Here is a 56,740-nt window from a genome sequence, read left to right as displayed (position 1 = left end):
GTGGCGCGCATCCTGATGCCGCCCGAGGTCAGTACGCGCACGCCGTGGGGCAAGGCCCAGCAGGCGCTGCGTGCGCTGCAGCTGGAAGCACACCTGAGCAAGCGGCAGATCCTGCAGCTGTACCTTGAACGCGCGCCCTACGGCGGCACCATCGAAGGCGTGGAGGCGGCGAGCTGGGCCTACCTGGGCAAGCCGGCCGCACGCCTGTCGCAGGCCGAGGCGGCGCTGCTGGCGGTACTGCCGCAGGCACCGAGCCGGTTGCGTCCGGACCGGCATCCGGAGGCGGCGCGCGCGGCGCGCGACAAGGTGCTCGAACGCATGGTCGCGCTGCGCGTGTGGCCGCGCGCGCAGGTCGACGATGCGCGCATCGAACCGGTGGTGGCGCGCTCGCTGCAGACGCCGCTGCACGCCGCGCTGCTGGCCGAGCGCCTGCGGCAGCAGCACCCGCACGCCGCGCACATCGTCTCCACCCTCGACGCCGACCTGCAGCGCACGCTGGAGGACCGGGTCAGCGCCTACTTCTCGCAGTTGCCCGAGCGCACTTCCGCGGCCTTGCTGGTGGTGGACAATCGCGACCTGCAGGCGCGCGCCTACATCGGCTCGGTGCAGTTCGGCGACCGCCGCCGGCTCGGCGACGTGGACATGGTGCAGGCCTGGCGGTCGCCAGGCTCCACGCTCAAGCCGTTCCTGTACGGCATGGCCCTGGGCGATGGCCTGATCCATTCTGAGAGCCTGCTGGTCGACGCGCCGCAGAGTTTCGGCGACTACCGCCCGGGCAATTTCGACGAAGCCTTCAACGGCCCGATCGGCGCCGCCAGCGCCCTGCGTTTGTCGCTCAACGTGCCGGCGGTGGACCTGCTCGACCGAGTCGGCCCGGCGCGCTTTGCCGCGCGCCTGAGCAACGCCGGCATCGGCCTGAAGTTCCCGCGCGGCAGCACGCCCAACTTGGCGCTGATCCTCGGCGGCACCGGCGCCAAGCTGGAGGAACTGGTCGGCGCCTTCGCCGCGCTCAACCGCGACGGCATCGCCGGCCACGTGCGCTACAGCGCAACCGACCAGCGCATCGAACGGCGGCTGATGTCGCCCGGCGCGGCCTGGATCGTGCGCGAGATGCTCGAGGCCAATCCGCGTCCGGGCTACGGCGTCGGCACCTTCGACGTCGGGACGCGCCCGCGGGTAGCGTGGAAGACAGGCACCAGCTACGGCTACCGCGATGCCTGGGCGATCGGCAGCACCCGCCGCTACACCGTCGGCGTCTGGGTCGGCCGCCCCGACGGCACGCCGCTGCCCGGCCAATACGGCGCGGTGACCGCGTTGCCGCTGATGTTCGAGACCATCGACAGCCTGCCGCGCCTGCGCGGCGACAACGCACCGCGGCCGATGCCGGCGACGGTGCAGCAGGTGGACGTATGCTGGCCGCTGGGCATCGCCGCCGAGCAGACGCCGCCGGCGTTGTGCCAGCGCCGTTTCTCCGCCTATGCGCTGGACGGCGCGGTGCCGCCGACCTTCGCCGAGCGCGACGCGCGGCTGTGGAGCGCCGGCCGCGAGACCGTGCAGGTGGACGCGCACAGCGGCCTGCGCCTGTCGCCGGACTGCGCGCAACCGCACGAGGCGGTCACCCGCGACCTCGCGCGCTGGCCGGCACTGCTGACCCCATGGCTGCACGCCAGCGAGCGCCAGGCCGGGCAATTGCCGGCGCTGTCACCGGACTGCCGCGACGACGGCCGTGGCCGCAGCGACGTATTGCGTATCGAAGGCCTCAACGACCGCGCCACCCTGGCACGCGCGCCGGGCAGCACCACGGTGCGTCTGCAGGTGCGCGCACTGGGCACGAGCACCCCGGTGGACTGGCTGCTGGACGGTCGCTGGATCGCCCGCACCGAGGGCGCACGCACCTTCCAGCGCGACTTCGCCGACGCCGGCGACCACACCCTGACCGCCCTGGCCAGCAACGGCGCCTGGACCCAGGTACGGTTCCGGGTGCTGCGCTGAGCAGCGGTGGCGCGCGCGCCTTCGTAGAAGCCAACAGTCATGCAACCAGGACGACCAGAGTAGGCGGGCGATCCGATCTAGGAAGCAGTCGGGACTGAAGTCCCTCCCACATCGCTCCCGGACACCGATAACTGCGGTCCCTGTGGGCGGCTGTCGCTTGGCTTTGGCTTTGGCTGTTGCTTTGGCTTTTGATTTGCCGGGTTCCCTTCCGAAGCGGCGGCCAGCGCGGGGAAACACCCGAAGGGCGGCGCACAGGGATGTGCGCCGTCCGCGGCAGGGGCAGGATGCCCCTTCCGCGGATCCCCGGGATGGACGCGGACCCGGAGCACGCAGCGCGGAGGGCGCGAAGGCAGGGCGCGCTTGACCAGCCTTCGGCTGTGGTAAAGCGCTTCTTTTGGTTACCTTTTCTTTGCGCGAGCAAAGAAAAGTAACTCGCCCGCCAGGGCGAAAGCCTTTGCTTTCGCTTGAGATTTGCGTACCGCGCGAAGAGAAAAACATAGGAGCGGCCGCAGCCGCAACAGAATCCATCGGGAAGGTCTGTCGCGGCTGAGGCCGCTCCTACGAGAGGGCGTAACGCTGAACCGGCTTACTTGCCGATCCAGCCTTCCAGCATGTCCGAGAACTCGTCGGCGTGCTCTTCCTCCTGGGCCAGGATGTCTTCCAGGATGCGCTTGGTGGTGGTGTCCTTGTCGCCGACGAAATTGATCATCTCGCGGTAGCTGTCGATGGCGATGCGCTCGGCGATCAGATTCTCCTTGACCATGTCGCGCAGATCCTCGCCTTCCTTGTACTCGGCGTGCGAGCGCGCGGTCAGCGTGTCCGGATTGAGGTCCGGCTCGCCACCCAGCTGCACGATGCGCTCGGCCAGCTTGTGCGCGTGCGCCTGCTCCTGCTGCGCGTGCTCCAGGAACTCGGCCTTGACCGCATCGGCGAGCATGCCGGCGGCCATGAAGTAGTGGCGGTAGTAGCGCAGCACGCACACGTACTCGGTGGCGAGCGCGTCGTTGAGCATCTTGATCACCGCCTCGCGGTCGGCGCTGTAGCTCTTGGTGATCGCGCCGTCTTCGATGCTCTGGCGGGCGTTGGCGCGCAGCGTGGCAGTGTCGGTGAGGCCGGCGGTGTGCTGCAGCGGCTTGGCGTCGGTCTTCGGGGTGGCTGGCTTGTTGGACATGGCTGGCCGTTTCCTGTGGTGGGTAAGGGGATCAGTCGGGAAGGTGCTGCAGCACGTAGTCGGCGGCGGAGACCTTGAACTCGCCCGGCGCCTCGACGAACAGCGCCTGCACCACGCCGTCGTCGGCGTACAGCGCGAAGCGGCGCGCCCGCACGCCCATGCCGTAGCTGCTGGCGTCCAGTTCCAGGCCCAGCGCCTTGGCGAAGTCGCCATTGCCGTCGGACAGCATCTGCAGGCCCTCCGGCACCAACTGGCTCTTGCCCCAGGCCTGCATCACGAACGGGTCGTTGACCGCCATGCAGTACACCTCGATGCCGCGCTTGCGGAACTCCTCGAAGTGCTCCACATAGCCGGGCAGGTGCTTCTCCGAACAGGTCGGGGTGAAGGCACCGGGCACCGCGAACAACAGCACGCGGCGGCCGTCGAACAGGGTGCGTGTGTCCACGGCTTCCACGCCGTCGCGGATGCGCTGCAGCACCACTTCGGGAATGCGTTCGCCGGTCTGGATGGGCATGTCGGGCTCCTTGGATGAACCGAGTCTAGAAACGGAAATGGGAAGGTGGCGTCAACGCCTTGAAAAGCGCCGCGGCAGGCCTATCTGACCGGCATGGACGGCGGGCCGGTCCCGCCGCCGCGAACCGTCCCCTCCGGGGTGTACCTCAGTCACGTTTCAGGAGACCACGATGAGCATCGTCCGTTATCGCCAGTGGCCGGCCCAGGCCGCATTCCAGAACGAGATCAAGCAGGTGTTCGACCGCTTCTTCGACCCCAACGGCGGCACCGACGAATCGGCCGTCGTCACCGCGCAGTGGGTGCCGCGCGTGGACATCAAGGAGGAGCCGGAGCGCTTCGTGCTGTACGCCGACCTGCCGGGTATCGACCCGTCGGAGATCGAGGTGTCGATGGACAAGGGCATCCTCTCGATCAAGGGCGAGCGCAAGAGCGAATCGGCCGCCGACACCGAGCGTTTCTCGCGCATCGAGCGCCGCTACGGCAGCTTCCATCGCCGCTTCGCGCTGCCCGACAGCGCCGATCCGGACGGCATTTCCGCCACCGGCTACCATGGGGTGCTGGAAGTGCGCATCCCCAAGCGTCCGGCGAGCACGCCGCGCCGTATCCAGGTCGATACCGGGGCCACGATCGTGCAGTAAGCGCCTGCTCGCAGCGGCGCCGCCACCGCGACGCCGCGCCCTCGCAGCCGGCCGTAGAATGGCCGGGCGATGGCGCAGTGCATGCAACCGGCCCGTTGCCGCAAGGCGGCGGGCCGACTCTTTTTGAGGTGATGGATGGAATTCAAGGATTACTACGCGACCCTGGGCGTGGAACCCAGCGCCGGCGATGCCGAGATCAAGACCGCGTACCGGCGACTGGCGCGCAAGTACCATCCCGACGTCAGCAAGGAGCCTGGGGCCGAAGAGAAGTTCAAGGCGATCAACGAGGCCTACGAGGCCTTGCGCGACCCGCCCAAGCGCGCCGCCTACGACCAGTTGCGCGCGCAGGGCTACCGGCCGGGCGAGGAGTTCCACGCGCCGCCGAACTACGGCGGCGCGCAGGGCTTCGACTTCGAGGAAGTGTTCGGCAACGGCGGCGCCGGCGGCGGCTTCAGCGATTTCTTCGAGAGTCTGTTCGCCCGCCAGCAGCGTGCCCGCCAGGGCGGCGCCGGCCCCGGTCCGGGACCGGGCGCGCCGCGCGGCGACACCCGCGCCAAGCTGGCGGTGCCGCTGGAGGCGGTGTACGCCGGCGACAGCGTGCGCATCACCATCAACGGCAAGCAGCTGGACGTGCGCGTCCCCAAGGGCGTGCGCCCCGGCCAGGTGATCCGGCTGGGCGGGCAGGGCAACGGCGGCAGCAACCTGCTGCTGGAGATCGAGTACGCCGCGCATCCGCAGTTCGAGGTGGACGGCCGCAACATCCTCTACACCCTGCAGGTGACGCCCTGGCAGGCGGCGCTGGGCACCAGCATCAGCGTGCCGACCCTGGGCGGGGCGGTGGAACTGAAGATTCCGCCGGAGTCCGACGCCGGCCGCAAGCTGCGCCTGCGCGGCCGCGGCCTGCCCGGCACCCCGCCGGGCGACCAGATCGTCGAACTGGAAGTGCTGGCGCCAGCGCCGGAAACCGAAGCGCAGCGCAAGGCGTATCGCGGGTTGGCCAAAGCGTTTGGCGAGGCCGTGTGAAGTGAGGCGGGATTGGGGAGTCGGGATTGGGGATTCGCAAAAGCGGGCTCCCCTCGCGCTGTGGCGTCGTAGGAGGGGCTTCAGCCGCGACAGGCGTTACCGGTAACGCCCGTCGCGGCTGAAGCCCCTCCTACAAGGCGCGCCGATTGCATGCGGCCTTACGCCGCGCACTCAAACGCCGCCCGGAAACCCGCCCTTACGACTCCCCAATCCCCAATCCCGATTCCCGGCTTTTAAGGCGCATCCTCGCCACTGAACACACGCTCGATCACCTCGTACAGCTCGTCCTCGGAGAACGGCTTGGTGATGTAGGCGCGGGCGCCCTGGCGCATGCCCCACATGCGGTCGGTGTCCTGGTCCTTGGTGGTGACCAGGATCACCGGGATGTTCTGCGTGGTCGGCTCGCGGCGCAGGGTGCGGGTGGCCTGGAAACCGTTGAGGTTCGGCATCACCACGTCCATCAGCACCAGATCCGGCAAGGCCGCCTTGGCCGCTTCCACGCCGGCGGCGCCGTCGGTGGCGGTGATCGTTTCGTGCCCCAGTTTTTCGACGATGCGCTGGATGCCCAGCAACTGCGACGGCGAATCGTCGACGATCAGAATGCGTGCCATGTGGTTCCCCCTAGGAGGCTCCGAGTGTAGTGGCAGCGGCGCGAAGGCGGAAAGCGTTGCGTGTCACAAAGCGTCGGCGTGGCTACGCGCTTGGATCCAGCCGCACCACGGTGCGCCCGAACGACTGCCCGGCCAGCATCGTCGCGAACACCTCCGGCAGGCCGGCCAGGTCCACTTCGCGGGTGCAGATCGTCTCCAGGTGGCGCGGCTTCCAGTCGCTGCCCAGGTGCTGCCAGATGCGGTCGCGCAGGTCGCGGGCGGTGCCGGCCGAGCCGATGCCCAGCAGCGACACCCCGCGCAGGATGAAGGGCATCACCGTCATGTCCAGGTCCGCGGTCGCGGCCAGGCCGGCGCTGGCGACGTTGCCGTACGGTGCCGTCTGTGCCAGCAGGCTGGTCAGCATCGCCCCGCCCACGTTGTCCAGGCCGCCGCCGAAGCGCACCGATTCCAGCGGCCGGCTGGTCTGCAGGGCCTCGCGGCCGAGCACCTGGGTGGCGCCCCAGGCCTTGAGCTGCTCGGCGCGCTCGGCCTTGCCGCTGACCGCATGCACCTCGAAGCCGGCGCGGCTGAAGATGTCGACCGCCAGCGAGCCGACCCCGCCGGTGGCGCCGGTCACGCACAGCGGGCCGAGCGCCGGGGTCTGGCGGTTGTCGAGCAGGCGCAGCAGCGCCAGCGCCGCGGTGAAGCCGGCGGTGCCCAGCACCATGCTCTCGCGCAGGCTCAGCCCGGCCGGCAGCGGCACCACCCACTTGGACTCCAGGCGCACGTATTCGCTGTAGCCGCCGTCGCGGGTCTCGCTGAGGCCGCAGCCGGTGACCAGCACCGCGTCGCCTTCCTTGAACGCCGGGTCGCGGGAGGCGACCACGTGCCCGGCCACGTCGATGCCGCCGACCAGCGGGAAGCGGCGCAGGATCTTGCCCTGGCCGGTGCCGGCCAGCGCGTCCTTGAAGTTCACCGACGACCAGGCGGCGCGGATCACCACCTCGCCGTCGCTGAGCTGGTCCAGCGACAGCGGGGCGAGGCCGGCGTGGTAGCCGGTGGCGTCCTGATGGATGCGGAAGGCGGAGAACTGGGCGGGAACGGACATGGAACACCTTGGTCGGCACGCAGGAATGCACCAAGATACCCTTTCGAAACGGCGGGTCTGCCCCATCTTGTAGAATCGGCGACTCATTATCCGGTGACCGGCGCGTGACCGACGCGGCGCCACCTTCCTTCTTGGAGCATGCATGGCCTGGAACACACCTGGCGGCAAGGGCGGAGACGGCCCCGACAATCACGGGCGCGGTCCCTGGCCGCCGCGTGGCGGCAATGGGGGAGGCAGGTGGGGCGGGTTGCCCGGTCCGTTGAAGGACCTGTTCGGCGATGGCGGCGGCATCGGCCGCTGGATCCTGGGTGCGGTGGTGCTGGTGCTGCTGTTCAGCAGCTTCCAGTTGATCGGCGAGCAGCAGCGCGGCGTGGTGCTGCGCTTCGGCCAGTTCTCGCGGATCCTGCAGCCGGGCCCGAACTTCAAGCTGCCGTGGCCGATCGAGACCGTGCGCAAGGTCGATGCCACCCGCATCAAGACCTTCGACAGCCAGCTGCCGGTGCTGACCGGCGACGAGAACATCGTCAACGTCTCGCTCAACGTGCAGTACCGGGTCGAGGACCCGCGCACCTACGTGTTCGGCGCGCGCAACGCCGACCTGGTGCTGGAGCAGGCCGCGCAGAGCGCGGTGCGCGAACAGATCGGCCGCTCGGATCTCAACACGGTGCTCAACAACCGCGGGCCGATGGCCGTGGCCGCGCGCGAGCGCCTGCAGGCCGCGCTGAAGGCCTATCACACCGGTCTGATCGTGACCGGCCTGACCCTGCCCGACGCGCGTCCGCCGGAGGAAGTGAAATCGGCCTTCGACGAGGTCAACGGCGCCCAGCAGGTCAAGGAGCGGCTGATCAACGAGGCCCAGGCCTACGCCGCCAAGGTGGTGCCGGAGGCGCGCGGCCAGGCGGCGCGCACCCGCACCGTCGCCGAAGGCTACAAGGAAGCGGCGATCGCCCGCGCGCAGGGCGACGCCGAGCGCTTCACCCTGCTGCAGCAGCAGTACCAGAACGCGCCGGAGGTCACCCGCAGGCGGCTGTGGCTGGAGACGATCCAGCAGGTGCTGGCGGAGAACCGCAAGGTCATCGGCGGCGACGGCCGCCAGCTGATCTACGTGCCGATGCCCGCCGACAGCAAGGCGCCGGCCGCGGCGACGCCGCCGGCGCCGACCACGTCGCTGCCGACGGTGCCGCAGGAGGTGTTGATGCCGGCGTTGAGCAGCAGTTCGGCCGAGAGTGTCCGCAACCCGGAGCGCACGCCGCGCCCGACCGGCCGTGAGGAGATCCAGCGATGAAACTGTCATTGTGGGCGGGCATTGCCGTCGTCGCGCTGTTCGCGCTGCTCAGCTCGGTGTTCGTGGTGCCCGAGGACAAGGCGGCGATGGTGCTGAACCTGGGCCGCGTGGTGCGTGCCGATCTCAAGCCGGGCCTGCACTTCAAGGTGCCGCTGGTCGAGTCGGTACGCATGTTCGACCGCCGTTTCCAGGTGATCGACACCAACCCGGCGCGCTACTTCACCGCCGAGCAGAAGGACGTCAGCGTCAGCTTCTTCGCCATCGGCTACATCTCCGACGTGCGCGCCTTCTACCGTGCCACCACCGGCGGCGACGAGAAGGTGGCCAACAGCCTGCTGGCGCCGATCATCACCGACTCGCTGCGCAACCAGATCAACTCGCGCACCCTGCAGCAGCTGGTGTCCGGCGACCGCAGCGAACTGATCGCCAAGCAGCTGGTGGCGATCAACGCGGCCAGCAAGACCCTGGGCATGCAGATCGTCGACCTGCGCATCAAGCAGATCGACCTGCCGACCGACAGCCAGGTGATCACCGACGTGTACGAACGCATGCGCGCGCAGCGCAAGCAGGAAGCGGCCAAGCTGCGCGCCGAAGGCGAGGAGCAGGCACTGACCATCCGCGCCCAGGCCGACCGCGAGAGCACGGTGCTGGTCGCCGAGGCCGAGCGCGACGCGCAGAAACTGCGCGGCGAAGGCGATGCCGAGGCCGCCAGCGTGTACGGCAAGGCCGGCTCCGCCGACCCGTCGTTCTACGCCTTCTACCGCAGTCTGGAGGCCTACCGCGGCGCCATGGCCGACGGCAACGGCGTGATCGTGCTCGACAAGAACGATCCGTTCCTGCAATACCTCAAGAGCGATCGCTGAGGGCGGGATTGGGGAGTCGGGATTGGGGATTCGCAAAGGCGGGTCCCCGGTCTCTGACGACGTGCAGGATGGCCGGTTGCAGACGCCGGTACCCGGCGCAGGAAGCCTTTTGTGGGAGCGACTTCAGTCGCGACGGGCTTCACCGGGAAGGCTTGCGCCACTTCAGCCGCTCCTGAACGATCAAGCCGCTTCAGTGTCGACGCGGCCCACCCATCCCCGCTTGCCGAGACCCCCATGCACGATCTGATCGCCGCGGTGTGCCTGGTCGTCGTCTTCGAAGGTCTGATCCTGTTGGTCGCGCCGGAGGCCTGGAAGCGGATGGTGCAGCAGATGCTGGCCATGCCGGTCACGCAGTTGCGGATCGCTGGCGGGCTGGCCCTGGCGGTGGGATTGCTCGCCTTGCTGTGGGTTCGCGCCTGACCGCATCCTGATCGCGCCCCGCTGGGCAGGTCGCTGAACGCGGCAGGGGAAGGGGTGGTGACCGCCACCCAAAACCCGGATAATGCACAAAAGCCGGCCGGGCCCGCTCCACGCGAGCGTCTCGACCGGCTTTTTCCGTGTATGGGTCCTGCCGCCGCCTGGACGCTCCCCGATGGAGCGGCCGCATCGGTGTCGGCAGGTCCCCGCACGGCCACCACATCCGCGTGGCCCCGACGGTCGCGCAGCAAACCAGGAGTTACCCAGCCATGGGTCAGTCAGTTGTCGTGCTCGGCGCCCAGTGGGGCGATGAAGGCAAAGGCAAGATCGTCGATCTGCTCACCGAGGAAATCGGTGCCGTCGTGCGTTTCCAGGGCGGCCACAACGCCGGCCACACCCTCGTCATCAACGGCAAGAAGACCGTCCTGCACCTGATCCCGTCCGGCATCCTGCGCGCCGACGCGCTGTGCCTGATCGGCAACGGCGTGGTGATCTCCCCGGCCGCGCTGCGCAAGGAAATCGAGGAGCTGGAGACCTCCGGCGTGGAAGTGCGGTCGCGCCTGAAGATCTCGCCGGCCGCGCCGCTGATCATGCCGTACCACATCGCCCTGGATCAGGCCCGCGAGAAGGCCGCCGGCGGCAAGGCCATCGGCACCACCGGCCGCGGCATCGGCCCGGCCTACGAAGACAAGGTGGCGCGCCGCGGCATCCGCGTCGCCGACCTGCATTACCCGCCGCAGCTGGAAGAGCTGCTGCGCACCGCGCTGGACTACCACAACTTCGTGCTGACCAAGTACCTGGGCGTGGAAGCGGTCGACTTCCAGAAGACCTTCGACGAAGCGCTGGCCTTCGGCGAGTACGTGCAGCCGATGAAGTCCGACGTCGCCGGCATCCTTCACGACCTGCGCAAGCAGGGCAAGCGCGTGCTGTTCGAAGGCGCGCAGGGTGCGCTGCTGGACATCGACCACGGCACCTATCCCTACGTCACCAGTTCCAACACCACTGTCGGCGGCGCACTGGCCGGCACCGGCGTGGGCGCGCAGGACATCGACTACGTGCTGGGCATCGCCAAGGCCTACGCCACCCGCGTCGGCGGCGGCCCGTTCCCGACCGAACTGGACGACGAGATCGGCCAGGGCATCCGCGACCGCGGCGCCGAGTACGGCGCTTCCACCGGCCGTCCGCGCCGCTGCGGCTGGATGGACATCGTCGCGCTCAAGCGCGCGGTGGCCATCAACGGCATCTCCGGCCTGTGCATCACCAAGCTCGACGTGCTGGACGGCATGGAGAAGCTGAAGGTGTGCATCGCCTACGAATACCGCGGCAAGCGCACCGAATACGCGCCGCTGGACGCGCAGGGCTGGGAAGAGTGCACCCCGGTGTACCTGGAGTTCCCGGGCTGGAGCGAGAACACCCACGGCATCACCGTGTGGGACGAACTGCCGCCCGCCGCCCGCGCCTACCTGCGTGCGCTGGAGGAACTGGCCGGCTGCCCGATCTCGATCGTCTCCACCGGTCCGGACCGCGAACACACCATGGTGCTGCAGGATCCGTTCGCCTGAGGCGGGCAGCACGCGACTCCTTCTCCCGCATGCGGGAGAAGGAAGTGCCGAGTCTCCAGAAAGCCCCGCGACAGCGGGGCTTTTTATTTCGCGCCGCACACTGATACGCGTAATGCGGTGCGCCGTGCATGCACGTGGGAGGGACAACTGACCGAGCCGCGTGCGCGCGCTTTCTGGTTGCTCGATGCAATCGGAGTTGCCGGAGTGCCGTTGCGGACACTGCAGTCCGCGTCCATCTGCGGCTGCCGCAAAGCTGCGCTAGCATTCCGCGCGGCGCCCGCATGCCGCCACTCGACAAGGACGAACGCCGATGTTCGCTGCACTGTTCGACACGCTGTTCCGCCGCACGCCCAGCCCCGACGCCTTCGCCAGGCTGTACACCGACGCCCTGCGCGCGCGGGGCTATCGCGAGGATCTGGTTTATCAGCCCGACGCGTTCCGACTGGTCGGCGGCAATGGCTACACCATCTATCTGCACAACGCCTATCAGGCCTACAGGGCCGCGACGCGCAAAGGCCGCGCCGAGGCATTGCGCGCCTATGTGACGTCCTCGCTCAACGCGCAGGAAGAGAGTGGCCGGGAAAAGACATTCGACGAGGTGCGCGCGACGCTGATGCCGGTGATCCGCAATCGCGGCATGTTCGAGGAGCTGCGGCTGGAGCACCTGCTGGAGAAAGGCCTCGATGCGCCATTCCCATATGCATGGCGCGACATCGCCGAGGATTGCGTCGAGCTGCTGGCGCTGGATCTGCCCGACACGATCTCCACGCTATTCCAGGGGCCGCGCGCGGCATGGGGGATCACCCTGGACGAAGGCCTGGCGATCGCCCGCGACAATCTGCGTGACGCGACCGCCGACCATTTCGTCGAAGTCGCACCGGGCGTATTCCGCGGCGCGTGGCAGGATGCCTACGACACCAGCCGCGCCTTGCTGCCCGACGTGCTGTATCGCGTTCCGGTGGCAGGCAATCCGCTGTTCATGCTGCCGGCGCGCGACTGCCTGCTGGTGGTGGGCGACCGGGACGCCGCCGCCATCGGCGCGATGCTGGAACTGAGCGTGGAAGCGGCCGCGCAGGGCCGCAACGTCTCCGCGCTGGTGTTCACCTACGACGAGGCGCGCCGCATGGTGCCGTTCGCGCTGGCGTCGCCCGAGCATCGCCAGCGCCAGGCGGACCTGCGCCGGCTGCTGGACGCGCCTGCCTATGCCGATCAGAAGGCGGCGCTGGACAAGCTCCACGACGCGACCGAGCAGGACATCTTCGTCGCATCGTTCAGCGTCTACCAGGAGCGCGACGACGGCGCGCGGCAGTTTTCGCTCTGCACCTGGACCAAGGGCGTCGATACGTTGTTGCCCAGAGCCGACCGGATCGCCCTGGTCGTCCCGCGCGACGACGCCGAGGAGGACGCGGTCGTCCTGGTGTCCTGGGACGAGGCTGTTGCCGCGTTTGGCGACCTGATGGAGCCCCAGCCGCCGCTGTATCCGCCGCGTTACCGCGTCCAGACGCTTCCCGATGACGCGCAACTCAGGCAGCTGACGCCGCCGTGATGGGGCTTGGGGGGCGGAGTTGGGGGATGCATGGATGTGCTGCGTGCTCGGACCCTCACCCCAACCCCTCTCCCGGTGGGAGAGGGGCTAGTTGCGGTCCCACGGGTAAAAGCGCATGCAGGCGTAGCGTGAGTAACGTGGCTTCTTGCATGGGATGGAGCTCAAGAAATTGCCCGTGTGGCCGATAGCCTTGCACGGGTCGGCGTTGTTGCACGCCGGCAACGGCGTGCGTGGGACCAGAGTGCGACGATATCCGCCGCATTCACGGATCCGGCGTGTGCTGCGGCATCTTGGGGAGAACGGCAGTGCGCAGTCGCTTGATCTTGCAGTCGCTCGGGATGCTGCTGTGCGGGAGTGTGTTGGTATCGTCCGCGGTGGCGCACGCGGCCGCGATGCAGCGGTGCGCACCGGCGCAGGCGTTGCCGGCCTGCGTGGCGGCGGTGCGTGCCGCAGACCCGGCGGCCGCGCTGCAGATGGGCATGCCGGCCTGGGACGCCGCGGCCGACAAGCAAGGCTCGATCGCGCTCGGCCTGGAACTGGTCGATGCGGCCGCCGCCGCGGGCCAGCCGAACAGGGTGGTCTCCATCGGCTCGGCGCTGCTCGCCCAGCCGTTGTCGCCGCAACAGCGGGTGCGCCTGTTCACGCAACTCAATGCCGAGATCTGGCGGCCGCGCGACGCGCTCCGCATCGCGCAGCTCGAAGGCGAGATGCGGCGGCTGGAAACGGAACTGCCGCACGATCCGCACATCGCCGAGCTGTGGCGACTGCTGGCCCGCTCCTACTACAAGATGGGTGCGCAGGACGACGCCTTGCGGGTCGCCCGCATCGCATTGTCCAGAGTACGTCGGCATCCGGATCCGGTGGAATACAAGGCCAACCAGACCGTGTTCCTGGTGTCGGCTCAGCAGGGGCGCATGCCCGATGCCATCGCCGCCCTGCTCGAGGCGGAGCGTGTGGTCAAGGCACTGGGCAAGCCCGACGACGTCTCCATGCTGCACAACGCCACCGGCGTGTTCATCTATGCCCACGAATGGAAAAAGGCGATCGCCTACGGCCAGCGTGCGCTCGCTGCCTACGATGCGATGCCGTACAAGGACCTGACGCGCGCGGACATACTCAACAACCTGGGCACGGCCTATCAGGGCGCAAACGAACTGCAGCGCGCCGAAGCGATCTACCGGCAGGCATTGGCGGCGGGACGTGCCGATGGCAAGACGTCGCTGATCGGATTGCTGAACAACCTGGGCAACCTACTCGCGCTGCAGCATCGCCCGCGGGAGGCGTTGCCCTTATTGCGCGAAGCGGCCGCGATGCTGGAGGGGGCGGCGCCAGGCGGCGATCATGGCGAGGGAGGCATCGTCTATTCCACGCTCGGCAACGTTCTGGCCGATCTCGGCCAACGCGACGCCGCGGCCGCCGCGTTCGAGCGCGCGCGGCAGATGTTCACGCAGTGGGACAACGTCCCCCGGCGGCTGGAACTGTACCCGCGCATGATCGACAACCTCGACGCACTCGGCCGCGACCGCGAGGCGCTTGCCCTCATGCGCGAGTACAAGGCGGTCAACGACAAGGCGGTGAACGTCGAATCCAAGACCCGGATCGCCGAGCTCGAATCGGCGGTGGACCTGGCGCGCAAGAACAGCGAACTGGCTGCACTTGCCCGCACCCGTGCCGCCGAACAGGCGGCGTATGCGCAACTGCAGGCGCGCGCGCAGCGCCAGCGCAGCGTGCTCTACGGTCTACTCGCCGCACTGCTGGCGCTGGCCGGCTTTTTCCTGCTCAAGGTGCGCGAAGGCCGCGCGCGTCGGCGCATCAACGCGGAACTGGCGCGCAAGAACGAGGAGATCCAGGCGCAGCACCGCGAACTGGAACAGCTCGCCGCCACCATCCGTCGCCAGAGCGAGGAAGACGCCCTCACCGGCCTGCGCAATCGCCGCTACGTCACCGCCTGGCTGCAGGCGCGCGAGGCTGCAGCGACGCCCGAGCGCACGCAGGAACCGCTGCTGATCGCCCTGCTGGACATCGACCACTTCAAACGCGTCAACGACCTGCACGGCCACGAAGGCGGCGACCACGCCCTGATACGGCTGGGCGATCTGCTGCGCGAGTGTGCGCGCAGCTCGGACATCATCGCCCGCTGGGGCGGCGAAGAGTTCCTGTGGATCTGCCCGGGCGGCACCCTGGCCGACGCCCCGCGCCTGTTCCGCCGCCTGCGCGAGCGCCTGCAGGCCGACCCGCTGGTGCGCCCGACCGGCCGCATCGCCCTCACCGTGTCGATGGGCGTGAGCCTGTTCCCCGCCTACCCCGGCGGCGACTGGCCGCTGAGCCTGCGCATTGCCGACGCCGCCCTGTACCGCGCCAAGCATGCCGGCCGCGATCGTTGGGTGGGGCTGACGCTGGACGGTGTGGCCACAGATCTCGGCGCCGATGTGTCGTTGGAGACACTGGAGGCGGAGGGGCTGCTGCGGCAGACCGAGGGTGGGGGCGATGGAGTGGTGTTTCTGGTGGGGCAGGGGGTGGTGTGAGTTGGCGCTGGGAGGGATGCAAGATCAAAGCGGATCAAGCGACGAAATTTACCCAAAAAGGGTAAACTAATACCCATAATGGGAAGAAAATTGTCCATGTGGGTAGTAAGCTGCACCGCATGGTCAACAACCTGCTCAATCCCGCGGGCGTAGGCGAGGCGTTGCGCTCTTCCCGCGCGCTGACGCTGGGCCTGGCGGATGCCTTGTTCACTCGCACCCAGCAACGCGTGTTAGGCCTGTTGTACGGTCAGCCGCAGCGCAGCTTTGGTGTCGGCGAACTGATCGCCGCTGCCAGCGGCGGCTCGGGCGCCGTGCAGCGTGAACTGACCAAGCTGGCCGACGCCGGCTTGCTGACGGTACAGCGCATCGGCAACCAAAAGCGCTACCAAGCCAATCCGCATTCGCCCATCCACGACGAACTGCTCGGCATCGTGCAGAAGACCATCGGCCTGGCCGGCCCGCTCGGCGAGGCCTTGCAGCCCATCGCCGACGACATCGTGGCCGCCTTCGTCTACGGATCGGTCGCCAAGCACAGCGACACCGCGCGCAGCGATATCGACCTGATGGTGATCTCCGATACGCTGGGCTATGCCGACCTGATGCGCGCGCTGGATGGCATGCATGCGCGGCTGGGCCGCCCGGTCAATCCCACGCTGTACACGCGTGCCGACTACGCCAAGCGCCTGCGCGACGAAAACGCATTCCTGCAGCGGGTGCTGCAGCAACCCAAGATCTGGGTGATTGGAGGCATGGATGACCTCGCCACTTGAAAACCTGTCCGGCTCCGGCAAGCAACTCAGCGCCGAACCGACCGACCAACGCGAATTCGACGGCCTGATCCGCTCCGGCCTGGCTCGCCTGGGCGACGCCAAGAACGCCACGCTCGCCCTGGAAAGTCGCTTCGACCTGGCCTACAACGCTGCGCACGCACTGTGCCTGGCGGCACTGCGTGCCAAGGGCTACCGCGCCAACAACCGCTACATCGTGTTCCAGGTGTTGCCGCACACCTTGGGCCTGGGACCGGAGGTGTGGCGTGTGCTGGACAAGTGCCATCACCAGCGCAACGTCGCCGAGTACGAGGGCGAACTGGATGTGAGCGAGCGGCTGGTGCTGGATTTGATTGCGGCGTGCGATGCGGTGCGGGTTGCGCTTGGGCTTGACGCATAGGTGAGTGCCGCCGCATTGAAACAACCATTCCTGCAAGGAGCATCGCAATGGCGAAATCCAACAAGCGGAGTATCCGGCCCATGTCAGCGATGAAACGTGCGTCCTTTCCTGCGCTTCAGGTCGATCCGGCGCTATGCGAGGAGGCAGAAGGTACATCACATCTCGTCGCACGTGGGTTGGCATCCCGCGCCAAGGCCCGTCGCTCGGGTCGCTATGTCGAGGCAAACGACGTGTTGGCGGCGCTGCAGTCCCGGTTGGACACGGCATGCAAGCCGGGAGCCTAGCGGTAAGCCCCCAGCGTGAAGGCGGCTATCATTGAGCATGCGTCCCGCACCAAAGACACCGGAGACATGGAGAGCCGATGGCCAACATCACCAAGCGCCGCAAAGGCGAGCTGATCCGCATGCTGTTCCAGATCCTCAAGGCGCAGCCGGAGGGAATGCGGGCCAGCGACGCGCTGGAGGTGCTGGCCAAGCAGGTCACGATGACCGAGTACGAGGCCGGGGACTACCAGACCGGCGGCCGCCGTTTCGAGAAGATCGTGCGCTTCAGCACCGTGGCGCCGGTGAAGGCCGGTTGGCTGGTCAAGGACAAAGGCATCTGGACCCTGACGCCCGACGGCGAGGCCGCCTTGCAGATCTATCCCGACCCCGAACAGTTCACCCGCGCGGTCGGCCAGCTCTACCGCAAATGGAAGAGCGCCCAGCCCGACCCGATCGAGGACGAGGAGGGCGAGGAAGAACTCGACGAAGGTTCGGCCACCATCACCCTGGAAGAAGCCGAGGAGATGGCCTGGACCGAGATCGAGGCGTACCTGGCGGCGATGCCGCCTTACGATTTCCAGGAACTGGTCGGCTCGCTGCTGAAGGCGATGGGCTACCACGTCGCCTGGATCGCCCCGCCCGGCAAGGACGGCGGCACCGACATCATCGCCTACAACGACCCGCTCGGCACTCGGCCGCCGCGCATCAAAGTGCAGGTCAAGCGCAACGCCAACTCTCCGCGCATCGACGTGATGGGTCTGCGCAGCTTCATGGCCGTCCTCGGCGAGGGCGACGTGGGTCTGTTCGTAGCTCTGTCCGGCTTCACCAAGGATGCGGACTACGAGGCACGGCAGTCGCATCGGCGGATCAGCCTGATCGATGCGCGCAAGCTGCTTGGGTTGTGGACGGAGCACTATGCGCAGCTCGACGACGTCGCACGGGCGCGTCTGCCGCTCAAGCCTGTTTGGTTCCTGGCTGGGGATGAGTAAGGACGGATTTCGTACTTGGTCTTTTTTCGCTGGGAGCGCCTGTTGTGCTGGGCGGCTAGCTGGAAACCGGGGCCTACTTCAGGGAGTTGCTATGCACGTGAAACGTATAGATACGAGCTTCTGGTTCGAGCACCTTAACGGCGTCCGGCTGTACCCCTGAAGAGTAAAGCGCCGCGATACAGGTAGAGTGGCCTTTCGGGTTGCACAGCCGGGTACTGGCGCCAATCGAAGCGTAAACCAGATCGAGTTGGGGGATGTCAGGAAAGTCTTCCATCACCTATCCGCTTTGGGTTACTCCGTTCGCATGTGTGCGCTGGATTCAAGGCTCAATGGTCTCTACAGCAAAGACGGATACAGCATCGTCCGCACTTCTGAATCCTGAGTCGATGTTGCATCCAGCCTTGTGATTAGCCTTTGTGCGCGGCGGTGAGGCACGCCTTTGACATATGCGCATGCTGCTTGGTTGGATCGTTGGCAGGAAACCTGCGCGATGAAGATGCTTCGCCAGGGGCAGCGGTTGCGGTCTGCTGGCTGAGCGCGGCCTGGTCAACGCTGCTGAAGTGGTGTTGCTTGGCCAGGGCGTACAGGCTGGCGCTGACGCGGTCGTTGTCGGCCGGGTTCAACTGGCCAGGGCCGTTGAGGCCTTGGACCTTGTCGCGGATCTGCTGCAGCAGCGTGTGATCGGGATGGTCGGCGCGCGTGGGATCGGCCGCGGGGGCGGGTGCGCGCTGCCGATCCTGTTCGCCCGGTGCGTGATACCGCAGTTCCTCGGTGCGTTCCGGCGACAGCATGCGGTGGCCGATGCCCGGTTCGAGGCGTCCAGGGAAACCCCGCACCGGCACGTCCATCAGCTCGCCGAAGGTGCGGTAGGCGGAGTTGCTGTTGATGGTCTCGCCGAAGACCTTGAAGCCGTAGTTCGGATAGTCGCGGTCCTGGGCGTTGAGTTCCGGCACGGCGCGCACCGCGGTATTCCAGCGCTCCAGGATCTCGTGCTCGTTGCCGGTGGCGACCGTGCGCGCCGGCTGGTCGTCGCGGATGTAGGTGGTGCTGTCGACCTTCTCGCCGATGGAGCGGGCGTAGGCGGGATCGTGCGGGTGGTGCCAGGCGCGCAGCGAGTGCCGGGTGGCGTCGGTGCCGATGGGGATGGCCTGGCCGGTCTGGCGATCGGTGGCCAGGCCATGCAGTTCCGCCACGGCCTTGCCGTGTTCGTCGCGCAGCACCCAGAAGGCGTGGCCAGCGATGCCGATGACGCCGAGCGAGCGGGCTTCGATGGCGTAATTGGGCATGGTCGTGTCCTACCTTGGTCGCTGTACGGCGCGGGAGTCAGAACTATCGTGTGCTATTCGGGCTCACAGCGGCCGCGTGGCGACGCAGCGATCCAACGCGGTCTTGAGATCTTGCATCGCCTGGTCGACGCCCAGGTCGACGAAGTAGGCGCCAGCGCCCTTGAGGGCGAGCTTGGCTTGGCTGGCGCCCGGTGGGCGCTCCAGGCGCAGGCGAAAACCGCTGCGGTTCGTTTCGGGGAAGTCGCCCGATTCCAGGATGCCCTTGGCCGGGTCTTCGCGGGTGACCTTGGGCCAGGAACTGCTGGTCTCCGACAGGGTGGCGATGCTGGATTCGGCGCAGTCGAACAGGCGCTGGTTGGGCAGGTCGGCCGGGACGCTCAGCACCTCGGAGGCCATGGGCGTCTTGCGGGCGGCGGCGGGCATGCTGCAGGCGCTGGCGACCAGCGCCAGGCCGGCGAATTGGGCGATGCGGTGCCATGGCGTCATGAGAACGTTCCCTGCGTGGGCGGTGGCGAGCTTCCTGCTCGGCGCATGATGCCGGATGCGTCTTGGGCTGTTGCGCGGTCAGCGCCGTGCGCGACGCCAGGCGATCAGGGCCACGGCAGCCAGGGCGGCGACGGTGCCGACGGCGGCGACCTGTGCCGCGCGCTTGGCGCGTTGTTCGCGCAGGCGCAGCGCGTCGCCGCTGGCGTCGTCGGCGGACAGCGGCGAGCGGTACACGCTGTGCGCGGCGGCGCGGCCGGAGATGGCGGCACGGCGCGCGGGCGGGGTCGGGGCGCTGTCGGTGGCGGTGTCGTCCACGGCGTGGGCGGTGTCGGTGATCATGGTGGGTTGCATCCTCGGCGCTGCGTTCATGCGTGTCTGTCGATCGAGCGGTCGGTTGGTGGCTGACGCCCTATCTTTCCAAGCGCCACGTTAACGCGGCGCGGGGGAAAAGTAATGTGCAGACGCGGCCCCCTGGGCACCCACTCAGCCGACCGGGCGGACCATCAGCAGCACGCGGCTGCCGTAGGAATCGGCTTCCTGCACGGGCTGCCAGCCGTGGCGGGCGTACAGGCCGCCGTCCAAGTGCTCGGTCTGCAGGTACAGGGCGTCCAGGCCCAGGTCCGCGGCGTCGGCCAGGGCATGGGCGAGCAGGCGGCCGGCGATGCCACGTCCGCGATAGGCCGTGTCCACGTACATGCCGCCCAACCAGTATGGGTATTGCGGGAAGGCGTCCATTTCCCGGTATTTCAGCTGCACGGCGGCGATCAGTCGAGGGCCGTCGAAGGCCGCCAGCACGCGCGGCAGGTCGTGCGCATTCGGGGCGCGCTGCAGTTGGCGCAGTTCGTCGTCCAGCGAGAAACCCGCTTCGCGGCCCCAGGCCGCGTGGTACCAGGCGGCGATCTGCGGTAGTTCCGGGGCGTGCTGGTCGAGATGACGGACGTCCATGTGTGCGAGCGTTGCGGTGGTGTGGGAAGAGCGAAGTGTAAGCGGGGAACGCGCCTGGACCAGGGCAGGGCTGCGCGGCAGCCCGCGTCCGTGCGGGCTGTCGGCCCATCACGCATGCAATGGGACGCCACACGCGGCTTGAACAGCAGCCACGTCCACCCGCATCTCCACGCGCTCACGTCGGCAAGTTTGGCGATAATGCCGGCCTGTTCCATCAGGATCGCCGCATGACCGCTCTCACCGAACGTTACGCGCGCGCCGTGGACTACGCGCGCATCGCCCACGCCGGCCAGTTCCGCAAGGGCGGCACGGTGCCGTATCTGAGCCACGTGCTGGGCGTGTCGACGCTGGTGCTGGAGGCCGGCGGCGACGAGGACCAGGCGATCGCGGCGCTGCTGCACGACGTGGTGGAGGATTGCGGCGCCGGCCATGAGGGCGTGATCCGCGCGCAGTTCGGCGAGGCGGTGGCGGACATGGTGATGGCCTGTACCGACGCCACGGCCGAGCGCAAGGCGGTGCCCGCGGACGTGCCGGCCAAGCGCCGCGACTGGCGCATCCGCAAGCAGGCGTATCTGGCGCATCTGGCGCAGGCCCCGGACGCGGTGCTGCTGGTGTCGGCCTGCGACAAGCTCTACAACGCGCGCAGCATCGTCGCCGACCTGGAAGATCCCGAGGTCGGTGCGGCAGTGTTCGAGCGCTTCACTGCTGGGCGCGACGGCACGTTGTGGTACTACCAGGCGCTGCATGCGATCTACGCCGAACGCGGTGTGGCGGTGCTGCGCGCCTTCGCCAGTGCGGTGACGCGGATGCAGGCGTTGGCCGCGCGTGACGAGGATGCCGACACGCTGGCGGCGCCTGCCTTGAGCTGAGACTTGCGTCGCCGGAGAAGGTGCGCCGTTCTGCGTCGATAGCGGGCTGAACACGCCGCAGCAAAGTCGCCGCGACACGCTCGTGGCAGCCGACCGGCTAAGCTTGCGCGCTCCTTCGCGTTGCCGGTCCTGCCCATGTCCACGCCTCCCGCTTCCGCCGCTTCCGGCTTCGTGCGCGTCCGCGGTGCGCGCGAGCACAACCTCAAGGATGTGGACGTGGAGCTGCCGCGCGATGCGCTGGTGGTGTTCACCGGCGTGTCCGGTTCGGGCAAGTCGTCGCTGGCGTTCGGCACGCTGTTCGCCGAGGCGCAGCGGCGCTATCTGGATTCGATCTCGCCGTATGCGCGGCGCCTGATCGACCAGGCCGGCGTCGCCGATGTGGACGCCATCGACGGCCTGCCGCCGGCGGTGGCGCTGCAGCAGCATCGCGGTGCGCCGAGCACGCGCTCGTCGGTGGGCAGCGTCACCACCATCTCCAACTCGCTGCGCATGCTGTATTCGCGCGCCGGCACGTATCCGCCGGGGCAGGACATCATCCATGCCGACGGCTTCTCGCCGAACACGCCGGCCGGCGCCTGCCCCACCTGCCATGGGCTGGGGCGCATCTACGACGCCACCGAGGCGTCGATGGTGCCGGACCGTTCGCTGAGCATCCGCGAGCGGGCAGTGGCGGCGTGGCCGCCGGCTTGGCACGGGCAGAACCTGCGCGACATCCTCACCACGCTCGGCCACGACGTCGACGTGCCGTGGGCGAAATTACCGAAGAAGACCCGCGACTGGATCCTGTACACCGACGAGCAACCGACCGTGCCGGTGTATCCCGGCTTCACCCTGGCCGAGACCCAGCGTGCGCTCAAGCGCAAGCAGGAGCCGGCGTACATGGGCACCTTCAGCAGCGCGCGCCGTTACGTGCTGCATACCTTCGCCAGCACGCAGAGCGCGCTGATCAAGAAACGCGTGGCGCAATACCTGATCAGCACCGCGTGCCCCAGCTGCGACGGCAAGCGGCTGCGCCGCGAGGCGCTGTCGGTGACCTTCGCCGGGCTGGACATCGGCGAACTGTCACAGCGCCCGCTCGGCGAGGTGGCCGAGCTGCTGCGTCCCGCGGCGGAAGGCCGCATGCAGGGCCGATCGCGGCATCCGGAGCAGGCGCTGGCCGCGCAGCGCATCGCCCAGGACCTGCTGGCGCGGATCCAGGTGGTGGAGGCGTTGGGCCTGGGTTATCTGACCCTGGAACGCAGTACGCCGACGCTGTCGCCGGGCGAACTGCAGCGGCTGCGCCTGGCCACGCAGATCCGCTCGCAGCTGTTCGGCGTGGTCTACGTGATGGACGAGCCGTCGGCGGGCCTGCATCCGGCCGACACGCAGGCGTTGCTGGGTGCGCTGGACCAGCTCAAGGGCGCTGGCAATTCGCTGTTCGTGGTCGAGCACGAGATCGACGTGATCCGCCATGCCGACTGGATCGTCGATGTCGGCCCCGGTGCCGGCGAGCACGGCGGGCAGGTGCTGTACAGCGGTCCGCCCGCGGGATTGGCGCAGGTGCAGGCCTCGTCCACGCGCCGCTACCTGTTCGCCGAACCGCACGCCGCTGCGCAGGCGTCGCGCTCGCCGGAGGCCTGGCTGCAGTTGCGCGAGGTCAGCCGCAACAACGTGGTCGCGCTGGACGTGGACATCCCGCTGGGCGTGTTCACCACGGTCACCGGCGTGTCCGGCTCGGGCAAGTCCTCGCTGGTCAGCCAGGCGCTGGTGGAATTGCTGGGCACGCAACTGGGGCAGGCGCCGGCCGAGGCGGACGAGGAACTGGATCCGCTGGAGCGCGGTGCGCGCGTCGCCACCGATGGCTACATTGCCGGCGGCCTGGAACACGTGCGGCGATTGGTACAGGTGGACCAGGCGCCGATCGGGCGCACGCCGCGCTCCAACCTGGCGACCTACACCGGCCTGTTCGACCATGTGCGCAAGCGCTTCGCGGCCACGCCGGCAGCGCGCAAGCGCAAGTACGACGCCGGGCGTTTTTCGTTCAACGTCGCCAAGGGCCGCTGCGAGACCTGCGAAGGCGAGGGTGCGGTGAGCGTGGAGCTGCTGTTCATGCCCAGCGTGTATGCGCCGTGCCCGACCTGCCATGGCGCGCGCTACAACGCCAAGACGCTGGAGATCGAACTGCGCGGCCAGAACATCGCACAGGTGCTGCGCATGACCGTGGCGCAGGCGCTGGAGTTCTTTGCCGACGATGCGGCGATCGCGCGGCCGCTGCAGGTGCTGATGGAGGTGGGCCTGGGCTATCTGCGCCTGGGCCAGCCGGCCACCGAACTGTCCGGCGGCGAGGCGCAGCGGATCAAGCTGGCCACCGAACTGCAGCGCGCGCAGCGCCGCGGCACCGTGTACGTGCTGGACGAACCCACCACCGGTCTGCATCCGGCCGACGTGGACACGCTGCTGCGGCAATTGCACGGGCTGGTGGAGGCGGGCAACACCGTGGTGGCAGTGGAGCACGACATGCGCGTGGCCGCGGCCAGCGACTGGATCATTGACATGGGGCCAGGCGCGGGCGGGGCGGGCGGCAAGGTCGTGGCGGCGGGCGTGCCGGGCGTGGTGGCGACGCATGCAGGCAGCCGAACGGCGCCTTTCCTGGCTGCGGAATTGGCGGGGTAGGCGCGCGCGTCGCGGCGCGTGGTCTTCGCCAGTTCCGACACGGCGAGGGCATGCCGGAATGCACGATGCTGCAGTCGCAGCGAGCGAAGCCTGCCGGGTGCCTGACCCTGCAAAGCGTCGGGACTGAAGTCCCTCCCACAGTGCACCCGGGTAAGGCTCCGCACGGCTCTGCGGGAACGGCTCCGTGTAGTCTCAAAACCGCCTGGAGCCGCCCCCGCGATGAGGTCTCATGCCGCATCGCGCATCGCGCATCGTGACGCGGCAGCCCGCAGTGCCGCCCACGTTGGCCACGCGCCGGCCACGGTGGCGACCGCGTGGCCGCCACCGCCAGACCCTGCAAAGCGTCGGGACTGAAGTCCCTGCCACAGTGCACCCAGGTAAGGCTCCGCACGGCTCTGCGGGAAGGGCTCCGTGTAGTCTCAAAACCGCCTGGAGCCGCTCCCGCAATGAGGTCTCATGCCGCATCGCGCATCGTGACGCGACAGCCCGCAGTGCCGCCGACGTGAAACGCCGCCCACGTTGGCCACGCGCCGGCCACGGTGGCGACCGCGTGGCCGCTACCGCCAGCGGTTGCCGCGGCGGCGATCAGCCCAGCAGTTCGAAGCTGGCCGTCAGCCCCGGTGCCTGCGCCGAAGGCGCGACCCACAGATCGAACTGGCCCGGTTCCACCGTCGGCTTGAGCGCCTGGCCCACGAACAGCAGATCCTCGCGGCGCAGCACGAAGTCCACGCTGGCGCTGCCGCCGGCCGGCACCGCGACCTTGCGGAAATCCTTCAGTTCGCGCACCGGGCGGGTGATGCTGGCGCTGCGGTCGCGGACGTACAGTTGCACCACTTCCTCGGCGTCGCGGTGGCCGCGGTTGTGGATGCGTGCGGCGATCTTCAGCGTGCCGCCGGCGGCCAGCCGCGACGTGCTCAAGGTCAGTTCGCCGTACTCGATGCGGCCATAGGTCAGGCCGTGGCCGAACGGGAACAACGCGGTGTTGGAGATCGTGCGGTAGTGGGTGGTGAAGGGCGTCAGCGCATTCGGGCGCGGATCCGGGCGACCGGTGGGCTTGTGCGCGTAGTAGTACGGCGACTGCCCGGATTCGTGCGGGAAGCTCACCGGCAGGCGCCCGGAGGGGCCGTGCACGCCGAACAGGATGTCGGCCAGCGCCGGGCCGGAGGCCGAGCCGAGGAACCAGCTGACCAGGATCGCCGGCGCGTCCAGCACCGCGCCGTCGAGCACCAGCGCACGGCCATTGCTGAGCACCACCACCACCGGCGTGCCGGTGGCCGCCACGGCGGCCAGCAGCGACTGCTGCGCGCCGGGGATGCTGATGTCGGTGCGCGACTGCGCTTCGCCGGAGTAGCGCAGCGGTTCGCCGATCGCCAGGATCGCCACGTCGGCGGCGGTCGCTGCGGCCACCGCCGCCTGCACGCCGCCCGGCAGTGCGTGTTCGAACGCGCAGCCTTCCACCACCTGCAACGCGGCCGGATCGGCCAATTGCGCGCGCAGGGCCGTGGCCAGGTCGTTGCCGCTGTCGTCGCCGCCGAACAGCGTCCACGGTCCGGCGCTCTCCACCCAGTTGCTGGCCATCGGCCCGATCAGCGCGATGCGCTGGCCCTGGCGCTTGAGCGGCAGCAGTTCGCCCTCGTTCTTGAGCAGCACCACCGATTTGCGTGCGGCCTCGTGCGCCAGTGCCAGCGTCTCCGGGCGCCGCTGCCGCGCCTGCGCGCGCTCGGGCACGATGCGCAGGAACGGGTCGTCGAACAGGCCCAGCGCGGCCTTGAAGCGCAGCACGCGGCGCACCGCGTCGTCCAGCCGCGCCATCGGCACCGCACCGTCGGCGACCAGGCCAGGCAGGTGCTGCAGGTACAGCCCGCTCTGCATGCTGATGTCCACGCCGGCCAGGAACGCCAGCCGCGCCGCGTCGCGCGCATCGCGGGCGTAGCCGTGCGCGACCAGTTCCAGGTCGCCGGTGTAGTCGGAGACGACCAGGCCGCTGTAGTTCCACTCGCCGCGCAGCACCTGGCTCAGCAGCCAGGTGTTGGCGGTGGCGGGCACGCCGGACAGCTCGTTGAAGGAAGCCATGGTGGTCACCGCGCCGGCGCCGAAGGCGGCCTGGAACGGCGGGAAATACACCTCGCGGAGGGTGCGCTCGGAGATGTCGACCGTGTTGTAGTCCAGGCCGGCCTCGGCCGCGCCATAGGCCGCGAAGTGCTTGGCGCAGGCGGCCAGCGCATCGGCATGGTCGATGCCATCGCCCTGGAAGCCGCGCACGCGGGCCTCGGCGAAACGCCGGCCCAGCAGCACATCCTCGCCGCTGCCTTCCACGCCGCGGCCCCAGCGCGCATCGCGGGCGATGTCGACCATCGGCGCGAAGGTCCAGTCGATGCCGACCGCGCTGGCCTCCAGTGCGGCGGCACGCGCGGTGCGTTGCGCCAGCTCCGGCTCGAAGCTGGCGGCTTCGCCCAGCGGCACCGGGAACACGGTGGTGAAGCCATGGATCACATCGGCGGCGAACAGCATCGGAATCTTCAGCCGGCTCTCCAGCGCGGCCTGCTGCAGTTGCTGGTGCCAGCGCACGTTGGAGCCGTTGAAGATGCCGGTCAGGCGTCCGGCGCGCGCCGCGGCCAACTGGCCCTCGGCGGTGGGGCGCACGTTGACCGGATTGGCGGCGGCCGCCGCATCGGTCTGCTGCGCCGAACCGAACAGGGTCAGCTGCCCGGCCTTCTCTTCCGGCGTCATCCGCGCGATCAGCGCATCGATGAAGGCCGGCGTCTTCGCTGGCGTGCGCGGCAGGGCCAGGCCCATCGGCACGTGCGACAGCAACGCGAACGAACCGGCGCCGAGCAACAGCCCGCGCCGTGTGGTACGAAACGTCATCGGCAAATCCCCTGTTTGGACCCCGATGGTCACGCTACCTCATCGGGAGCGAGAAGTTGTGATGCGGTGCACGATAATCGCGGGTCGGCAGGCACGCTCCCTGGAACATCACCATGTAGCCGCGTGATCGCGGTGGGGCGACCGGCAGGGGCGATGCCGTCGCCAATCTGGGCGTAGACGTCGCGCTTGGCGCAGCCGCGCCTTGCTTGCTCAGACCGCTACCAATCCAGCGTTTCCAGAAAGCGCGCGGCCTCGACGTCGCTGCCCAGATAGGCGGCCATCGACGCGGCGACCGCGTTGCGGGCAGTGGCGCACAGCGCGGCGCTGTCGTCGAATGCGGCATCGCCGAGTTCGGCCATGGTGTTGGCCATGGTCGCCAGACCACCGAATGCGATCTCCAGGCTGGCGGCCAGCGGTCGGGGGCGCCATGCGCCGGCCCCGTGGAACGCGAACAGCACGCCGCCGCTGGCGGTGTCGAGGATGACAGGATCCGCGCCCTGGTCCGCGATCACCAGCCAGTGGTCGTGCCAGGCGGCAATGGGCTTGCCGTCGATCGCGTTCCAGCGGTAGCCGGCCTGCAGCGCCCACAGCTTGCACAACGGCGGAATGTCGAGCGGGTTGCCGCCGAGTTGCAGCGACAGGCCGGTCGGGCCGGTCGTGGCGTCGCGGATGTCGCCCCATGGCCCCACCTGCGCATAGAAGTCGGCGAGCACCTGTGGCAGCGGCAGCGTGCCCTGCCAGTCGGATGCAGGTTGCGGACGCAGTTCGCCCCAGGAGGCGAGCAGCGTGCGGAGGGTGGCGTAGGACATCGGGCGTGTGGCGACAGTCGACCTGAGGCGCATTATGCCCGGCGCGTGTCGTGCGCCGTGTGCATGATGCCGTGCCGGCAGCGCTTGCAACGGGCACCTGGCGCGTGCGGCGCTGCGGCCGACGACAGGGCTGGTTGTCCAGCCCGATGTTCTGCGCCGCGCTGGCTTGCGGCACGTGGACCAGCTCGTGCGGCACCTGCCGCGACGCTGTCGGGGTCCCATTGCAGGCGCACATCGGACCGCTCGATCGCGTCTTTCCACGCGGCCTGACTGGCGAATCGCGCCGGATCGAAGGTCGACTGGGCCGTGGCACGCAGTAGGGGGTCGAAGCAGGCGCGTGGCAGCCGGATCGCCAGGATCCGCTCCTGCCTTGCTTCTGCGCCCAACCGGCGCGGGACATCATCCACAGGAAATTCGGCTTGATCCAGCTCATCCGGTCGTAGCTGAACTCGCCGCCGAAGCGCTGGTGGTCCAGGGCGAACTGCGCAATCGCAGGGCGATCCACCTGGTAGACATCGATCGCATCGGTGTCGAAGCACGACAGGATGTCACGGCCCTGGCGCGGCCAGGTGAGCTGCAAGGCAGCGCAAGGAAGGGGATGCGGCGTCGCGCAGCCTACGTCGTCGCAGCAACGTCGTCGATCCGCTGCCGCGTCTCTCGTATCGGCCGGATGCCGCGCGATGCGTTCGCCTGGATCGGGACGCCAGCCGTAACGCCCCTGTCAGGGCTGAAGCCTCGACAACAGGCGCGGTTGCGCGGAGGTGCTTGCCCCCCGTGAGGGCGGCGCTGACTTCCTTCGCGATCCAGTTGCCCGTCGGCGTCGTCGAAAGGCATGCTGTGCGGGACACGCAACGAGCAGGGCCGTTCCATGCAGCGCCCTGGGTGCTTTCGCGCGTGCGGCCGCACTGAATCACTCAGCCTGCGCTCGCCTCCAGACTCGCGCGCTGAGACCCGCACTGGCTACCCTGGTGCACCCCGTTCCTCGGAGCCCCCATGAGCCGACGTTCCGGCAGCGCCGATCTGCCCCTGCATGGCGGTCGCGTGCCGCACTGGCTGGGCGCGCGCATGACCCGGCTCGGCGCGGTGATGTGCCAGGCCATCGTGCACAGCTATGGCCGCGACGAATTGCTGCGGCGCCTGGCGCATCCGTTCTGGTTCCAGTCGCTGGGGGCGGTGATGGGCATGGACTGGCATTCCTCCGGCATCACCACCAGCGTGCTGGGCGCGCTCAAGCGCGGCCTGGCGCCGCTGTCCGGCGAACTGGGCATCCACGTGTGCGGCGGCCGTGGGCGGCATTCGCGGGCCACGCCGGACGAACTGCAGGCGGTGGGCGAGCGCACCGGCCTGGACGGCGCGGACCTGGCGCGGGTCAGCCGCCTGGTGGCCAAGGTCGACAGCGCTGCGGTGCAGGATGGCTTCGACCTGTACCTGCACGGCTTCATCGTCAGCGACGACGGGCGCTGGGTGGTGGTGCAGCAGGGCATGCACGGCGCGCGCAAGCAGGCACGCCGCTACCACTGGCTGTCGGAAGGCCTGAGCAGCTTCGTCGATGCGCCGCATGCGGCGATCGACGGCCCGCGCCAGGGCCGCATCGTCAATCTCGCCGATCATCGCGCCGCCGCCGCGCGTGCGGCGCAGGTGGCGCTGCTGCAGACGCTGGCACCGGAGCGCATCGCCCGCGAATACGCTGCGCTGGAGGCCGCGCAGACGCCGGCATCGGCCGCCGCGGCGCCGACCCACGCCGCGCAGGGGCGGGGCGCCACCGCGCTGGCCGCCGATGCGCTGTTCGCGGAGACCGGCGACCTGTTCGCGCCGGCGGCCACCACGGTGCCCGAGCGCCGGCCGGCCGACCTGCCGCATCTGTCGCTGCCCGACCACCACGACGTGCGCGGCAGCGACATCGTGGTGCGGCGACTGCACGGGGCGCTGGCCGCCGCTGCCGAATGCGGCCCGCGCGATTTCGCCGACCTGCTGCAGGTGCCGGGCGTCGGTGCGCGCACGGTGCGCGCGCTGGCGCTGGTGGCCGAGGTGCTGCACGGCGCGCCGTGCCGTTTCAGCGATCCGGCACGGTTCTCGCTGGCCCATGGCGGCAAGGACCGGCATCCGTTCCCGGTGCCGACGCGGGTCTACGACCACACCATCGGCGTGCTCAAGACGGCGGTGGCGCAAGCCAAGCTGGGCCGCGAGGAGAAACTGGACGCGATCCGCCGCCTGGACGCGCAGGCGCGCCTGCTCGAACCGACCGTGCGCGGGCCGTCGGTGGACGACTACATCGCCGAGGAACGCGCGCAGTCGCATGCCTATGGCGGGCGCAGTGTGTTCGGCTGGGAGCCGGCGCCGGAGGCTGTGGCGGAGAGACGCACCGCACGCGCAAAGTAAGAGCTCGGCTAGTGGCCTGGCTACGACGCGATCGAACCGGCTGTCGGGTGTCGTGCAGGCGTCGACGGCGATTCGCCCGCGATGCGCGAATCCATCTGCGCAACCGACCTCGTTGCAGTCGGGACTGAAGTCCCTCCCACAAGCAGGGACTTGTGGTCAGCGCTGCCGTCGGCACTCGCGCAGAAGATCACGGTTGCGCCTCTCCGGGAGTCCGCTGTCATGCCATAGCGCTGGTCGGAGGAGGGGACGCGGTCTGAGCGCGTGCCAGGTTCCTCCCGTTCGAGCGATCGCCCGTATCATGGCCGCCCCCGGCGCACGGCGTCGGTGGCTCCGAACGACGCGTACGCCGAAGGACGTTTTCCCCAGCATGTGGTCTGCCATCAGCAACTTCGGCGACGCGGCGATGACGCTGCCGCTCGCGCTCGTCTGCGCACTGTGGCTGGCGCTGGGTAGCGCGGGATGGCGTGCTGCGGCGACGTGGCTTGGCCTGCTGGCAAGCGCCGCCGCCCTGGTCGGGGCAACCAAGATTCTCTACGCCGGCTGTGGGGTGGAGCTGCGCGCGCTGCAGTTCCGGGTGATCAGTGGACACACCATGCTCGCCGCCTGCGTATGGCCGATGGCCTGCATGCTGTGCCTGCGCGCCCGTCCGCGGCCGCGGCTGGCGATCGCCTGCGGTTTCGCCATCGCCAGCGTGATCGCCATTGCCCGCGTCTACGCGCGAGCGCACAGCCTGTCCGAGGTCGCGGCCGGTGTGGTAGTCGGGGCCGCGACGACGGCGTGCTATCTGCAGTGGCGCGGTGCGCCGCAGCTGGCTGCGCGCCTGCGCATCTACGCCATCGTGTCGGTGGTCCTGGTCGGCACGTTGATGTACGGACGCCACGCGCCGATCCAGCATGCCATCCAGACCTATTCGCCGGCGTTGTGCGGTCGCGACAGCTGATGGCGCCGTCTTCCGCGTGCAGGCATATGCACGTGCGCTTCGCCTGTCGTATGCCTGCTCTTGACCTGCGCGTTGCTACACCCGGAGCCGATGGCCGTCGTGGCCGCTTTCAGGAGATGTATCGATGCCGGAGCAATCCACCACCACCCGTGCGCGCCGCGCCAAGCGCGAAGGCAAGGCCGGCACGACCCAGGCCGGCGAGTTCGTGCGCGAGGAAATCGACCGTGTGCGCGAGGGCAAGACCCAGGTGAAGTCGACCAAGCAGGCGATCGCCATCGGCCTGTCCAAGGCGCGCCGCGCCGGGGTCAAGACCGGCGCGTCGAAGACCGCGTCGAAAGCCACCAGGAAGAAGGTTGCGCAGGAAGAGGCCAAGGGCGGCAAGCAGGCCAAGCCGTCGCCAACGCGCTCGCGCGGCGCCAAGAAGGCGCTGAAGACCGCCAGCAAGGGTAAGAGCGCGACGCAGACCGTGGGCAGCCAGGCGCTGTCGACGCAGACCAAGCGCGCGGCGAAGAAGCGCAGTGCCAGCAGCCGCTCGGCCGCGGCGAAGAAGGCCGCGCAGACCAAGGGCGCGACGGTGCGCAAGAGCGCGGCCAAGAAGGCCGCGAAGACCCGGGCCAAACAGGCCGGTACGCGAACGGCTGCCGCCAAGAAGCGCACGGCGAAGACCGCTTCGGCCAGGAAGACGCCGGCCAAGAAGGCCGCGAGCAAGAAGGCGGCGAGCAAGACTTCTTCGGCAAAGAAGACTGCGACGAAGAAGACGGCCTCGAAGAAGACGGCATCCAGGAAGACAGCGTCGAAAAAGTCGACGGCGAAAACCTCGGTCGCCAGGAAGACGCCAGCGAAGAAGAGCGCATCCAGCAAGCGTAAGACCAGCAAGCGCGCAGGCAAGACGTCGTCCGCGCGCACACGCGGTTCGCGCTCGAGCGGCTAGTCGCTCCATGGCGCGCGGCGGCGGATGCCACCGCCGCGCGTCGACGCATCCGCGATCGACGCGACTTGCCGGGGTCTTACAGCTCGGTGTACTTGGTGATGCGTCCCTTGGCGCGCTCCACCGGATACTTGGCGGCGTTGGCCAGCATCTTGAGTTGCGCGGCGTCGATCGGATCGATCTCCAGCTTGTCGCACAACTGGACCAGATACAGCAGCACGTCGGCGATCTCGCTGCCGACCTGCTGCTTTTTTTCTGCAGACAGTTGCTTGCTCTGCGCATCGTCCAGCCACTGGAAGTGCTCCAGCAATTCCGCCGCTTCCACCGACAGCGCCGCGGCGAGATTGCGCGGACTGTGGAACTGACCCCAGTCGCGGGCGTCGGCAAAGGCGCGCTGGGCGGCCTGCAGGTCGTGGAGGCTGTCGGGCATGGCATCGGCTCGCAGTGGGGACGGCGCATGGTAAAGCAGCAATCACGCGCGCAGGCACTGCGGTCGCGACATCGGACTCACGGCGTGGTCACCGACGATGCACGGCATCGGCGGCGACACTGCGGGCACGTGTTCGCAGACGAAAGGACCTACCCATGCAAGCTCTGACCTATCACGGCACCCGGGACGTGCGCGTGGAAACCGTTCCCGACCCGGTGCTGGTCGAGACCGACGACATCATCCTGCGCGTCACCGCCACCGCGATCTGCGGCTCGGACCTGCACCTGTACCGCGGCAAGATCCCCGATCTGCACACCGGCGACGTGCTCGGGCACGAGTTCATGGGCGTGGTGGAAGACGTCGGCCCGGATGTGCAGCGGGTGAAGAAGGGCGACCGCGTGGTGATCCCGTTCGTGATCGCCTGCGGCGAGTGCTTCCATTGTCGCCTGACCGAATACGCCGCCTGCGAGACCACCAACACCGGCAAGGGCGCGGCGCTGAACCAGAAGGGCATCCGTCCGCCGGCGGCGCTGTTCGGCTACAGCCATCTGTACGGCGGCGTGGCCGGTGGCCAGGCGGAGTACGTGCGCGTGCCCAAGGCCAATGTCGGCCCGTTGGTGGTGCCGGACGTGCTGCATGACGAGCAGGTGCTGTTCCTGTCCGACATCCTGCCCACCGGCTACCAGGCCGCGGTCAACGCGGGCGTGCGTCAGGGCAGTACCGTGGCGATCTTCGGCGCCGGCCCGGTCGGGCTGATGACCGCGGCCTGCTGCCGCATGCTCGGCGCCGAGCGGATCTTCATGGTCGATCGCTATGCGTACCGGCTCGACTTCGCCCAGCGCACCTACGGGGTGATTCCGCTGAACTTCGAGGAGATCGACGATCCGGCCGACATCATCGTCGGCCAGACCGACGGGCGTGGCGTGGACGCCAGCATCGACGCGGTGGGCTTCGAAGCCAAGGGCAGCACGGTGGAGACGGTGATGGCCACGCTGAAGCTGGAAGGCAGCAGCGGCACGGCGCTGCGCCAGTGCATCGCCGCCACCCGCCGCGGTGGCACGGTCAGCGTGCCGGGCGTGTATGCCGGTTTCATCCACGGTTTCCTGTTCGGCGACGCCTTCGACAAGGGGCTGAGCTTCAAGATGGGCCAGACCCATGTGCAGCGTTTCATGCCCGAACTGCTGGAGCACATCGGCGAGGGCCGGCTGCGGCCCAACGAGATCATCACCCACCGCCTGAGCCTGGCCGAGGCGGCGCAGGGGTATTCGATCTTCGACAAGAAGGAGCAGGACTGCCGCAAGGTGATCCTGACGCCGTGACCGTGGTGTGGCCGGGTGCCCCATGGCGGGTCACCCGGCCCCGGGCCCGCGCCTGAAGGTGTCGGAACGGGCGTAAAGCATGGTGCGTTGCACCACCTGCGAGGCGGTCCTGCGCGCCTGGGCATGGGCGTTCGGCCTGCCTGGCGCGAATGGGGGACATAGCGCCAACCGTCCGTCGCGAGCAGGTGAAGATTTCACGCCTCCTTCACCTTGCTCCGATGTAGACGCGCCGCCCCGAGGCTCGGGATAAGTTTTTCCCGCCGTCGCCGTCAGGCGGCCACGCGGGAGTGGCCGGCCCGCTTCTTGTCAAGTGCGTGACAAGCTTTTTGACAACGAATCAATGACTTGGATGTTCCGGTGCGGTGAGGGTGGCATCGGCAGCTTGTCCACAGGGGGTGTGGATGACTTCTGCATAAGGTTGTGGATAAGGCCGATGCCGGCCCGTGACACAACAGTGTCAAGAGGGGTGGCGAAAAATTGACCAAGCGATTTTGCGGCCGCCAGTGGGCCGCACCTTGGGGCCTGTGCCGTGACCTCGCAGGGGGCATATCCGGGGCGCGGTCGGGGCGGTGGCGACGGGCGCCGATCGCCTCGCGGTCGTATCGGTGCCTGTGCGGCACGGCAGTCCGGAGCACGCGCGGCGCGACCATCAGGCGAGGGTGTGGCTGTCCCGGGGCGATGGCATCGCCAGCGTGCCGAAGATCCTGGATCGCGACCAGCGTGTGGCCCCGGGTTCCGCGTGAAACCGGCGCCCTGCCAGCTTTCCCTGCATCGCCATGGCGCCAGCCGTGCGGCGCCATGGCGGAAACCGCTGCCCTGCTCAGGCCAGCAGGCGCAGCTTCGGCTCGCGGCTCCACTGGCGGGTCTTGGCCGCGGTCACGAAGCCCTTGTTGTCGCTGGCCTCGACCACCCCGGCATCCTTCTGCACATTGCCGGCCTTCAGCAGCGGCTGCGCGCCGGCGTCGGCGGCGATCGCCTTGAGGTGGGCGAAGGCGTTGCTGACGAAGTCGATGGCCGCCGACTCCTTGCTCAGCCGCTTGCCGGCCTCGGCCGACAGCACCACCGCCACCGCGTCGAACACGAACGACGGCGTGCCGGCCAACTGGCCGTCGGCGGCCAGGCGCTTGCCGTCGCTGAGGACGGCGCCGCCGAGCTTGGGCGCGACGATCTTGACCGCCGCGCCGGCGTCGGTGGCGGCCTTGCGCAGGTCGCGCACCAGTTTCGCGTCCGAGCCCTCGTCGATCAGGATGCCGATCGCGCGGCCCTGCAGGGTCGGCTTCATGCGGCCGATGAGCTGCAGCGCCGGCGACAGCGGCAGGTCCTGCGGCGCGACCGCGGCCGGCGGCGCCGGCGGCAATTTGTCCAGGCCCAGGCCGTCGGCGACGCGTTGCGCCAGCTTGGGATCGACGTGGCGCAGGTGCCCGACCACCGCCTCGCGCACGTGCGCGGTGTCGACCTTGGACAGCTCGAACACCAGCGCCGAGGCCACGTGCGCCTGTTCCGGCTGCGTCTGGCTGCGGTAGAACATCCGCGCCTGGCTGTAGTGGTCGGCGAAGCTCTCGGCACGCACACGGCCCTTGGCGCCGTCGTCGGGCTGGGTGCGGTGGCTGACGAAGCCGCGCGCGGTCTCGCGCGGGCTGTCGGCCTGCAGCGAGCTGGGTTCGTAGGCGACGCGGCCCTTGGGCACGCCCATCTGCATGTGGCCGTCGCGCTGCATGTTGGCGAACGGGCACTTCGGCGCGTTGATCGGCAACTGGTGGAAGTTGGGCCCGCCCAGGCGGCTGAGCTGGGTGTCCAGGTACGAGAACAGGCGGCCCTGCAGCAGCGGGTCGTTGGAGAAGTCGATGCCGGGCACGATGTTGGCCGGGCAGTACGCCACCTGCTCGGTTTCGGCGAAGAAGTTGTCCGGCCAGCGGTCCAGCACCATGCGCCCGACGATCTGCAGCGGCACCAGTTCCTCCGGGATCAGCTTGGTGGCGTCCAGATGGTCGAACGGGAAGGTGTCGGCCTGTTCCTGGGTGAACAACTGCACGCCCAGTTCCCATTCCGGAAAGTCGCCGCGTTCGATCGCCTCGAACAGGTCGCGGCGGTGGAAGTCCGGGTCGGCGCCGGCCAGCTTCACCGCCTCGTCCCAGATCGTGGACTGCAGGCCGAGCTTGGGCCGCCAGTGGAACTTGACGAAGGTGCTGCGGCCCTCGGCGTCGAGCAGGCGGAAGCTGTGGATGCCGAAGCCTTCCATCATGCGCAGCGAGCGCGGGATGGTGCGGTCGCTCATCGCCCACATGATCATGTGCAGCGACTCGGGCATCAGCGAGACGAAGTCCCAGAACGTGTCGTGTGCGCTGGCCGCCTGCGGGAAGCCGCGGTCCGGCTCCATCTTCACCGCGTGGATCAGGTCGGGGAACTTCAGCGCGTCCTGGATGAAGAACACTGGGATGTTGTTGCCCACCAGGTCCCAGTTGCCCTCCTTGGTGTAGAACTTGACCGCGAAGCCGCGCACGTCGCGTGGCGTGTCCACCGAGCCGGCGCCGCCGGCGACGGTGGAGAAGCGGGTGAACATCGGCGTCTTCACCCCGACCTCGGTCAGCAGCGAGGCAGTGGTGTACTTGGCCAGCGACTTGGTCAGTTCGAAGTAGCCGTGGGCGGCGCTGCCGCGCGCGTGCACGATGCGTTCGGGAATGCGCTCGTGATCGAAGTGGGTGATCTTCTCGCGCAGGATGAAGTCTTCCAGCAGCGTCGGTCCGCGCGGCGTGGCGCGCAGCGAGTTCTGGTTGTCGGCGACCGGAATGCCCTGGTTGGTGGTCAGCGGCGGATGCGTGCCGCCGGCCTGCTGGTGCAGTTCGTCGCCATGGCCGCGCTGATCGGCGGGCGCGGCGGTGGAGGCGAGGGCGGTGGACGATGCGGAATCGCTGGGCGTGCGCTTGCGGCTGGCCATGGGAGATCGCTCCGGTGCGTGGCGGAAGAAGGCGTCGCGGTGGGGTGCCCGGTGCGTGAGGATGCGGGCGCGGCGGAAGTCCCGATCCTGGGCGGCGCGGCGTGAACGAGCCGTGCAACGCGCCGCATCGCGCGCACTTGTCTACCTCGGTACGCGCGTTGCGCACGCATAAAAAAACCCAGCCTCGCGCACGAGGCTGGGTCTGGGGTGCAGCGTCGAACGAGAACGCGGCTCAGACCACCGCGTCTTCCTTGTACGCATCCACCGGGATGCACGCGCACATCACGTTCTTGTCGCCGTACACGTTGTCCACGCGCGCCACCGGCGGCCAGTACTTCTGCTGCTTCAGCGTCGGCAGCGGGAACGCGGCCAGCTCGCGCGGGTAGGCGTGGGTCCACTCGCTGGCGGTGACCTGCGCGGCGGTGTGCGGGGCGTGCTTGAGCGGGTTGTCCTCGCGATCCAGGCGGCCGTCCTCGATCGCGGCGATCTCCTCGCGAATCTGGATCATCGCGTCGATGAAACGGTCCAGCTCGTGCTGCGATTCGCTCTCGGTCGGCTCCACCATCAGCGTGCCGGCGACCGGGAAGCTCAGCGTCGGCGCGTGGAAGCCGAAGTCGATCAGGCGCTTGGCGATGTCCTCGGCGCCGATACCGCTGGTCTTCTCCAGCGGGCGCACGTCGAGGATGCACTCGTGCGCGACCAGGCCGTTGCGGCCGGTGTACAGCGTCTTGTAGTAGGGCGCCAGGCGCTTGGCGATGTAGTTGGCGTTGAGCAGCGCGACCTGGGTGGCCTTGCGCAGCCCGCTGTTGCCCATCATGGTGATGTACATCCAGCTGATCGGCAGGATCGAGGCGCTGCCGAAGCTGGCGGCGCTGACCATGCCGACCTCGCCGTCGCCGCCCAGGGTCTTGGGCAGGTACGGCGCCAGATGCGCCTTCACCGCGCACGGACCGACGCCGGGGCCGCCGCCGCCGTGCGGGATGCAGAAGGTCTTGTGCAGGTTCAGGTGCGACACGTCCGAGCCCCACTTGCCGGGCTTGGCCAGGCCGACCAGCGCGTTCATGTTGGCACCGTCGGTGTAGACCTGGCCGCCGTGCGCGTGCACCGCTTCGCAGATGGCCACCACGTCTTCCTCGAACACGCCGTGGGTGGACGGGTAGGTGATCATCAGCGCGGCCAGGCGGTCCGAATACTTCTCGGCCTTGGCGCGGATGTCGGCGACGTCGACGTTGCCGTTGCCGTCGCACTTGGTCACCACCACGGTCATGCCGCACATCTGCGCCGAGGCCGGGTTGGTGCCGTGCGCCGATTCGGGGATCAGGCAGATGTCGCGATGGCCTTCGCCGCGGGCGCGGTGGTAGGCGCGGATCGCCAGCAGGCCGGCGTACTCGCCCTGCGCGCCGGAGTTGGGCTGCAGGCTGACCGCGTCGTAGCCGGTGCACTCGACCAGCATCGCCTCCAGTTCGTCGATCAGTTGCTTGTAGCCGACGCTCTGCTCGGCCGGGGCCAGCGGATGGATCGCGCCGAACTGCGGCCAGGTCACCGGGATCATCTCCGCGGTGGCGTTGAGCTTCATGGTGCAGCTGCCCAGCGGGATCATGGTGCGATCCATCGCCAGGTCCTTGTCGGCCAGCGCGCGCATGTAGCGCAACAGTTCGTGCTCGCTGTGGTGGGTGTTGAACACCGGGTGCTGCAGGAACGCGCTGTGCCGCAGCAACTGCGGCGGCAGTGCGTCGGCGGTGGCGGCGTCGAGCGCGTCCACGTCGGCCTGCGCGCCGAACAGCTGCGCCAGCGCGACCACGTCGGCGCGGGTGGCGGTCTCGTCCAGGCTGATGCCCAGCGACGCGCTGTCGATCGCGCGCAGGTTGATGCCGGCCGCACGCGCCTTGGCGTGGATGGCCTCGGCATCGACGCCGGTGACGTGCAGGGTGTCGAAGAAGCGCTCGCCGACGGCGACGCCTGCACCGCGCAGCGCGGCGGCGAGGATCGCGGCCAGGCGGTGGGTGCGGCGGGCGATGCGCACCAGGCCCTCGGGGCCGTGGTACACCGCGTACATCGAGGCCATCACCGCCAGCAGCACCTGCGCGGTGCAGATGTTGGAGGTGGCCTTCTCGCGGCGGATGTGCTGCTCGCGGGTCTGCAGGGTGAGGCGGTAGGCGGGGTTGCCGGCGGCGTCGATCGACACGCCGATCAGGCGGCCCGGCATCGAACGCTTGTAGGCGTCGCGGCAGGCCATGAACGCGGCATGCGGGCCGCCGAAGCCGAACGGCACGCCGAAGCGCTGCGAGTTGCCGACGACGATGTCCGCACCCCATTCGCCGGGGGCGGCGATCAGGGTCAGCGCGAGCAGGTCGGTGGCGACGGCGACCAGGCCGCCTTGCGCATGCACCGCGTCGGCCAGCGCCTGGTGGTCACCGATGTGGCCGAAGCTGTCCGGATACTGCAGCAGCACGCCGAAGCACTCGGCCTGCAGCGCTTCCTCCGGCGTGCCCACGCGCAGCACGATGCCAAGCGGCTCGGCGCGGGTGCGCAGCAGTTCCAGGGTCTGCGGGTGCACCGCGTCGTGCACGAAGAAGGTGTCGGACCTGGACTTGGCCGAGCGCTTGGCCAGGGTCATCGCCTCGGCCGCGGCGGTGGCTTCGTCCAGCAGCGAGGCGTTGGCGATTTCCATGCCGGTGAGGTCGGCGCACATGGTCTGGAAGTTGATCAGCGCTTCCATGCGGCCCTGCGAGATCTCCGCCTGGTACGGGGTGTAGGCGGTGTACCAGGCCGGGTTCTCGAGGATGTTGCGCAGGATGACCTTCGGCGTGTGGGTGCCGTAGTAGCCCTGGCCGATGAAGCTGCGGAACACGGTGTTCTTGTCGGCGATGGCGCGGATCTTGGCCAGCGCCTCCTCCTCGGTGATGGCGTCGGGCAACGCCAGCGCGGCGGGCGACTTGATGTTGCCAGGCACGATGGCGTCGGTCATCGCCTCCAGCGAGTCGTGGCCGACGGTGCGCAGCATGTGCGCGATCTCGGCGTCGTTCGGGCCGATGTGGCGCTCGATGAAGGCGCAGTGGTGTTCGAGGTCGCGCAGCGAAGAGGTGTGAGACATGGCAGTCGTCCGGCTGAGGAAGGCACGAGGAGGCGGGGGACGCGCGCAAGGCCGTCGTCGGGCCGCAGCGGCGGGCACGATCGACGGGAAGCACGCGTCTTCCCAATGCCCCTCTGTCCTTTTGCCTGAGAGTTTGGAAGCGGCGGCTGGCGCTGCGCTTCGTGCCCCTTCGGCGCCGGGTTTGACCGGTCTCTCCAGAGTCTTGGTGCGGGTGGTATCGGGCCTGAGCGATTACGGGCGTTTGCGCCTTCGGCAGCGGGTCGCCCCGCTTCTCCCACCTTGCTGCGCCGCGATTATAACGTGGCCGGCGGCGCCCACGGCGGGCCGCACGCACCCACGCCAGCCTGAATGGGCGAGCCGCGGCGGATGCGCGCCTGCGGCCGCAGCGCGTATCATGGCCGCACTCCCTTTTCTCGCGCCCGTCCATGCCGGACGGCGTCGCCGCGCGTGCGTCCGTCCTGCGGCCGCCGCGGCCGGCTTTCAGGATGATGTCCCCATGACGCTCCCGTCCGTGTCCACACGCCGCATGGCCCTGTTGCTGGCCGGGCTGGCGATGTTCGGTCCGTTCTCCATCGACACGATCTTCCCGGCGTTCCCGCAGCTGGCGCAGCGCCTGCATGCCGATCCGGTGGCGATCCAGCAGACGGTGAGCGTGTACCTGCTGGCCTACGCGCTGATGGGCCTGGCCCACGGGCCGCTGTCCGACGCGCTGGGGCGGCGCAGGGTGATCGTGGCCGGGCTGGTCGTGTTCATCCTGGCCTCGGCCGGCTGTGCGCTGTCGCGCGACCTGCCGACCCTGCTGGTGTTCCGCGCGCTGCAGGGTGTGTCGGCCGGGGTCGGCATGATCGTCGGGCGGGCGGTGATCCGCGACCTGTTCCACGGCGACGACGCGCAGCGGCTGATGAGCCAGGTGTCGATGCTGTTCGGCATCGCCCCGGCGATCGCGCCGATCATCGGCGGCTGGATCCTGGGCAGCGGCCGCGGCTGGCCGACGATCTTCTGGTTCCTGGTCGGCTTCTCCTCGTTGCTGCTGGTCGCCACCCTGCGCTGGATGCCGGAGACGCATCCGCCGCAGGCGCGCACGCCGCTGGCGCCGCGCACGCTGCTGCGCGACTACATCGGCATCGCGCTCAATCCGCGCTTCCAGCGCCTGGCTGCGGCCGGCGCGTTCAATTTCGGCGGGGTGTTCCTGTACATCGCCTCGGCGCCGGTGTTCATGATCGACCTGCTGGGCAAGACCGAGCGCGACTTCGCCTGGCTGTTCCTGCCCACCATCGGCGGCATGACCCTGGGCGCGTTCCTGTCCGGGCGCATGGCCGGGCGGCTCGGGCCGATGCGCCAGGTGCGCTTCGGCTTCGTCTGCTGCGGCCTGTCGATGGCCGGCAACATCGCCTACACCGCGCTGGCGCCGGCCATCGCGCTGCCCTGGGCGGTGCTGCCGATCTTCTTCGCCGGCCTGGGCACCGCGCTGATCTTCCCGATCCTGGCGCTGGCGGTGCTGGACATGTATCCGCGCCAGCGCGGGCTGGCCTCCTCGCTGCAGGCCTTCACCCAGTTGATGGTCACCGTGCTGGTGGCCGGGGTGCTGTCGCCGCTGCTCAGCGGCCATGCCCTGCACCTGGCGCTGGGCTCGGGCGCGTTCTTCCTGCTCGGCTGGGGTTTCTGGCGCTGGGAGCGGCGCAGCGGCAAGCGCCTGCCGCGGCCGGATGCGCAGGTGCCGCGGCTGGAACCGGCCGACCCGCTGTGAGCATCGCCGCGGTTGGGCTATCGTCGTCGGTTCATCGTTGAGGAAACCGCATGTCCATCCAGTCCAAGCAGCGCCGCGACCTGCGCAAGAAGCTGGCCGAGCGCCTGCGCCACCGCGCCGAGGGCGCCGCGCCGGCCGCGCCCATCGAACCGCATGCGGAACTGCGCGACCAGCAGCGCACCTTGCTGGCCGGCATCGTGCGCCGCGACGGCGAGTGGGTGCTGGGCATGGACGGGCGCATCGCCGGGCAGAGCGAGAGCGCCGCGCAGGTGCTCTCGCTGATCATGCAGGCAGCGGAGCTGCACGAGCGCGCCGGCACGCCGGTGCGGTTGATGTACTCGGACGCGCTGAAGGACGCGGCGCAGGCCGATGCGCAGGCGCAGGGCCTGAGCTTCGAGGAGTTCAAGACGCGCCACGCCCAGGTCATGCGTCGCGACGACGGCGCGGCGGCTCCGGCCTGAGGCCATGGGCCAGAGCGCCGGCCAGGCTGCGCAGGAGGCCGTGTCGCTGGCGCGGGTGCGGCGCCGCGACGGCATCGCGCTGATCCAGGCGCACCGCGCCAGCGTCGCCCTGCATCACCCGTGGACCTACCCGTTCACCGATGTGCCGGGCTTCGAGGCCTGGTACGCGCAGACCCTGGACGGCAGCAACATCGCCCTGCTGGCGCGCGAACGCAGCAGCGGCGCGCTCGCCGGCCTGTTCACCTTCAGCCAGGTGGTCGGCGGCTGCTTCCAGAGCGCCTACCTCGGCTACCACGCCATGGCCGGCTGCGAAGGCCGCGGGCTGATGACGCATGCGCTGCGCCTGTGCGTGGCCTACGCGTTCGCCGAACTGGGCCTGCACCGGGTGGAAGCCAACATCCAGCCGGACAACACCCGCTCGCTGGCGCTGGCGCAGCGCGCCGGCTTCCGCCGCGAAGGCTATTCGCCACGCTACCTGCGCATCGGCGGGGTGTGGCGCGACCACGAGCGCTGGGCGCGGCTGGCGGACGACTGAGCTGGCGCACCGCGGTCGGCCTGGGCGGGCCGGCGTGGACCTGGCTGCGCAAAACGGACGGTGACAGCGTCGCTGGCTGGCTCGGGACATGCCGCGACGAAATGTCGGAGTTTTCCTACCCCGATCGGCGAAACCATTGGCGTGCCTGGCTTCGCTGAATGTGCTTCCCTACGGGGCCGCATGGAGCGGTGGAAATGGAATGCACATCATGCAAGAGTCCGCCGCACCCTGCCTCATCCGCTCATAAAGGACTATGGCCGCAGCAGGTTCCCCAATCCGACCACCCAGTGGCTCCGCTGCTGCCGCCGACGGCTGTCCGGCGGCCTCTGCCGCCCACGCACAGCAGCTGGAAACCGTCGCTGCGCCCTGTATCGCACGAGACCTGCCGAGATCGCCCATGACCCACTCCTCGACCCGTCGCCCCCGCCTGTCGCGCCTGTTCGCAGGTGTCGCGCTCGCCGCCCTCCTGGCTGCAGGACCCGCCAATGCCACCTGGATCGTCAACGACCCGATGTCGATGGCCAAGGCGTTGCAGGAATACGCCGAGCAGGCCAAACGCTGGGGCGAGACGATCAAGCAGTACCAGATGCAGTTGGAGCACTACCAGCAGCAGCTCATCAAGCTCCAGCGGCTGCAGTTCGGCGACTCCACCATGGCCGACAACTTTCCCGAGCGTCCCCAGGACTACGGGCTGGAGGACAGCTGCCCCGGCGCGAGCCAGAGCGGCATCGCCGGATTGATGAACCAGTTCAAGGCGCTGGCGCCGGACATGAACGGCAGCGCGGTCGACGAGCAGATGAAGGTCTGCGCGCGCATCGTGATGGCCAAGAACGCCCAGTACAACGAGACGGTGCGCATGCTCAAGCGCCTGATCCAGCGCAACGAACAGTTCAAGCAGGTGCAGTCGCAGCGCGACGGCATTGGGACCAGCCAGGGCGCGCTGGCCGCCAACGACAACGAGGTGCGGCGCTTCGTGGCGCAGAACGCCATGGACCTGGATTACTGGCAGGCGCAGATGAAGGCCTACGACGCCTACATCGTGGCGCTCAAGGACGACCAGTCGCGATTGGCGCGGCGGGCGCTGGATGGCAACAAAAACAACATCCTGGGGCAGGTGATCCAGGCGGGCGTGCTCGCTGGGGCGCTGTCCAAATGATGGCACCGGCAACTCCAACACAGCACGCGACATCGGGTAGGCACGCAGCATGAACGGATTCTTCGACACCGCCACGCACTGGATGCAGCCGTTGGCGGACGCCAATCTGGGCGACTTCCTGTTCTTCCGGTTGGTGAACAACTACTTCACCAACGAGATCGCCGAGTTCGGCCTTGAACTGATGCGCCGCGCGATGCATTGGGTGAGCGTGATCGCGTTGACGGCGACCACGTTCTGGATCCTGATCCAGGGCTACCGCATCGTCACCGGGCAGTCGCGCGAATCGGCGATGGCGACGATGGTCAAGGCGGCCAAGGTGGCGGTGATCCTGATGATCGCGTCGACCCTGGGTGCGAACGGCGCGGCGTTGCACAAGGCGATGACCGACAACCTGGACATGGAGATCCACGGGTTGTTCACCGGAGACGACACCAGCAGCGCGGCCGACTCGATCGACGACAACCTGAAGTACACCCAGCTGGCCCTGTCCGCGCTCGACGCGGTGCGTGTGGACGCCAACGATCCCGAATCGATCGAGAAGAAGGGGCGCTCGATGCTGCTGGCCAGTTTCGGCACGGCCAGCCCGCCCATGGCGGCGGGCGCGATGTTGCTGCTGTTCAAGTTCACCATGGCATTCCTGGTGGGCATCGGCCCGATCTTCATCTTCTTCCTGATGTTCGACCAGACCAAGGACCTGTTCCGGAAGTGGCTGTTCTACGTGATCGGCACCCTGTTCTCGATGTCCATGCTGTCGGTGGTGTCGGCGATGGTCTTGAAGTTCACGGCCAAGGTGGCGGCGGCGTACTGGGCGATGAAGTTCATTCCATTGGCCAACGCCGAAGGCCTGTCGTCCCAGGCGTTGCAGCAGGGCGGGATTGGGTTGCTGATGACGGTGCTGATCGTCACGGTGCCCACGATCGCGGCGGCGGTCTGGCAAGGCAACATGGGTACGTTCATGACCTACACGGCCTTCGGCCCCGCGACTGCGTCTTCGCCGGGGCCACAGGGGCAGCCGCCGGGGTCTTATGTTCCGCCGCAATTAGCAAAAGACGACTCGGCCCAACAGTCGAGAGTGTCGCCTCTCGTGGGCGGAACGCCGCAATCAGCGGCGTCCCCTGAAGGTAGTGGGGCGAGAGGTAACGCCAACGGCGGTGGTTTCCGAATTAGTTAGGAATTTATCAATATGATTTCCTGTCGAATTGCTATCTATCTAGTGCTGTGCTCAGTCGCGGGTGTCGCGTATGCAGAGGGCGGTTGCCCGCCTGGGCAGTATCCGATAGGTGGGCAGGGTGCGGCTGGATGCGCTCCGATTCCCCAAAGTGGCTCGGTTGAGCAGCAAGCGCCACGTCCAAGCGGTCGTTGGGTAAAGACTTGGGGCGCAATCGCCATAGGTGCCATCGACTCGATCACCAGCTATGGCGTCACGACGGGGAAACCTTCCAAATTCGACGCGGAAAGTGATGCGTTGAAGCGCTGTAGTTCTCATGGAGAAAAAAATTGTCGAATTGCTCTGTCTTATAAAAACCAATGTGCTGCGGTGGCTGCACCTTTTGTGGGTGATAAAACGGTAGTCAATGGGTTCTCCGAGTTCGCTGGTTCTGCAACCATCGAAAATGCTAGTGAGCGTGCTATGGCTGGATGTCAGAAGGGGAACAAAGAGGCTCAAGGCATGAGTTGCAAGGTGGTGTATAGCGCATGCACCGAGCCGATTTTTGAGCGCTACTGATCGCGGCGGGATGTAGTGATCTATTGATGAGATTTTTTGCGAAATGCTGTTGGAGATGGGTTGTCAAAATGTTGCTGGGTTTGCCGTGAGTCATCCTGAAGAAGGAATTTACTTGGCAAGGGTGGGGTTATGAAGATGCGAGAGTTTTTTGCTACGCTACTGTTATCCGCTATTACATTGCCATCGTCAGCGCAGACCGACGGCTACTACGAGTTCATTCCGTACTACGACAACGATCCGTTTCTCTTCTGCACGATCGGCGTGCCGAGCGACTGCTGGGCGCCGATCAATCCCGCCACGGGCGCGTTCACCGTCACCAACCCGTACTGCTACAACGCGTACTCGTCGGCGATGTATGCGCGTGTTTGCCCCCATGCATTCACGAGCGGGAAGATGGGGTCAGCGGCGGCGACACCGCGCTCTTCCGTGGTACGGGATAGCGCTGCCGTTCCCTGACTTGGTCGATGCAGGAGCCGTGACATGTCCCAGGTGCTGTGGTCGAAGGAGTGGCAGCTATGTGTGCGGCGCACGTGTGCGCTGCTGACCACGGCGCTGCTCGCACTGCTGCTCACCGCCGGGATGGCTGCGCTGGCCTACCGTCATACGGGCGGTGCGGCCCTGCTGATAGCCCAGGCGCTGGCGGTGTTGGGTGCTCTGCTGCAACTGGGCATGGTGGGCATGCTGGCGCTGCTGGTCGTGCGCGCGTCGCGCACCTGGTGGCGCCTGCGCTCCGGTGGCAAGCGCACGGTGCAGTCCAGGCAGTTGTGCCATGCCATCCTGCAGGTAGCCGGGATGACCTTGCTGATGTGGTTGTCTGCCCTGGCGGCCGTCGCGCTCCCTGGTTCCCTGCCGCTCTTCATCCAGGTGCCGGAACTGGGCCTGTCGCTGCCGATCTTGATCGCCTTGCTGCTCATGCAACGCCTGCACGTGCGCCATGGCTGCCGCCGGCTCACCGACGCCCTTGCCGCCGCCGAGCATGCCGCGCGGCGCACCCTCGTGGCCTGAGGCCCTTTCCGTGAACGCCAAGATCCTTTGCGCTTTTTCCCTTCTGCTTTTGTTGACAGGATGCAACCCGATGAACACTGCCTCGGAGAATGCCGCCAATCCTCATGTCGACGCCCATGGTGACCCGGTGTACCGCAAGAATCCGCATCCGACGCAGGCGTATCGGATCACGATGACGATTGAGGATGCGCCGGGGCCGTTCCGATACGTCTCGGGCGCCACGTTCTACGACATGGTCAACCGTGACGCATGCGCGCCGGTGGATCCGGTGCTGGGCATGTCCACGAAACGGAAAGAGGACAGTATTCCGATCCAATTCCAGAAGGTGGATGACAGCACCTATGTGGCGATCATCCATGCAGATGGAATGGTGGATGCGGACTACTATGGCAGGGGTATCTGCAAATTTGAATTGGGTAGTGTCGGGGTCACGCTGAGTGCGTCCGGAAGTGCCGAGGACACGCGCTTCCAGCCCGCATTGCTCAAGAACGAAATCGAGCAGCCGTCGCGGAAGACCACATATTTCTGGAAGGGAAGGTATCCGAAGGAAGAGATGCCCGGATTCCCCGATAGCGGCCGGTCGAGCCTTGATGAATTCAACGAACAGGCGCGGGCAGATACCTTCAAAGTTGTGCTGACAACGCAGAGGGCTGTGCCGTGAGTCTGAGCAGTCAGCAATATGCCGAGCTTGCGCGTGATGTATATGACGCGCCGCAGGAGACTGGGCGTAACAGCAAGGCGGTGGATATCGGAGGTGTCTTCTACAAGCGCCTGGAGTATGTGGACCGACCCAGCGGCTACCAGGGCATCCTCTATCAGCGCATGGACAGTGGCGAACTGATCGTTGCCCACCGCGGGACCGAGTTCGATCGCCAGCCGCTGCGCGATGGGCTCGCGGTGGATGGAGGCATGGTGATGACCCGTCACAACGCGCAGGTGGCCGACGCGGTCGCGTTCACGTCGCACGCATTGGAGTATGCGGACAAGCTCGCCAAGGATGGCGCGGCTCCGGTTGTCACCATCACTGGGCACTCCCTGGGCGGGGCTTTGGCCGAGGTCACGGCCCACCACTTCGGCCTGAAGGGCGAGACCTTCAACGCCTACGGCGCGGTCAGCCTGGATCGCCGAATCCCCGAAGGCGGCACCGACGTCGTCAACCACGTCATGGCCGGCGACCCGGTCAGCGCCGCCAGTCGGCACTACGGCCAGGTCCGCATCTACGCCACGCCCGAGGAAGTCGCCACGCTGCAGCGCGCCGGCTACGACAACAGCAGGGGCGGTTGGGATGCGCGCAAGCCCTTCAGCGCGGTCGGTGGGTTGATCGTCGAGTCGCACCGCATGCACAACTTCCTGCCGGTGGATGGCAACGGGCGGCCCGACCGGTCCGTGCTGGAAGATCCGGCGGTGCAGCAGCGCGCCGCGCAGTACGCGCCGATGATCGGCAGGTACCGCGAGGATGTCGAATCCATGCGCATCGGCACCACGCTTCTGGCGCGCGGCGTGCGCGGGCTGGCCGGTGACGCCGTCGACGAACTGCGCGGGCCATTGCCGCCGGGCGAAGGCCGGCAGGGCATCGGTGCGCCGGAATGGTCGGAGCACATGCGGCGGCTGCATCTGCCGAAGCAGGACGCCCACGCGCCGCAGGGTTGGCACGTGCCGCTGAAGGTGCCTGAGCAGGAGGCGGCGGTGCGGGACGGAGACCCGCTGTTTCGTGCCATCAAGGAGCGATTCCCGGCCGCTACGCCGGATGCGACGCTGAGGCATGCCGCGGCACAGGTACAGCGCGACGGCATGACGCGGCCCGAGCAGATCAAACACGTCATGGTCGATGGCGGCAACGCCTGGATCGAAGGGTATACGCCGGGGTTCCGGGTGAAGGTCGATCTCTCTGCGGTGCCATCGCGACCCGAAGAGGCGATCGCATCACCCGCCAAGGACGGGGTGGCGCTCGCTTTGCCGCAGGCCGACAGCGAGGCGCAGCACGTGTCTGCACGGACGCGATGAGCGCTTCAGGCATGTCGCAGCTTCTTTTCCAGCCTGACTGATCCGCACGCCGCGTATCTCCTCTGCGCGCTGACCTGCACTGTCTGTCCTGACGACTGCGCTTCGGCGTTGCGGCCGCCGCGCCGCGTCAACCTTGCTTCTGCGCCGGGACTGCAGTGGGTTGCGCTGCGGCAGATGCGGCCTCCCATCCGCACATCCGCCCCTGGTTCTGTTGCTTGAGCCACTCCTGCATCGGCGCGAAGTATTCCAGCAGCGGGCCGGCGTCGATGCGCTCGCTGCCGGTCAGCTCCTTGAGCGTGGCCTGCCACGGCTGGCTGGCACCACGTTGCAGCATCGACCAGAACTTCTGTCCGGCCTCCTTGTTGCCGTAGAAGGTGCACTCGTACAGCGGGCCTTTGTAGCCGGCGGCGTCGCACAGGCTCTTGTAGAACTGGAACTGCAGGATGTGCGAGAGGAAGTAGCGGGTGTAGGGGGTGTTGGCCGGCACGTGGTACTTGGCGCCGGGGTCGAAGAAGTCCTCGCCGCGCGGTGTCGCCGGCGCCACGCCCTGGTACCTGGCCTTCAGCTCCCACCAGGCCTGGTTGTAGCGGTCCGGGGCGATCGAGCCGTCGAACACGCCCCAGCGCCAGCGGTCGATCATCAGCCCGAACGGCAGGAACGCGACCTTGCTCAGGGCCATGCGCATCTGCGCGTTGATCAACGCTTCGCGGCCGACCTGCGGTGCGTCGACCAGGCCGATCGAATGCAGGTACTGCGGGGTCATCGCCAGCACCACGGTGTCGCCGATGGCTTCGTGGAAGCCGTCGTTGGCACCCGCCTGGAACAGCGGCGGCAGCGGGTTGTAGGCCAGGTCGTAATAGACATGGCCGAGTTCGTGGTAGATGGTGGTGAAGTCCTCTTCGTTCGGCTTGACGCACATCTTGGTGCGCACGTCGCCGGCCATGTCCATGTCCCAGGCGCTGGCGTGGCAGACCACGTCGCGGTCCAGCGGCTTGATGAACTGGCTGCGCGTCCAGTAGCTGTCCGGCAGCCTGGGCATCGCCAGCGAGGTGTAGAAGTCCTGCGCGCGCTCGGTCATCTGCCGTGCGCTGAGCAACTGCGCCTCGCGCTGGGCCATGAACCGCGCGTCCACCGAGGTGTCGCCGTTGCGCCGCGCCAGCGCCGCGCTCAGGTTGCCCTGGTACTGCCGCTCCAGCGCGTCGGTGATGTCGAGGCTGCCGGCGCCGGGGTAGGGCTGCAGCAGGTCCCACAGGTTGCTCCAGTCCTGCTGCCACATGTTGCCCATCAGGTGCGCTGGCAGCAGGCCGCCGTCCAGTTCGCCCTTGTCCTTGCCGTATTCGGCGTCGAGCTTGCCGCGCGCGTAGCAGTGCAGTTGTTCGTACAGCGGCTTGACTTGGGCCCACAGCCGGTCGGTTTCGGCGGCGAGCTGTGCCGGCGGCATGTCGTAGCCGCTGCGCCACAGTGCGCCGGCGTCGGCGTAGCCCATGTCGCGCGCGCCTTCGTTGACTAGTTCGACGAAGCGCTGGTAATCCTTGCGCATCGGTTGCACGGCGGCGTGCCAGCCCTGCCAGGCATCCAGTTGCTGGTCGTAGTCGCGGCTGCGGCGCAGCACGTCCTCCAGTTCGCCCAACTGCCGGCAACGGCGCGCGTCGCCCTCGCCGGTGCAGTAGGACGCGGCGCCGTAGGCGCCCTCCATCTTCGTCGCCAGGGCGGCCAGTTCGCCCAGCCGCGCCGGATCGCGTGGCGCCGGCATCGCGGTCATCTGCTGCAGCAGGCGCAGTGCGCGGGCGCTGTCGGCCGACATCGGCTTGCCGTCGTAGCGCCGGGCCTGCGCGATCCAGCCGTTGAGCGTGGTCAGCCAGCGCGCGTTGGCCCTGGCCGCCAGTCGCTCGCTGTCGCCGTTGATGTAGGTCGCCGACAGCCACTGCGCCGCGGTCAGTTCCGGCAGCAGCGCGCGGTACTCCTCGTTGATGCGGGCGACGAACTGGTCGGCGCTCTCGCCCTGGGGCTGGGCCGCGGCGGGGGCGGCGGTCTCGGCCGCGGGTTCCTTGCGGCAGGCGGACAGCGTCAGCAGGCTCGCGCCGAGGCACAGCGCGAGCAGCGGAGAGCGATGGGTCACGGCGAATCCTTGCAGGGCGATTGCCCGGAAGGCTAGTGGCCCGCCCGCACCGCCGCAAGTTCGGGCGGCGCGTCCCTGGCCGCGCCGCGGTGTCCAGTCACGCCGTGGCGACGCGTGGACGGGTGGTCATTGCGGCTTGCTGCACTGCGCGAACAGGTCGCGCGCGTGGTCGTAGACGCCGGTCCTGACCTGCATCAGGCCCAGCACCGACGGGAACAGGTTGTCCTGGTCGGCGTAGCGGCGCGACCGCGCCTGCAGGCAGGCCAGGTCCAGGCCGCGCGCGCTGGCGAAGCCGGGCGAGAACCACATCACCATCGGCACGTGGGTCTGCTCCTGCGGCGCGATCGCGTAGGGCACGCCATGCAGGTACAGGCCCTTCTCGCCCAGCGACTCGCCGTGGTCGGAGAGGTAGATCATCGCGGTGTCGTAGTCGGGCATCGCCTGCAGCGCGTCGATGGTGCGCGCCAGCAGGTGGTCGGTGTACAGCAGCGAATTGTCGTAGGCGTTGGTGATCAGTTCGCGGCTGCAGTTGCCCAGATCGGCGGTGTCGCAGGTCGGGGTGAAGCGGCGGAACGCGGCCGGGTAGCGCTCGAAGTAGCTGGGGCCGTGGCTGCCGAGCTGGTGCAGCACCACCACGCGGTCGCCGGGCTTGGCGCGCACCTGCGCCGCCAGGTCCTGCAGCAGGATCTCGTCCATGCAGCGTCCGTCCTTGCACAACTGCGGATCCTTGGCGTCGTCCAGGTGCTGGATCTGCAGGCCGTCGCACACGCCCTTGCAGCCGGACTGGTTGTCGCGCCACAGCGTGCTGATGCCGGCGTGCTCGAGCACGTGCAGCAGCGACTGGTGCTTGCGGATGTTGCTCTCGTTGTAGTCGTGGCGGCCGAACGGCGAGAACATGCACGGCACCGACACCTCGGTGCTGGTGCCGCAGGAGTGCATGTCGGGGAAGTTGATCACGTCGCGCTTGGCCAGCTCCGGCGTGGTCTGCCGCGCATAGCCGTTGAGGCCCCAGTTCTGCGCGCGGGCGGTTTCGCCCAGCACCACCACCAGCAGCCGCGGCTTGCTGCCCGGCGCGCGCGCGGTGGCCTTGGCGTCGTGTTCCAGCGGCAGCTTCGGCGCCTTGCGCGTGGGGCTGTCGGACTTGAAGTTCTGCCGCAGCGCGACCAGGTAATTGATCGGCGTGGCCAGGTAGCGGATCTCGCGATGGTTGCGCATCATCGCCGACAGGTCCTGGAACGACAGCATCGCAGCGACGCCGCCCAGCGCCAGCATGCCGATCAGGAAGCCGGCACGGATCGCCAGCGCCTTCAGCGGCGAACGCCGGATCAGCCGCACCCGCCACAGCACCAGGATCGGCAGCGCCGCGTAGAACAGCAGCGGCGCGATCAGCGCCGGGGTCATCAGCTCGCGCGATTCCTTGTGGTCGGTGGCCAGCACGTTGCGCAGCATGTCCGCGTCCAGGTAGACGCTGTAGCTGTTCATGTAGTGCGCGGCGAACGCGGTGGTGATCAGCAGCACCGTCAGCACCGGCTTGGCGATGCCGCGCCACAGCAGCAGGCCCAGCAGCAGGCCGTGCACCGCCAGCAGCAGCAGGAACAGCGACAGCGCCAGCTTCACGTCGCCGCCGTGGCCGCTCATCGCGCTGCGCCAGAACATGCCGTTGCAGGCCAGGGCGAAGAACGCGCTGGCCGCCAGCGCCAGCATCTCGTTGCTCAACTGCGGACGCCAGGCCCACCAGTGGGCGCGGGAGGCGGTGGACGGCGAGGGCGGGGCGACGGAATGGCTCATGCGGCGGAATCGTTGGTAGTGGAAGGGCGTCGATCGGCCTGCGACAGGGTCGCGCGCGGCCACAGCATCGCCCGGTACAGGCCCAGTGCCACGCCCCAGCACAGGGCCAGCGTCCACAGGTCGTGCGACATGAAATGCGCGCCGCGCAGCTGTTGGCCGAGACCGAACAGCAGGCCTCCCCCGAGGCCGATCGCCAGCGCCGGCCAACGCCAGGCCGGCTTGAGCGCCAGCGCGACGAAGTACAGCCCCACCCAGGCATAGCCGGCACTGGAATGACCGGCGGGGAAGCATACCCCGCGCGGCATGCCCGCCGGGCGTGTCTCGAACAGGCCCACGAAGATCCGCTCGCCGCCATAGCGGACCAGGTCCCAGGGGCAGTCCATGTGGGTCACCGACTTCAGCAGCGACACCACGCCGGTGCTCAGCGCCACCGTCAGCAGCAGGTACAGCAGCGGCAGCCGGTAGCGGCGGGCATCCGGACGGCGCCAGGCCCACACTGCCAGCGCGGCGGTCACCGCCCATGCCGCGGCGCTCAGCATCTTGCCGTCGTGGTGGATCAGGCTACGGGTCAGCGCCGCATCCTTCAGCGCCCACTGCCCGCCTTCCCAGCGATACAGCAGGTCGGCGATCCAGAAATCCCCGCCCAGGCCCATCAGCACGCCACTGGCCAGCAGCACCAGCGCCAGCGGCACCCAGAGGTGGAACAGATAGAAATGCCGGCGTGCGCCGAGGTGGGGCGCCGCCGCAGCGGACAATCGCAGGGGCGTACTGATCATGGTCGACGAAAGCGGCCAGGGACGGCGGGAAAGTGGGGCATGGTCGGGTTGCCGGTGTCGGATAGCTGTCGGAACTGTCGGTGAGAGGGCCAGGGCTTCAGCGAAGGTTGCGCACGGCCGCACTGATGCAAGCGCCGGGCCACGCGTGCCGGTGGCCGGCGCGGAAGGCAGCCTGACGGCGCCGTGTTGGGATCCTTTCCAGGTTTTATTGAGATTCGATCAAGGCGCGCGGCCGTTCTGACGGCGTTCCGACACGCTTCCGCTAGCATGGGCAGGTCCGTCCCCCGAATTCGAGCGCGCCCATGCGGCTGCTGGTCATAGAAGACAACCGGAACCTGGTCGCCAATCTGTTCGACTACTTCGAGGTGCGCGGCCACACCCTGGACGCGGCGCCCGATGGCGTGACCGGCCTGCACCTGGCCACCACCCAGCGCTACGACGCGCTGATCCTGGACTGGATGCTGCCGCGCCTGGACGGGCAGCAGGTGCTGCGTGCGCTGCGCGAGGAACACCATGCCGACGTGCCGGTGATCATGCTGACCGCGCGCGACGAGCTGCCGGACAAGATCGCCGGCTTCCGTGCCGGTGCCGACGACTACCTGACCAAGCCGTTCGCGCTGCCGGAACTGGAAGTGCGGCTGGAGGCGTTGCTGGTGCGTGCCAGCGGCCGCGGCCGCAGCAAGCTGCTGCGCGTGGGCGACCTGCAGTTGGACCTGTCCACGCTGGAAGTGACCCGCGGCGGGCGCACCCTGCATCTGTACCCGGCCTGCCGCAAGCTGCTGGAGGTGCTGATGCAGGCCAGCCCGGCCGCGGTCACCCGCGATCGCCTGGAGCAGGCGCTGTGGGGCGACGAGCCGCCGGACGGGGACATGCTGCGTTCGCACATCTACGACCTGCGCCGCAGCGTCGATGGTCCGTTTGCGGCCAAGCTGATCCACACCCTGCCGCGCATCGGCTACCGCCTGGCGGTGGTCGGCCCCCACGAGGGCGAGCATGCCGACTAGGGCCGGCCTGCGGCAGCGGCTGACCCTGTGGCTGGTGGGCTACGCGGCGCTGCTGTCGCTGGCGGTGTTCGTGCATGGCTACATCGTCAACGACCAGGCCGAGCAGCTCACCTGGCGCTCGTTGCTGACCTCCGAACTGGACCACTTCCTGGCGCGCAGCGCGGCCGACCCGGACTATCGCTGGATCGACACCCGCACCGTTAGCCTGTACGGCGACGAGGGTGGCGCACCGCTGCCGCCGGCAGTGACGGCGCTGGGTCCGGGCCTGCACGACGAAGTGCAACTGGAAGGCAGCGAGAAGGTCGTGCTGGTGCAGGACGTGCGCGGCCGCCGCCTGGCGCTGGCGCTGGACATCACCGAACTGCACGACCACGAGGACAACCTGGCGCTGTGGATGCTGGTGTCCAACGCGGTGGCGGTGCTGCTGCTCGGCGCGCTGGTGGCCTGGGGCATGGGCCGGGTGGTGCAGCCGCTGATCGACATGGCCCAGCGCATCGGCAGCCTGCGCCCGGACCGGCCCGGGCAGCGCATCGAGGTGCATCCGCGCGCCAGCGCCGAGCAGGTGGTGATCGCCGAAGCGCTGAACGACTACCTGGCGCGCAACGACCTGTTCGTGGAGCGCGAGCGTGCCTTCATCGACAGCACCAGCCACGAACTGCGCACGCCGGTGGCGGTGATCGGCGGCGCCGCCGAACTGGCGCTGGAGCAGCACGACGTACCGCCCAGCGTGCGCAACCAGTTGCTGCGCATCCGCCGTACCGCCAGCGGCGTCGGCCAGCTCATCTCGCTGCTGTTGGTGCTGGCCAAGGATCCGGCGCGGATGGCGCGCGGCAGCGACCTGGTGCGGCTGGACCAGTTGCTGCCGGAGATCGTCGAGGACCACCGCCACCTGTGCGCGGACAAGCGCCTGGAGCTGGCCCTGGCGCCGATGCCGCCGTGCGAGGTGGAGACGCCGCTGGCGATCCTGCAGGTGGCCATCGGCAACCTGCTGCGCAACGCCATCGAGAACAGCGACAAGGGGCAGATCCAGATCACGATGTTGGCGCCGGGCGTGGTCTGCATCGATGATCCCGGCCACGGCATGAGCCCGGAAGAGATCAGCGCGATCTACATGCGCATGGCGCGCGGCGGCGGCAGCCGCGAGGGCAGCGGCATCGGCCTGGACCTGATCGCGCGGCTGTGCGAACACCTGGGCTGGGCGCTGCACCTGGATTCGCTCGCCGGCAGCGGCACCCGCGCGACGCTGGACCTGAGCAGCGCGCTGAAGCGCCCCGGCGCGTCGCCGCCGTCGCCCGCGTCGTAAGGACGACGGGCTAGGCTTGCGCCGGCAGCAGCCCGCGGTGCGCCAGCCAGGCGCGCGCGTCGTCGGCGTCCTGTTCGAACCAGGCGCGGGTGGAGCCCAGCCGGTAGGTGTAGCCCCAGGCGTCCATGTCCGCCATCAGCTGCGCACGGCCCACGCCGGGCAGTGCGTCGGCCAGCACGATCTGCAGGTAGCAGGTGGCGTCTTCTTCTTCCACCGAGTCGGTGGCGTCGGTATGCACCTGCGCGCGCCGCTGCGGCGGCAGCACGATCAGGTGGCAGGCCTCGTGCAGCAGCGAATGCACCGGCGTGTCGTCGCGCACGTAGACGTCGCTGGCGATCACCCCCGCCTCCGGCTCGCCCCAGTAGCTGCCGGGAATGGCGGCGCCGTCGGCGACGCGGTGCAGGGTCAGCCCGTAGCCGGCCAGCAGCGCGCGCGGCGCGTCCAAGCCGATCGTGCCCACGGTCAGCACCTGGGCGGCGGCAGCGGGAAGGGCGGCGTCGGTCTGCATCGTGTGGAGTTGGTCGGGATGGAAAAGGCGCGGCGGGCGCGCCCGATCACGGCAGGCACAGCGCGTCGCGGCGCCGGCCCGGATCGACGCGTCAGCCGCGGCGGCTGCCACGGCCGACGCGCGGCCTCAGGGCGTCGGCCCTTCCGGCAGGGCGACGGAGATGTCGAGCACGTCGTGCTCGCCGTCCTTGACCAGGTCCACCTTGACCGCGTCGGCGTCGATGTTGACGTACTTCTTGATCACTTCCAGCAGCTCGCGCTGCAGCAGCGGCAGGTAGTCCGGGCCGCCGCGCTGGCTGCGTTCCTGCGCGATGATGATCTGCAGGCGGTTCTTCGCGGTCTCGGCGGTGTTCTTCTTGGTCTTGAGGAAATCGAATAGTCCCATGCTCACCCTCCGAACAACTTGGTGAAGAAGCCCTTCTTCTCCACGGAGATGAAACGCATCGGACGTTCCTCGCCGAGGATGCGCGCCACGGCGTCCTCGTAGGCCTGGCCGGCCGGGGATTCGGCGTCCAGGATCACCGGCTCGCCCTTGTTGGAGGCATTGAGCACGTCGCCGGATTCGGGGATCACGCCGATCGCCTTCAGGCCGAGCACTTCCTCCACGTCGCCGATGCTGAGCATCTCGCCGGTTTCCACGCGCGCCGGGCTGTAGCGGGTCAGCAGCAGGAACGCGGGCAGGCTCTTGCCGCTCTCGGCCTTGTGGGTCTTGGAGTCGAGCAGGCCGAGGATGCGGTCGGAGTCGCGCACCGAGGACACTTCCGGATTGACCACCACCACCGCGCGGTCGGCGAAGTACATCGCCAGGAACGCGCCCTTCTCGATGCCGGCCGGCGAATCGCAGACGATGTAGTCGAAGCCGTCGGCGGCCAGGTCCTTGAGCACCTTCTCCACGCCTTCCTGGGTCAGCGCGTCCTTGTCGCGGGTCTGCGAGGCGGCCAGCACGAACAGGTTGTCGAAGCGCTTGTCCTTGATCAGCGCCTGCTTCAGCGTGGCTTCGTTGTGCACCACGTTGAC

48 protein-coding genes, 2 pseudogenes and 1 riboswitch (2 of these 51 cut by a window edge) are annotated in these 56,740 nt (G+C 68.5%); of the genes and pseudogenes, 30 read left to right on the top strand and 20 right to left on the bottom strand.

Features of this window, described 5'->3' with window-relative positions; all coding sequences use genetic code 11:
• On the top strand, nt 1-1,992 hold the 3' portion of the coding sequence (gene pbpC, locus RAB70_RS19225; protein WP_148829411.1) for a penicillin-binding protein 1C. The gene continues 402 nt to the left of window position 1, outside the view; 1,992 of the gene's 2,394 nt are visible here — the last part of the coding sequence; the start codon falls outside the window, past its left edge; it ends in the stop codon at nt 1,990-1,992.
• 586 nt (nt 1,993-2,578) lie between these two features.
• Here the strand turns inward: pbpC and RAB70_RS19220 are convergent.
• Nucleotides 2,579-3,163, bottom strand: a complete 585-nt coding sequence (locus RAB70_RS19220) for a bacterioferritin (protein WP_017909166.1) — start codon at nt 3,161-3,163, stop codon at nt 2,579-2,581.
• Nucleotides 3,164-3,194: 31 nt separating this feature from the next.
• Nucleotides 3,195-3,677, bottom strand: coding sequence for a peroxiredoxin (locus tag RAB70_RS19215; protein WP_148829410.1), 483 nt, complete (start codon nt 3,675-3,677; stop codon nt 3,195-3,197).
• Between the two features lie 169 nt (nt 3,678-3,846).
• Here RAB70_RS19215 and RAB70_RS19210 point away from each other — a divergent pair, with 169 nt between their 5' ends.
• Nucleotides 3,847-4,314 carry an Hsp20/alpha crystallin family protein gene (locus tag RAB70_RS19210; RefSeq protein WP_010341349.1) on the top strand — a complete coding sequence of 156 codons (468 nt, stop codon included), beginning with the start codon at nt 3,847-3,849 and terminating at the stop codon, nt 4,312-4,314.
• A gap of 135 nt (nt 4,315-4,449) precedes the next feature.
• Nucleotides 4,450-5,337 (top strand): DnaJ C-terminal domain-containing protein, encoded by an 888-nt coding sequence (locus RAB70_RS19205; protein WP_148829409.1) that lies wholly within the window; start codon nt 4,450-4,452, stop codon nt 5,335-5,337.
• Nucleotides 5,338-5,570: 233 nt separating this feature from the next.
• Here the strand turns inward: RAB70_RS19205 and pilH are convergent, their stop codons facing one another.
• Together pilH and RAB70_RS19195 are read right to left on the bottom strand one after the other, a co-directional pair.
• Nucleotides 5,571-5,948 (bottom strand): twitching motility response regulator PilH, encoded by a 378-nt coding sequence (gene pilH / locus RAB70_RS19200; protein WP_010340114.1) that lies wholly within the window; start codon nt 5,946-5,948, stop codon nt 5,571-5,573.
• A gap of 82 nt (nt 5,949-6,030) precedes the next feature.
• A complete protein-coding gene (locus tag RAB70_RS19195) occupies nt 6,031-7,035 on the bottom strand; it encodes an acryloyl-CoA reductase (RefSeq protein ID WP_148829408.1) in 1,005 nt (334 codons plus the stop codon).
• Nucleotides 7,036-7,177: 142 nt separating this feature from the next.
• Here RAB70_RS19195 and hflK point away from each other — a divergent pair, with 142 nt between their 5' ends.
• From hflK to RAB70_RS19145, 9 genes are all read left to right on the top strand, one after another.
• Nucleotides 7,178-8,320, top strand: coding sequence for an FtsH protease activity modulator HflK (gene hflK / locus RAB70_RS19190; RefSeq protein WP_148829407.1), 1,143 nt, complete (start codon nt 7,178-7,180; stop codon nt 8,318-8,320).
• The gene (hflC, locus tag RAB70_RS19185; protein ID WP_026144397.1) at nt 8,317-9,183 is read left to right on the top strand and encodes a protease modulator HflC; all 867 of its coding nucleotides are present in this window, start codon (nt 8,317-8,319) and stop codon (nt 9,181-9,183) included. The genes hflK and hflC overlap by 4 nt, the downstream gene beginning before the upstream one ends.
• A gap of 234 nt (nt 9,184-9,417) precedes the next feature.
• Entirely contained in the window at nt 9,418-9,603 is a 186-nt protein-coding gene (locus RAB70_RS19180) for a DUF2065 domain-containing protein (protein WP_148829427.1), read from the top strand.
• A gap of 266 nt (nt 9,604-9,869) precedes the next feature.
• A complete protein-coding gene (locus RAB70_RS19175; protein ID WP_010340110.1) occupies nt 9,870-11,162 on the top strand; it encodes an adenylosuccinate synthase in 1,293 nt (430 codons plus the stop codon).
• Between the two features lie 310 nt (nt 11,163-11,472).
• Complete coding sequence (locus tag RAB70_RS19170; RefSeq protein WP_148829428.1) at nt 11,473-12,708, top strand: hypothetical protein; 1,236 nt, start codon at nt 11,473-11,475, stop codon at nt 12,706-12,708.
• Between the two features lie 359 nt (nt 12,709-13,067).
• Entirely contained in the window at nt 13,068-15,233 is a 2,166-nt protein-coding gene (locus RAB70_RS19165) for a GGDEF domain-containing protein (protein WP_353949535.1), read from the top strand.
• A 98-nt stretch (nt 15,234-15,331) separates the two neighbouring features.
• Complete coding sequence (locus tag RAB70_RS19160) at nt 15,332-16,003, top strand: transcriptional regulator (RefSeq protein WP_225851678.1); 672 nt, start codon at nt 15,332-15,334, stop codon at nt 16,001-16,003.
• On the top strand, nt 15,987-16,400 hold the full coding sequence (locus RAB70_RS19155) for a hypothetical protein (RefSeq protein ID WP_148829430.1): 414 nt from the start codon (nt 15,987-15,989) through the stop codon (nt 16,398-16,400). Before RAB70_RS19160 ends, RAB70_RS19155 begins: the two co-directional genes overlap by 17 nt.
• A gap of 361 nt (nt 16,401-16,761) precedes the next feature.
• The gene (locus RAB70_RS19145; RefSeq protein WP_148829431.1) at nt 16,762-17,652 is read left to right on the top strand and encodes a restriction endonuclease; all 891 of its coding nucleotides are present in this window, start codon (nt 16,762-16,764) and stop codon (nt 17,650-17,652) included.
• Nucleotides 17,653-18,059: 407 nt separating this feature from the next.
• On the opposite strand, the gene RAB70_RS19140 is transcribed toward RAB70_RS19145, so the two are convergent.
• The 4 genes from RAB70_RS19140 to RAB70_RS19125 all read right to left on the bottom strand — a co-directional run bounded on the left by RAB70_RS19140 (nt 18,060) and on the right by RAB70_RS19125 (nt 20,369).
• A complete protein-coding gene (locus tag RAB70_RS19140; RefSeq protein ID WP_225851679.1) occupies nt 18,060-18,938 on the bottom strand; it encodes an XVIPCD domain-containing protein in 879 nt (292 codons plus the stop codon).
• A gap of 63 nt (nt 18,939-19,001) precedes the next feature.
• Nucleotides 19,002-19,424 (bottom strand): hypothetical protein, encoded by a 423-nt coding sequence (locus RAB70_RS19135; protein WP_148829432.1) that lies wholly within the window; start codon nt 19,422-19,424, stop codon nt 19,002-19,004.
• A 78-nt stretch (nt 19,425-19,502) separates the two neighbouring features.
• Nucleotides 19,503-19,763 (bottom strand): hypothetical protein, encoded by a 261-nt coding sequence (locus RAB70_RS19130; protein ID WP_225851680.1) that lies wholly within the window; start codon nt 19,761-19,763, stop codon nt 19,503-19,505.
• A gap of 144 nt (nt 19,764-19,907) precedes the next feature.
• Nucleotides 19,908-20,369, bottom strand: coding sequence for a GNAT family N-acetyltransferase (locus RAB70_RS19125; protein ID WP_148829434.1), 462 nt, complete (start codon nt 20,367-20,369; stop codon nt 19,908-19,910).
• A gap of 227 nt (nt 20,370-20,596) precedes the next feature.
• Here RAB70_RS19125 and RAB70_RS19120 point away from each other — a divergent pair, with 227 nt between their 5' ends.
• Together RAB70_RS19120 and RAB70_RS19115 are read left to right on the top strand one after the other, a co-directional pair.
• Nucleotides 20,597-21,238, top strand: coding sequence for an HD domain-containing protein (locus RAB70_RS19120; RefSeq protein ID WP_148829435.1), 642 nt, complete (start codon nt 20,597-20,599; stop codon nt 21,236-21,238).
• 135 nt (nt 21,239-21,373) lie between these two features.
• Nucleotides 21,374-23,890 carry an excinuclease ABC subunit UvrA gene (locus tag RAB70_RS19115; RefSeq protein WP_265530739.1) on the top strand — a complete coding sequence of 839 codons (2,517 nt, stop codon included), beginning with the start codon at nt 21,374-21,376 and terminating at the stop codon, nt 23,888-23,890.
• Between the two features lie 585 nt (nt 23,891-24,475).
• Here RAB70_RS19115 and RAB70_RS19110 read toward each other — a convergent pair.
• The 3 genes and pseudogenes from RAB70_RS19110 to RAB70_RS19100 form a co-directional block, all read right to left on the bottom strand.
• Nucleotides 24,476-26,758: a glycoside hydrolase family 3 N-terminal domain-containing protein gene (locus tag RAB70_RS19110; protein WP_148828799.1), complete on the bottom strand. Its 2,283-nt coding sequence runs from the start codon at nt 26,756-26,758 to the stop codon at nt 24,476-24,478.
• 218 nt (nt 26,759-26,976) lie between these two features.
• Entirely contained in the window at nt 26,977-27,567 is a 591-nt protein-coding gene (locus RAB70_RS19105; protein ID WP_148828800.1) for a hypothetical protein, read from the bottom strand.
• Between the two features lie 32 nt (nt 27,568-27,599).
• Nucleotides 27,600-28,072 (bottom strand): annotated as a pseudogene (locus tag RAB70_RS19100) (DUF4291 family protein).
• Between the two features lie 488 nt (nt 28,073-28,560).
• Here RAB70_RS19100 and RAB70_RS19095 point away from each other — a divergent pair.
• From RAB70_RS19095 to RAB70_RS19085, 3 genes and pseudogenes are all read left to right on the top strand, one after another.
• Nucleotides 28,561-29,946 (top strand): DUF763 domain-containing protein, encoded by a 1,386-nt coding sequence (locus RAB70_RS19095; protein ID WP_148828802.1) that lies wholly within the window; start codon nt 28,561-28,563, stop codon nt 29,944-29,946.
• Between the two features lie 298 nt (nt 29,947-30,244).
• Nucleotides 30,245-30,886, top strand: a complete 642-nt coding sequence (locus tag RAB70_RS19090; protein ID WP_225851629.1) for a phosphatase PAP2 family protein — start codon at nt 30,245-30,247, stop codon at nt 30,884-30,886.
• 124 nt (nt 30,887-31,010) lie between these two features.
• A pseudogene (locus RAB70_RS19085) lies at nt 31,011-31,526 on the top strand (DUF6496 domain-containing protein); the annotation flags it as partial.
• A 367-nt stretch (nt 31,527-31,893) separates the two neighbouring features.
• Here the strand turns inward: RAB70_RS19085 and RAB70_RS19080 are convergent.
• Nucleotides 31,894-32,244, bottom strand: coding sequence for a nucleotide pyrophosphohydrolase (locus RAB70_RS19080; protein WP_148828804.1), 351 nt, complete (start codon nt 32,242-32,244; stop codon nt 31,894-31,896).
• Between the two features lie 155 nt (nt 32,245-32,399).
• Here RAB70_RS19080 and RAB70_RS19075 point away from each other — a divergent pair, with 155 nt between their 5' ends.
• On the top strand, nt 32,400-33,563 hold the full coding sequence (locus tag RAB70_RS19075; RefSeq protein WP_017910142.1) for a zinc-dependent alcohol dehydrogenase: 1,164 nt from the start codon (nt 32,400-32,402) through the stop codon (nt 33,561-33,563).
• Nucleotides 33,564-34,383: 820 nt separating this feature from the next.
• Here RAB70_RS19075 and RAB70_RS19070 read toward each other — a convergent pair.
• Together RAB70_RS19070 and gcvP are read right to left on the bottom strand one after the other, a co-directional pair.
• Complete coding sequence (locus RAB70_RS19070) at nt 34,384-36,498, bottom strand: catalase (protein ID WP_148828805.1); 2,115 nt, start codon at nt 36,496-36,498, stop codon at nt 34,384-34,386.
• Nucleotides 36,499-36,730: 232 nt separating this feature from the next.
• A complete protein-coding gene (gcvP, locus tag RAB70_RS19065) occupies nt 36,731-39,592 on the bottom strand; it encodes an aminomethyl-transferring glycine dehydrogenase (protein ID WP_148828806.1) in 2,862 nt (953 codons plus the stop codon).
• Nucleotides 39,593-39,695: 103 nt separating this feature from the next.
• Nucleotides 39,696-39,800, bottom strand: a riboswitch (glycine riboswitch).
• Nucleotides 39,801-40,088: 288 nt separating this feature from the next.
• Here gcvP and RAB70_RS19060 point away from each other — a divergent pair.
• The 10 genes from RAB70_RS19060 (at nt 40,089) to RAB70_RS19015 (ending at nt 48,226) form a co-directional block, all read left to right on the top strand.
• Entirely contained in the window at nt 40,089-41,339 is a 1,251-nt protein-coding gene (locus RAB70_RS19060) for a multidrug effflux MFS transporter (protein WP_026144591.1), read from the top strand.
• Nucleotides 41,340-41,389: 50 nt separating this feature from the next.
• On the top strand, nt 41,390-41,800 hold the full coding sequence (locus tag RAB70_RS19055) for a hypothetical protein (RefSeq protein WP_017910138.1): 411 nt from the start codon (nt 41,390-41,392) through the stop codon (nt 41,798-41,800).
• 4 nt (nt 41,801-41,804) lie between these two features.
• Complete coding sequence (locus RAB70_RS19050) at nt 41,805-42,335, top strand: GNAT family N-acetyltransferase (protein ID WP_017911298.1); 531 nt, start codon at nt 41,805-41,807, stop codon at nt 42,333-42,335.
• 517 nt (nt 42,336-42,852) lie between these two features.
• Nucleotides 42,853-43,491, top strand: coding sequence for a hypothetical protein (locus tag RAB70_RS19045; protein ID WP_148828824.1), 639 nt, complete (start codon nt 42,853-42,855; stop codon nt 43,489-43,491).
• 49 nt (nt 43,492-43,540) lie between these two features.
• Nucleotides 43,541-44,662, top strand: a complete 1,122-nt coding sequence (locus tag RAB70_RS19040; protein ID WP_148828807.1) for a type IV secretion system protein — start codon at nt 43,541-43,543, stop codon at nt 44,660-44,662.
• A 12-nt stretch (nt 44,663-44,674) separates the two neighbouring features.
• Nucleotides 44,675-45,217, top strand: coding sequence for a DUF4189 domain-containing protein (locus RAB70_RS19035; protein ID WP_148828808.1), 543 nt, complete (start codon nt 44,675-44,677; stop codon nt 45,215-45,217).
• A gap of 129 nt (nt 45,218-45,346) precedes the next feature.
• Nucleotides 45,347-45,673: a hypothetical protein gene (locus RAB70_RS19030; RefSeq protein ID WP_148828809.1), complete on the top strand. Its 327-nt coding sequence runs from the start codon at nt 45,347-45,349 to the stop codon at nt 45,671-45,673.
• A gap of 24 nt (nt 45,674-45,697) precedes the next feature.
• Nucleotides 45,698-46,222, top strand: coding sequence for a hypothetical protein (locus RAB70_RS19025; RefSeq protein WP_148828810.1), 525 nt, complete (start codon nt 45,698-45,700; stop codon nt 46,220-46,222).
• A gap of 70 nt (nt 46,223-46,292) precedes the next feature.
• Complete coding sequence (locus RAB70_RS19020; protein WP_148828825.1) at nt 46,293-46,883, top strand: hypothetical protein; 591 nt, start codon at nt 46,293-46,295, stop codon at nt 46,881-46,883.
• Nucleotides 46,880-48,226, top strand: a complete 1,347-nt coding sequence (locus tag RAB70_RS19015) for a hypothetical protein (protein ID WP_170268194.1) — start codon at nt 46,880-46,882, stop codon at nt 48,224-48,226. Before RAB70_RS19020 ends, RAB70_RS19015 begins: the two co-directional genes overlap by 4 nt.
• A gap of 127 nt (nt 48,227-48,353) precedes the next feature.
• Here the strand turns inward: RAB70_RS19015 and RAB70_RS19010 are convergent, their stop codons facing one another.
• From RAB70_RS19010 to RAB70_RS19000, 3 genes are all read right to left on the bottom strand, one after another.
• Nucleotides 48,354-50,345: a M2 family metallopeptidase gene (locus tag RAB70_RS19010; protein WP_148828811.1), complete on the bottom strand. Its 1,992-nt coding sequence runs from the start codon at nt 50,343-50,345 to the stop codon at nt 48,354-48,356.
• A 126-nt stretch (nt 50,346-50,471) separates the two neighbouring features.
• Complete coding sequence (locus RAB70_RS19005; RefSeq protein WP_148828812.1) at nt 50,472-52,133, bottom strand: phosphoethanolamine transferase; 1,662 nt, start codon at nt 52,131-52,133, stop codon at nt 50,472-50,474.
• Nucleotides 52,130-52,909, bottom strand: a complete 780-nt coding sequence (locus tag RAB70_RS19000) for a phosphatase PAP2 family protein (RefSeq protein ID WP_148828813.1) — start codon at nt 52,907-52,909, stop codon at nt 52,130-52,132. Before RAB70_RS19000 ends, RAB70_RS19005 begins: the two co-directional genes overlap by 4 nt.
• A gap of 302 nt (nt 52,910-53,211) precedes the next feature.
• On the opposite strand from RAB70_RS19000, the gene RAB70_RS18995 reads away from it, so the two are divergent.
• Both RAB70_RS18995 and RAB70_RS18990 read left to right on the top strand, forming a co-directional pair.
• The gene (locus RAB70_RS18995) at nt 53,212-53,913 is read left to right on the top strand and encodes a response regulator transcription factor (protein ID WP_010340248.1); all 702 of its coding nucleotides are present in this window, start codon (nt 53,212-53,214) and stop codon (nt 53,911-53,913) included.
• Nucleotides 53,903-55,216, top strand: a complete 1,314-nt coding sequence (locus RAB70_RS18990) for a HAMP domain-containing sensor histidine kinase (protein WP_017910133.1) — start codon at nt 53,903-53,905, stop codon at nt 55,214-55,216. Before RAB70_RS18995 ends, RAB70_RS18990 begins: the two co-directional genes overlap by 11 nt.
• A 10-nt stretch (nt 55,217-55,226) precedes the next feature.
• Here the strand turns inward: RAB70_RS18990 and RAB70_RS18985 are convergent, their stop codons facing one another.
• From RAB70_RS18985 to minD, 3 genes are all read right to left on the bottom strand, one after another.
• On the bottom strand, nt 55,227-55,724 hold the full coding sequence (locus RAB70_RS18985) for a hypothetical protein (RefSeq protein ID WP_148828814.1): 498 nt from the start codon (nt 55,722-55,724) through the stop codon (nt 55,227-55,229).
• A 126-nt stretch (nt 55,725-55,850) separates the two neighbouring features.
• Entirely contained in the window at nt 55,851-56,108 is a 258-nt protein-coding gene (minE, locus tag RAB70_RS18980; protein ID WP_017910131.1) for a cell division topological specificity factor MinE, read from the bottom strand.
• A 2-nt stretch (nt 56,109-56,110) separates the two neighbouring features.
• Nucleotides 56,111-56,740, bottom strand: the 3' portion of a protein-coding gene (minD, locus tag RAB70_RS18975; RefSeq protein WP_010340244.1) for a septum site-determining protein MinD. 180 nt of this gene lie beyond the right edge of the window; the window shows 630 of its 810 coding nt (coding positions 181-810); its start codon lies off the right edge, out of view — the gene reads right to left on this strand; it ends in the stop codon at nt 56,111-56,113.

Origin of the sequence: Xanthomonas sontii (assembly GCF_040529055.1) — a bacterium.
GTDB lineage: Bacteria > Pseudomonadota > Gammaproteobacteria > Xanthomonadales > Xanthomonadaceae > Xanthomonas_A > Xanthomonas_A sontii.
Note: the sequence above shows the minus strand (reverse complement) of the source record. Positions and strands in the feature narration are given on the sequence as shown.

Excerpts from the sequence above, each read along its gene's own strand:
- RAB70_RS19175 (WP_010340110.1), top strand. The coding sequence starts at position 9,870 with ATGGGTCAGTCAGTTGTCGTGCTCGGCGCCCAGTGGGGCGATGAAGGC.
- hflC (WP_026144397.1), top strand. The coding sequence starts at position 8,317 with ATGAAACTGTCATTGTGGGCGGGCATTGCCGTCGTCGCGCTGTTCGCG.
- RAB70_RS19005 (WP_148828812.1), bottom strand. The coding sequence starts at position 52,133 with ATGAGCCATTCCGTCGCCCCGCCCTCGCCGTCCACCGCCTCCCGCGCC.
- RAB70_RS19205 (WP_148829409.1), top strand. The coding sequence starts at position 4,450 with ATGGAATTCAAGGATTACTACGCGACCCTGGGCGTGGAACCCAGCGCC.
- RAB70_RS19040 (WP_148828807.1), top strand. The coding sequence starts at position 43,541 with ATGAACGGATTCTTCGACACCGCCACGCACTGGATGCAGCCGTTGGCG.
- RAB70_RS19125 (WP_148829434.1), bottom strand. The coding sequence starts at position 20,369 with ATGGACGTCCGTCATCTCGACCAGCACGCCCCGGAACTACCGCAGATC.
- RAB70_RS19060 (WP_026144591.1), top strand. The coding sequence starts at position 40,089 with ATGACGCTCCCGTCCGTGTCCACACGCCGCATGGCCCTGTTGCTGGCC.
- RAB70_RS19155 (WP_148829430.1), top strand. The coding sequence starts at position 15,987 with ATGACCTCGCCACTTGAAAACCTGTCCGGCTCCGGCAAGCAACTCAGC.
- RAB70_RS19170 (WP_148829428.1), top strand. The coding sequence starts at position 11,473 with ATGTTCGCTGCACTGTTCGACACGCTGTTCCGCCGCACGCCCAGCCCC.
- RAB70_RS19180 (WP_148829427.1), top strand. The coding sequence starts at position 9,418 with ATGCACGATCTGATCGCCGCGGTGTGCCTGGTCGTCGTCTTCGAAGGT.
- RAB70_RS18990 (WP_017910133.1), top strand. The coding sequence starts at position 53,903 with ATGCCGACTAGGGCCGGCCTGCGGCAGCGGCTGACCCTGTGGCTGGTG.
- RAB70_RS19130 (WP_225851680.1), bottom strand. The coding sequence starts at position 19,763 with ATGATCACCGACACCGCCCACGCCGTGGACGACACCGCCACCGACAGC.
- RAB70_RS19110 (WP_148828799.1), bottom strand. The coding sequence starts at position 26,758 with ATGACGTTTCGTACCACACGGCGCGGGCTGTTGCTCGGCGCCGGTTCG.
- RAB70_RS19145 (WP_148829431.1), top strand. The coding sequence starts at position 16,762 with ATGGCCAACATCACCAAGCGCCGCAAAGGCGAGCTGATCCGCATGCTG.
- RAB70_RS19095 (WP_148828802.1), top strand. The coding sequence starts at position 28,561 with ATGAGCCGACGTTCCGGCAGCGCCGATCTGCCCCTGCATGGCGGTCGC.
- RAB70_RS19035 (WP_148828808.1), top strand. The coding sequence starts at position 44,675 with ATGATTTCCTGTCGAATTGCTATCTATCTAGTGCTGTGCTCAGTCGCG.
- RAB70_RS19055 (WP_017910138.1), top strand. The coding sequence starts at position 41,390 with ATGTCCATCCAGTCCAAGCAGCGCCGCGACCTGCGCAAGAAGCTGGCC.
- RAB70_RS19120 (WP_148829435.1), top strand. The coding sequence starts at position 20,597 with ATGACCGCTCTCACCGAACGTTACGCGCGCGCCGTGGACTACGCGCGC.
- RAB70_RS19195 (WP_148829408.1), bottom strand. The coding sequence starts at position 7,035 with ATGTCCGTTCCCGCCCAGTTCTCCGCCTTCCGCATCCATCAGGACGCC.
- RAB70_RS19000 (WP_148828813.1), bottom strand. The coding sequence starts at position 52,909 with ATGATCAGTACGCCCCTGCGATTGTCCGCTGCGGCGGCGCCCCACCTC.
- RAB70_RS19220 (WP_017909166.1), bottom strand. The coding sequence starts at position 3,163 with ATGTCCAACAAGCCAGCCACCCCGAAGACCGACGCCAAGCCGCTGCAG.
- RAB70_RS19105 (WP_148828800.1), bottom strand. The coding sequence starts at position 27,567 with ATGTCCTACGCCACCCTCCGCACGCTGCTCGCCTCCTGGGGCGAACTG.
- RAB70_RS19070 (WP_148828805.1), bottom strand. The coding sequence starts at position 36,498 with ATGGCCAGCCGCAAGCGCACGCCCAGCGATTCCGCATCGTCCACCGCC.
- RAB70_RS19115 (WP_265530739.1), top strand. The coding sequence starts at position 21,374 with ATGTCCACGCCTCCCGCTTCCGCCGCTTCCGGCTTCGTGCGCGTCCGC.
- pilH (WP_010340114.1), bottom strand. The coding sequence starts at position 5,948 with ATGGCACGCATTCTGATCGTCGACGATTCGCCGTCGCAGTTGCTGGGC.
- RAB70_RS19020 (WP_148828825.1), top strand. The coding sequence starts at position 46,293 with ATGAACACTGCCTCGGAGAATGCCGCCAATCCTCATGTCGACGCCCAT.
- RAB70_RS19050 (WP_017911298.1), top strand. The coding sequence starts at position 41,805 with ATGGGCCAGAGCGCCGGCCAGGCTGCGCAGGAGGCCGTGTCGCTGGCG.
- RAB70_RS19045 (WP_148828824.1), top strand. The coding sequence starts at position 42,853 with ATGGCCAAGGCGTTGCAGGAATACGCCGAGCAGGCCAAACGCTGGGGC.
- RAB70_RS19210 (WP_010341349.1), top strand. The coding sequence starts at position 3,847 with ATGAGCATCGTCCGTTATCGCCAGTGGCCGGCCCAGGCCGCATTCCAG.
- RAB70_RS18985 (WP_148828814.1), bottom strand. The coding sequence starts at position 55,724 with ATGCAGACCGACGCCGCCCTTCCCGCTGCCGCCGCCCAGGTGCTGACC.
- hflK (WP_148829407.1), top strand. The coding sequence starts at position 7,178 with ATGGCCTGGAACACACCTGGCGGCAAGGGCGGAGACGGCCCCGACAAT.
- RAB70_RS19135 (WP_148829432.1), bottom strand. The coding sequence starts at position 19,424 with ATGACGCCATGGCACCGCATCGCCCAATTCGCCGGCCTGGCGCTGGTC.
- minE (WP_017910131.1), bottom strand. The coding sequence starts at position 56,108 with ATGGGACTATTCGATTTCCTCAAGACCAAGAAGAACACCGCCGAGACC.
- RAB70_RS18995 (WP_010340248.1), top strand. The coding sequence starts at position 53,212 with ATGCGGCTGCTGGTCATAGAAGACAACCGGAACCTGGTCGCCAATCTG.
- RAB70_RS19090 (WP_225851629.1), top strand. The coding sequence starts at position 30,245 with ATGGCCGCCCCCGGCGCACGGCGTCGGTGGCTCCGAACGACGCGTACG.
- RAB70_RS19030 (WP_148828809.1), top strand. The coding sequence starts at position 45,347 with ATGAAGATGCGAGAGTTTTTTGCTACGCTACTGTTATCCGCTATTACA.
- gcvP (WP_148828806.1), bottom strand. The coding sequence starts at position 39,592 with ATGTCTCACACCTCTTCGCTGCGCGACCTCGAACACCACTGCGCCTTC.
- RAB70_RS19215 (WP_148829410.1), bottom strand. The coding sequence starts at position 3,677 with ATGCCCATCCAGACCGGCGAACGCATTCCCGAAGTGGTGCTGCAGCGC.
- RAB70_RS19080 (WP_148828804.1), bottom strand. The coding sequence starts at position 32,244 with ATGCCCGACAGCCTCCACGACCTGCAGGCCGCCCAGCGCGCCTTTGCC.
- RAB70_RS19025 (WP_148828810.1), top strand. The coding sequence starts at position 45,698 with ATGTCCCAGGTGCTGTGGTCGAAGGAGTGGCAGCTATGTGTGCGGCGC.
- RAB70_RS19075 (WP_017910142.1), top strand. The coding sequence starts at position 32,400 with ATGCAAGCTCTGACCTATCACGGCACCCGGGACGTGCGCGTGGAAACC.
- RAB70_RS19140 (WP_225851679.1), bottom strand. The coding sequence starts at position 18,938 with ATGCCCAATTACGCCATCGAAGCCCGCTCGCTCGGCGTCATCGGCATC.